This window comes from Enterovibrio gelatinilyticus, assembly GCF_028683095.1.
GTDB lineage: Bacteria > Pseudomonadota > Gammaproteobacteria > Enterobacterales > Vibrionaceae > Enterovibrio > Enterovibrio gelatinilyticus.
Map to the genome: position 1 here is coordinate 173,014 of NZ_JAJUBC010000004.1, position 56,139 is coordinate 229,152.

At 47.7% G+C, this 56,139-nt stretch carries 65 protein-coding genes (1 of these 65 only partly in view); 30 read left to right on the top strand and 35 right to left on the bottom strand.

Translation table 11 applies throughout. From position 1 onward, the window contains the following. From LRP50_RS05230 to LRP50_RS25725, 4 genes are all read left to right on the top strand, one after another. Window positions 1-640, top strand: the 3' portion of a protein-coding gene (locus tag LRP50_RS05230) for a phage portal protein (protein WP_274163430.1). The gene continues 404 nt to the left of window position 1, outside the view; only the last 640 of its 1,044 coding nucleotides appear in the window; the start codon falls outside the window, past its left edge; the stop codon is at window positions 638-640. Window positions 641-668: 28 nt separating this feature from the next. Next, window positions 669-1,040, top strand: coding sequence for a hypothetical protein (locus LRP50_RS05235; protein WP_274163431.1), 372 nt, complete (start codon window positions 669-671; stop codon window positions 1,038-1,040). Between the two features lies 1 nt (window position 1,041). Next, window positions 1,042-2,427: a hypothetical protein gene (locus LRP50_RS05240; RefSeq protein ID WP_274163432.1), complete on the top strand. Its 1,386-nt coding sequence runs from the start codon at window positions 1,042-1,044 to the stop codon at window positions 2,425-2,427. Window positions 2,428-2,524: 97 nt separating this feature from the next. Continuing rightward, a complete protein-coding gene (locus LRP50_RS25725) occupies window positions 2,525-2,965 on the top strand; it encodes an ogr/Delta-like zinc finger family protein (RefSeq protein ID WP_420791190.1) in 441 nt (146 codons plus the stop codon). Here the strand turns inward: LRP50_RS25725 and LRP50_RS05255 are convergent. Then, entirely contained in the window at window positions 2,916-3,083 is a 168-nt protein-coding gene (locus LRP50_RS05255; RefSeq protein WP_274163433.1) for a hypothetical protein, read from the bottom strand. The genes LRP50_RS25725 and LRP50_RS05255 overlap by 50 nt on opposite strands. 231 nt (window positions 3,084-3,314) lie before the next feature. Between LRP50_RS05255 and LRP50_RS05260 the strand changes: the two genes are divergently transcribed. Beyond that, window positions 3,315-3,656: a helix-turn-helix domain-containing protein gene (locus LRP50_RS05260; RefSeq protein WP_274163434.1), complete on the top strand. Its 342-nt coding sequence runs from the start codon at window positions 3,315-3,317 to the stop codon at window positions 3,654-3,656. Window positions 3,657-3,659: 3 nt separating this feature from the next. Here the strand turns inward: LRP50_RS05260 and LRP50_RS05265 are convergent, their stop codons facing one another. The 12 genes from LRP50_RS05265 to LRP50_RS05320 form a co-directional block, all read right to left on the bottom strand. Next, window positions 3,660-4,406 carry a Rha family transcriptional regulator gene (locus LRP50_RS05265; RefSeq protein ID WP_274163435.1) on the bottom strand — a complete coding sequence of 249 codons (747 nt, stop codon included), beginning with the start codon at window positions 4,404-4,406 and terminating at the stop codon, window positions 3,660-3,662. Window positions 4,407-4,676: 270 nt separating this feature from the next. After that, the gene (locus LRP50_RS05270; RefSeq protein ID WP_274163436.1) at window positions 4,677-4,901 is read right to left on the bottom strand and encodes a hypothetical protein; all 225 of its coding nucleotides are present in this window, start codon (window positions 4,899-4,901) and stop codon (window positions 4,677-4,679) included. 37 nt (window positions 4,902-4,938) lie between these two features. Continuing rightward, window positions 4,939-5,100, bottom strand: a complete 162-nt coding sequence (locus tag LRP50_RS05275; protein WP_274163437.1) for a hypothetical protein — start codon at window positions 5,098-5,100, stop codon at window positions 4,939-4,941. A gap of 13 nt (window positions 5,101-5,113) precedes the next feature. Further along, entirely contained in the window at window positions 5,114-5,266 is a 153-nt protein-coding gene (locus LRP50_RS05280) for a hypothetical protein (protein WP_274163438.1), read from the bottom strand. Window positions 5,267-5,277: 11 nt separating this feature from the next. Further along, window positions 5,278-5,733, bottom strand: coding sequence for a tetratricopeptide repeat protein (locus LRP50_RS05285; RefSeq protein ID WP_274163439.1), 456 nt, complete (start codon window positions 5,731-5,733; stop codon window positions 5,278-5,280). Further along, window positions 5,730-6,263, bottom strand: a complete 534-nt coding sequence (locus tag LRP50_RS05290; protein WP_274163440.1) for a TRM11 family methyltransferase — start codon at window positions 6,261-6,263, stop codon at window positions 5,730-5,732. Before LRP50_RS05290 ends, LRP50_RS05285 begins: the two co-directional genes overlap by 4 nt. Window positions 6,264-6,280: 17 nt before the next feature. Further along, complete coding sequence (locus LRP50_RS05295) at window positions 6,281-8,851, bottom strand: replication endonuclease (protein WP_274163441.1); 2,571 nt, start codon at window positions 8,849-8,851, stop codon at window positions 6,281-6,283. Continuing rightward, window positions 8,848-9,414, bottom strand: a complete 567-nt coding sequence (locus tag LRP50_RS05300) for a class I SAM-dependent methyltransferase (RefSeq protein ID WP_274163442.1) — start codon at window positions 9,412-9,414, stop codon at window positions 8,848-8,850. Before LRP50_RS05300 ends, LRP50_RS05295 begins: the two co-directional genes overlap by 4 nt. Beyond that, a complete protein-coding gene (locus tag LRP50_RS05305) occupies window positions 9,411-9,689 on the bottom strand; it encodes a hypothetical protein (RefSeq protein ID WP_274163443.1) in 279 nt (92 codons plus the stop codon). Before LRP50_RS05305 ends, LRP50_RS05300 begins: the two co-directional genes overlap by 4 nt. 62 nt (window positions 9,690-9,751) lie before the next feature. After that, window positions 9,752-10,192 carry a hypothetical protein gene (locus LRP50_RS05310; protein ID WP_274163444.1) on the bottom strand — a complete coding sequence of 147 codons (441 nt, stop codon included), beginning with the start codon at window positions 10,190-10,192 and terminating at the stop codon, window positions 9,752-9,754. Between the two features lie 10 nt (window positions 10,193-10,202). After that, complete coding sequence (locus LRP50_RS05315; protein ID WP_274163445.1) at window positions 10,203-10,742, bottom strand: phage regulatory CII family protein; 540 nt, start codon at window positions 10,740-10,742, stop codon at window positions 10,203-10,205. Between the two features lie 113 nt (window positions 10,743-10,855). Then, window positions 10,856-11,077 carry a hypothetical protein gene (locus LRP50_RS05320; RefSeq protein ID WP_274163446.1) on the bottom strand — a complete coding sequence of 74 codons (222 nt, stop codon included), beginning with the start codon at window positions 11,075-11,077 and terminating at the stop codon, window positions 10,856-10,858. Window positions 11,078-11,292: 215 nt separating this feature from the next. On the opposite strand from LRP50_RS05320, the gene LRP50_RS05325 reads away from it, so the two are divergent. The 7 genes from LRP50_RS05325 to crr all read left to right on the top strand — a co-directional run bounded on the left by LRP50_RS05325 (window position 11,293) and on the right by crr (window position 17,451). Beyond that, on the top strand, window positions 11,293-11,895 hold the full coding sequence (locus LRP50_RS05325; protein WP_274163447.1) for a phage repressor protein CI: 603 nt from the start codon (window positions 11,293-11,295) through the stop codon (window positions 11,893-11,895). A 4-nt stretch (window positions 11,896-11,899) separates the two neighbouring features. After that, on the top strand, window positions 11,900-12,334 hold the full coding sequence (locus LRP50_RS05330; RefSeq protein ID WP_274163448.1) for a hypothetical protein: 435 nt from the start codon (window positions 11,900-11,902) through the stop codon (window positions 12,332-12,334). Further along, window positions 12,334-13,359, top strand: a complete 1,026-nt coding sequence (locus LRP50_RS05335) for a phage integrase (protein ID WP_274163449.1) — start codon at window positions 12,334-12,336, stop codon at window positions 13,357-13,359. The genes LRP50_RS05330 and LRP50_RS05335 overlap by 1 nt, the downstream gene beginning before the upstream one ends. 213 nt (window positions 13,360-13,572) lie before the next feature. After that, complete coding sequence (gene cysK, locus LRP50_RS05340; RefSeq protein WP_274163450.1) at window positions 13,573-14,541, top strand: cysteine synthase A; 969 nt, start codon at window positions 13,573-13,575, stop codon at window positions 14,539-14,541. A gap of 317 nt (window positions 14,542-14,858) precedes the next feature. Beyond that, a complete protein-coding gene (locus tag LRP50_RS05345) occupies window positions 14,859-15,116 on the top strand; it encodes an HPr family phosphocarrier protein (RefSeq protein ID WP_274163451.1) in 258 nt (85 codons plus the stop codon). A 55-nt stretch (window positions 15,117-15,171) separates the two neighbouring features. Beyond that, window positions 15,172-16,899, top strand: coding sequence for a phosphoenolpyruvate-protein phosphotransferase PtsI (gene ptsI, locus LRP50_RS05350; protein ID WP_274163452.1), 1,728 nt, complete (start codon window positions 15,172-15,174; stop codon window positions 16,897-16,899). A gap of 42 nt (window positions 16,900-16,941) precedes the next feature. Then, the gene (gene crr, locus LRP50_RS05355; protein WP_017009306.1) at window positions 16,942-17,451 is read left to right on the top strand and encodes a PTS glucose transporter subunit IIA; all 510 of its coding nucleotides are present in this window, start codon (window positions 16,942-16,944) and stop codon (window positions 17,449-17,451) included. Between the two features lie 130 nt (window positions 17,452-17,581). Here the strand turns inward: crr and LRP50_RS05360 are convergent, their stop codons facing one another. Continuing rightward, complete coding sequence (locus tag LRP50_RS05360; protein WP_274163453.1) at window positions 17,582-18,472, bottom strand: helix-turn-helix transcriptional regulator; 891 nt, start codon at window positions 18,470-18,472, stop codon at window positions 17,582-17,584. A 232-nt stretch (window positions 18,473-18,704) separates the two neighbouring features. Between LRP50_RS05360 and LRP50_RS05365 the strand changes: the two genes are divergently transcribed. From LRP50_RS05365 to LRP50_RS05380, 4 genes are all read left to right on the top strand, one after another. Then, on the top strand, window positions 18,705-20,267 hold the full coding sequence (locus LRP50_RS05365) for a PTS fructose transporter subunit IIC (protein ID WP_274163454.1): 1,563 nt from the start codon (window positions 18,705-18,707) through the stop codon (window positions 20,265-20,267). Window positions 20,268-20,272: 5 nt separating this feature from the next. Further along, complete coding sequence (locus LRP50_RS05370) at window positions 20,273-20,719, top strand: PTS sugar transporter subunit IIA (RefSeq protein WP_274163455.1); 447 nt, start codon at window positions 20,273-20,275, stop codon at window positions 20,717-20,719. An 85-nt stretch (window positions 20,720-20,804) separates the two neighbouring features. Then, a complete protein-coding gene (locus LRP50_RS05375) occupies window positions 20,805-23,468 on the top strand; it encodes a glycoside hydrolase family 38 N-terminal domain-containing protein (RefSeq protein ID WP_274163456.1) in 2,664 nt (887 codons plus the stop codon). Between the two features lie 45 nt (window positions 23,469-23,513). Next, window positions 23,514-24,317, top strand: coding sequence for a MurR/RpiR family transcriptional regulator (locus tag LRP50_RS05380; RefSeq protein WP_274163457.1), 804 nt, complete (start codon window positions 23,514-23,516; stop codon window positions 24,315-24,317). Between the two features lie 109 nt (window positions 24,318-24,426). Here LRP50_RS05380 and LRP50_RS05385 read toward each other — a convergent pair whose 3' ends face one another. The 13 genes from LRP50_RS05385 to LRP50_RS05445 all read right to left on the bottom strand — a co-directional run bounded on the left by LRP50_RS05385 (window position 24,427) and on the right by LRP50_RS05445 (window position 38,217). After that, window positions 24,427-25,353 carry a glycosylasparaginase gene (locus LRP50_RS05385; RefSeq protein WP_274163458.1) on the bottom strand — a complete coding sequence of 309 codons (927 nt, stop codon included), beginning with the start codon at window positions 25,351-25,353 and terminating at the stop codon, window positions 24,427-24,429. Window positions 25,354-25,363: 10 nt separating this feature from the next. Beyond that, on the bottom strand, window positions 25,364-26,755 hold the full coding sequence (locus tag LRP50_RS05390; protein WP_274163459.1) for a M17 family metallopeptidase: 1,392 nt from the start codon (window positions 26,753-26,755) through the stop codon (window positions 25,364-25,366). Between the two features lie 27 nt (window positions 26,756-26,782). Continuing rightward, entirely contained in the window at window positions 26,783-27,775 is a 993-nt protein-coding gene (locus LRP50_RS05395) for an ABC transporter ATP-binding protein (protein ID WP_274163460.1), read from the bottom strand. A 10-nt stretch (window positions 27,776-27,785) separates the two neighbouring features. Continuing rightward, window positions 27,786-28,766 (bottom strand): ABC transporter ATP-binding protein, encoded by a 981-nt coding sequence (locus LRP50_RS05400; RefSeq protein WP_274163461.1) that lies wholly within the window; start codon window positions 28,764-28,766, stop codon window positions 27,786-27,788. After that, on the bottom strand, window positions 28,763-29,782 hold the full coding sequence (locus LRP50_RS05405) for an ABC transporter permease (protein WP_274163462.1): 1,020 nt from the start codon (window positions 29,780-29,782) through the stop codon (window positions 28,763-28,765). Before LRP50_RS05405 ends, LRP50_RS05400 begins: the two co-directional genes overlap by 4 nt. Before the next feature lie 2 nt (window positions 29,783-29,784). Next, entirely contained in the window at window positions 29,785-30,771 is a 987-nt protein-coding gene (locus tag LRP50_RS05410; RefSeq protein ID WP_274163463.1) for an ABC transporter permease, read from the bottom strand. Window positions 30,772-30,909: 138 nt separating this feature from the next. Beyond that, a complete protein-coding gene (locus LRP50_RS05415; RefSeq protein ID WP_274163464.1) occupies window positions 30,910-32,568 on the bottom strand; it encodes an ABC transporter substrate-binding protein in 1,659 nt (552 codons plus the stop codon). A gap of 173 nt (window positions 32,569-32,741) precedes the next feature. Further along, window positions 32,742-35,213 (bottom strand): beta-mannosidase, encoded by a 2,472-nt coding sequence (locus tag LRP50_RS05420; RefSeq protein ID WP_274163465.1) that lies wholly within the window; start codon window positions 35,211-35,213, stop codon window positions 32,742-32,744. Between the two features lie 2 nt (window positions 35,214-35,215). Next, window positions 35,216-35,527 carry a PTS fructose transporter subunit IIB gene (locus LRP50_RS05425; protein WP_420791192.1) on the bottom strand — a complete coding sequence of 104 codons (312 nt, stop codon included), beginning with the start codon at window positions 35,525-35,527 and terminating at the stop codon, window positions 35,216-35,218. Window positions 35,528-35,810: 283 nt separating this feature from the next. After that, window positions 35,811-36,710: a Dyp-type peroxidase gene (locus LRP50_RS05430; RefSeq protein ID WP_274163466.1), complete on the bottom strand. Its 900-nt coding sequence runs from the start codon at window positions 36,708-36,710 to the stop codon at window positions 35,811-35,813. 123 nt (window positions 36,711-36,833) lie between these two features. Next, window positions 36,834-37,229: a hypothetical protein gene (locus LRP50_RS05435; RefSeq protein WP_274163467.1), complete on the bottom strand. Its 396-nt coding sequence runs from the start codon at window positions 37,227-37,229 to the stop codon at window positions 36,834-36,836. After that, window positions 37,226-37,705: a DUF2919 domain-containing protein gene (locus LRP50_RS05440; RefSeq protein WP_274163468.1), complete on the bottom strand. Its 480-nt coding sequence runs from the start codon at window positions 37,703-37,705 to the stop codon at window positions 37,226-37,228. Before LRP50_RS05440 ends, LRP50_RS05435 begins: the two co-directional genes overlap by 4 nt. A gap of 191 nt (window positions 37,706-37,896) precedes the next feature. Next, window positions 37,897-38,217 carry a heavy metal-binding domain-containing protein gene (locus LRP50_RS05445; RefSeq protein WP_274163469.1) on the bottom strand — a complete coding sequence of 107 codons (321 nt, stop codon included), beginning with the start codon at window positions 38,215-38,217 and terminating at the stop codon, window positions 37,897-37,899. Between the two features lie 124 nt (window positions 38,218-38,341). On the opposite strand from LRP50_RS05445, the gene LRP50_RS05450 reads away from it, so the two are divergent. The 3 genes from LRP50_RS05450 to LRP50_RS05460 all read left to right on the top strand — a co-directional run bounded on the left by LRP50_RS05450 (window position 38,342) and on the right by LRP50_RS05460 (window position 39,581). Then, entirely contained in the window at window positions 38,342-38,680 is a 339-nt protein-coding gene (locus LRP50_RS05450) for a DUF2956 domain-containing protein (protein ID WP_274163470.1), read from the top strand. Between the two features lie 79 nt (window positions 38,681-38,759). Then, entirely contained in the window at window positions 38,760-39,200 is a 441-nt protein-coding gene (locus LRP50_RS05455) for a DUF1499 domain-containing protein (protein WP_274163471.1), read from the top strand. Continuing rightward, window positions 39,201-39,581, top strand: coding sequence for an MmcQ/YjbR family DNA-binding protein (locus LRP50_RS05460; protein ID WP_274163472.1), 381 nt, complete (start codon window positions 39,201-39,203; stop codon window positions 39,579-39,581). It begins immediately after the preceding gene. Between the two features lie 19 nt (window positions 39,582-39,600). Here the strand turns inward: LRP50_RS05460 and LRP50_RS05465 are convergent, their stop codons facing one another. Both LRP50_RS05465 and LRP50_RS05470 read right to left on the bottom strand, forming a co-directional pair. Further along, the gene (locus LRP50_RS05465; protein ID WP_028024704.1) at window positions 39,601-39,882 is read right to left on the bottom strand and encodes a winged helix-turn-helix domain-containing protein; all 282 of its coding nucleotides are present in this window, start codon (window positions 39,880-39,882) and stop codon (window positions 39,601-39,603) included. Window positions 39,883-39,980: 98 nt separating this feature from the next. Beyond that, a complete protein-coding gene (locus tag LRP50_RS05470; protein ID WP_420791193.1) occupies window positions 39,981-40,304 on the bottom strand; it encodes an ArsR/SmtB family transcription factor in 324 nt (107 codons plus the stop codon). A 195-nt stretch (window positions 40,305-40,499) separates the two neighbouring features. Between LRP50_RS05470 and LRP50_RS05475 the strand changes: the two genes are divergently transcribed. The 5 genes from LRP50_RS05475 to LRP50_RS05495 all read left to right on the top strand — a co-directional run bounded on the left by LRP50_RS05475 (window position 40,500) and on the right by LRP50_RS05495 (window position 44,254). After that, on the top strand, window positions 40,500-40,850 hold the full coding sequence (locus tag LRP50_RS05475; protein ID WP_274163474.1) for an ArsC family reductase: 351 nt from the start codon (window positions 40,500-40,502) through the stop codon (window positions 40,848-40,850). A 39-nt stretch (window positions 40,851-40,889) separates the two neighbouring features. Then, window positions 40,890-42,023 (top strand): succinyl-diaminopimelate desuccinylase, encoded by a 1,134-nt coding sequence (gene dapE, locus LRP50_RS05480; protein ID WP_274163475.1) that lies wholly within the window; start codon window positions 40,890-40,892, stop codon window positions 42,021-42,023. Beyond that, window positions 42,023-42,694 (top strand): M15 family metallopeptidase, encoded by a 672-nt coding sequence (locus LRP50_RS05485; RefSeq protein WP_274163476.1) that lies wholly within the window; start codon window positions 42,023-42,025, stop codon window positions 42,692-42,694. The genes dapE and LRP50_RS05485 overlap by 1 nt, the downstream gene beginning before the upstream one ends. Before the next feature lie 2 nt (window positions 42,695-42,696). Continuing rightward, window positions 42,697-42,909 carry a DUF2897 family protein gene (locus LRP50_RS05490; protein ID WP_274163477.1) on the top strand — a complete coding sequence of 71 codons (213 nt, stop codon included), beginning with the start codon at window positions 42,697-42,699 and terminating at the stop codon, window positions 42,907-42,909. A 241-nt stretch (window positions 42,910-43,150) separates the two neighbouring features. Next, window positions 43,151-44,254: a phosphoribosylaminoimidazolesuccinocarboxamide synthase gene (locus tag LRP50_RS05495; RefSeq protein WP_274163478.1), complete on the top strand. Its 1,104-nt coding sequence runs from the start codon at window positions 43,151-43,153 to the stop codon at window positions 44,252-44,254. A 135-nt stretch (window positions 44,255-44,389) separates the two neighbouring features. On the opposite strand, the gene bamC is transcribed toward LRP50_RS05495, so the two are convergent. Both bamC and dapA read right to left on the bottom strand, forming a co-directional pair. After that, a complete protein-coding gene (bamC, locus tag LRP50_RS05500; protein ID WP_274163479.1) occupies window positions 44,390-45,415 on the bottom strand; it encodes an outer membrane protein assembly factor BamC in 1,026 nt (341 codons plus the stop codon). An 18-nt stretch (window positions 45,416-45,433) separates the two neighbouring features. Next, window positions 45,434-46,312, bottom strand: a complete 879-nt coding sequence (gene dapA, locus LRP50_RS05505; protein ID WP_274163480.1) for a 4-hydroxy-tetrahydrodipicolinate synthase — start codon at window positions 46,310-46,312, stop codon at window positions 45,434-45,436. A gap of 369 nt (window positions 46,313-46,681) precedes the next feature. On the opposite strand from dapA, the gene bcp reads away from it, so the two are divergent. After that, entirely contained in the window at window positions 46,682-47,152 is a 471-nt protein-coding gene (gene bcp, locus LRP50_RS05510; RefSeq protein WP_274163481.1) for a thioredoxin-dependent thiol peroxidase, read from the top strand. Between the two features lie 110 nt (window positions 47,153-47,262). Here the strand turns inward: bcp and LRP50_RS05515 are convergent, their stop codons facing one another. From LRP50_RS05515 to LRP50_RS05525, 3 genes are all read right to left on the bottom strand, one after another. Then, a complete protein-coding gene (locus LRP50_RS05515) occupies window positions 47,263-48,723 on the bottom strand; it encodes an FAD-dependent oxidoreductase (protein ID WP_274163514.1) in 1,461 nt (486 codons plus the stop codon). Between the two features lie 117 nt (window positions 48,724-48,840). Further along, complete coding sequence (locus LRP50_RS05520; protein ID WP_274163482.1) at window positions 48,841-49,923, bottom strand: AI-2E family transporter; 1,083 nt, start codon at window positions 49,921-49,923, stop codon at window positions 48,841-48,843. A 12-nt stretch (window positions 49,924-49,935) separates the two neighbouring features. Beyond that, entirely contained in the window at window positions 49,936-50,157 is a 222-nt protein-coding gene (locus LRP50_RS05525) for a sulfurtransferase TusA family protein (RefSeq protein WP_274163483.1), read from the bottom strand. 172 nt (window positions 50,158-50,329) lie between these two features. Between LRP50_RS05525 and bepA the strand changes: the two genes are divergently transcribed. The 4 genes from bepA to LRP50_RS05545 all read left to right on the top strand — a co-directional run bounded on the left by bepA (window position 50,330) and on the right by LRP50_RS05545 (window position 53,294). Next, window positions 50,330-51,787 carry a beta-barrel assembly-enhancing protease gene (bepA, locus tag LRP50_RS05530; protein ID WP_274163484.1) on the top strand — a complete coding sequence of 486 codons (1,458 nt, stop codon included), beginning with the start codon at window positions 50,330-50,332 and terminating at the stop codon, window positions 51,785-51,787. Window positions 51,788-51,889: 102 nt separating this feature from the next. Further along, the gene (gene arsC, locus LRP50_RS05535) at window positions 51,890-52,240 is read left to right on the top strand and encodes an arsenate reductase (glutaredoxin) (protein WP_274163485.1); all 351 of its coding nucleotides are present in this window, start codon (window positions 51,890-51,892) and stop codon (window positions 52,238-52,240) included. Then, entirely contained in the window at window positions 52,240-52,836 is a 597-nt protein-coding gene (gene wrbA / locus LRP50_RS05540) for an NAD(P)H:quinone oxidoreductase (protein ID WP_274163486.1), read from the top strand. Before arsC ends, wrbA begins: the two co-directional genes overlap by 1 nt. Before the next feature lie 44 nt (window positions 52,837-52,880). Beyond that, window positions 52,881-53,294: a DUF2069 domain-containing protein gene (locus LRP50_RS05545; RefSeq protein WP_274163487.1), complete on the top strand. Its 414-nt coding sequence runs from the start codon at window positions 52,881-52,883 to the stop codon at window positions 53,292-53,294. Window positions 53,295-53,390: 96 nt separating this feature from the next. Here LRP50_RS05545 and LRP50_RS05550 read toward each other — a convergent pair whose 3' ends face one another. After that, complete coding sequence (locus LRP50_RS05550) at window positions 53,391-54,554, bottom strand: DUF2066 domain-containing protein (protein WP_274163488.1); 1,164 nt, start codon at window positions 54,552-54,554, stop codon at window positions 53,391-53,393. 316 nt (window positions 54,555-54,870) lie between these two features. Here LRP50_RS05550 and LRP50_RS05555 point away from each other — a divergent pair, with 316 nt between their 5' ends. Further along, window positions 54,871-56,112, top strand: coding sequence for a uracil-xanthine permease family protein (locus LRP50_RS05555; RefSeq protein WP_274163489.1), 1,242 nt, complete (start codon window positions 54,871-54,873; stop codon window positions 56,110-56,112). Window positions 56,113-56,139: the final 27 nt, after the last annotated feature.

A 56,139-nucleotide genomic window follows, 5' to 3' on the forward strand; every position in this document is an offset into this window, starting at 1 on the left:
CAAACGTCGAAACGGGAATTTCTGTTTACTGGAACGCGACGACAAACAGCGCGGCTATAACGCCAAAGATGTGATTTGGTTGCCGCAGTACGACCCAGAACAACAGGTTTATGGCATTCCTGATTACATCGGCGGGTTGCAAAGCTCATTGCTGAACAAAGACGCCACCTTGTTTCGCCGTCGTTACTACAAGAACGGCGCACACATGGGCTTCATCTTCTATTCGACTGACCCAAAACTCAGTGATGACGATGAAAAGATGCTGAAAGAGAAAATCGCCAGTTCAAAAGGCGTGGGTAATTTCCGCAGCATGTTTATCAACATTCCGAACGGCGACGAAAAAGGGATTCAACTCATCCCCGTTGGCGACATTGCCACGAAAGATGAATTCGAGCGCATCAAAAATATCACCGCGCAAGACATTCTAGTGAGCCACCGATTCCCCACGGGCAAAGGCGGCATTGTACCCACCAATGCGCAAGGCTTTGGCGACCCTGAAAAAGTCGGCCGTGAATATGCGCGTGATGAAGTGATTCCCGTGTGCCGCATCATGATGGACGCGATTAACCGCGACCCTGAGATCGCACCGCGAAAAGCGTTGCACGTCGCGTTTGATTTAGAAATCCCAAGCTCCACCTAAACCACCACACCACAAAAGGAAAAATACTGTGAAGGAACATGGCATTCGAACTGGCGTTCGTTCTGTAGAAAAAGACATTCCACTGGCAGCACTGAAAGCTGAAAAACAGTGGATTAACTGCAACCACGGCAACAATGGGCGCATTCACTTGTTGCCCATGCTAAACGGCGAACCCGCACCCAACGCCACCGGGCTGGTTGCTTTCTCGGCGCAATTGCGCGGCATGGAAGATTCCATTCCGCATGGCGTGGTTGATGTGTCAAAAATTGGCAGCGCTGACGGCTACGAGCGCCCACGCTGGGGCAGCATCAGCTACTTTGTTGGCCTGATAGAAAGTGACCCAACAGGCGCACCGCTTGCGGGGTTTGATGAACTGCGCGTGATTGTTGAGAGGTGGTGATATGCCTTTGCCATTCCCTTTAAATGAACCGCGTGCGCGGCTTTCAGGGTGTTTGCCCTTTCCATGTGGCGATCAAACGATTGCCAATTTAAAGAAGCAATACGACACCATTGTTGGCGTAGGCGCTAGCATAACTGCTGGCGTTTTCTCTCAGACCTTCCAATTTGACACACCATTCAGAGGGGCTAACTTTACCTCTTCCTCAGTGCCGGGCACTACCCTGCAATTTATGATTGATAATGTAAACTCATTTACATCGCTTGCATCGGGAAGGACGCTTTTTATCGTTCACGCAGGTGGCAATGATTGCTCAACTTTTCTATCGGCCAGCGGCACGGCTGACGATCCTGATGGTGTGGTTTTGTCTTGGGATGATATGTCAGATCAACACAAATCAGTAACTGAGTCGAGATATAGAGAGTTAATCTCAGCGCTCAAGCAGCATGGTGATGTAGCGCTTTCGTCGCTAACACTTCGTGATTACAAGGGGCAGGTTCTTACCAGCCCAGACCCTGATGCAATTGGAAGTGGAAGCTGGAACGATGGAGTGGTTATCCCTCTCTGTGAGGAGCTCACGCCCGAGTTTTTCGATAAGACCAGAGGAAGACCAGTCTTTGATTATTATCAGATGGTAAAAAACAATCCTGAAATGCTGAGTGTAGACAATGTCCACATGGGGGATGTGACATACCCAGCAGATCCAGTCAATGGCTACCCAGCGGGGCCTTCGAGCCACGCTATGCGCATCTACATGATTGAAAAATTAGGTAGCATCGGCGCAATAACCAGCTCCCCGCTTCCAGATGGCTTTTCTGATCGCATTATTCTCAATGTTGGCGCTGGAAACTCCTTGATGGGCAGGCCACCTTTCCAAGCGCATGCTGTCACGCAAGAAATTGTCGGGCGCAACACATATACGGGTATCAGTCTTTTTTCTTTGAAATCTCCAAACACCCCAGTTTCCAGTGTTGACATTGAAATACCTGGTGCGGGGTATGGTAGAAATAATCTAAATTCAAACTCGCTTCCTTGGAATGAAGGAGTGATTGAGCGCAACATCCTTTGTAACTCACTGGGTGCCGAGCTTATAAAGCTAACTTTCCACGGACTGAAAGGAAAAAGCGGGGTTATTCGTTTTACTGGACTTCACTCCATTGGTGCAACACCAGATGCAAGCAGATCTGCAAAAGTAACTCTGACTGACTCTGAAGGCTTCAAGGTTGCCACTTATGAGAACGTTGCCCCACTCACGAGTGATGATGTCAGCTTTTTCGCTGATGTAGACTTCAATGCTGGAAGCTTGGAAACGGTGGTAGCCGTTATTGAACCAAATGATGGTGCATCATATGCATATCTTGGCGGTGTTCAGATAGACACCATCAAATAGCGGGCGGCATCCAAACCCCCACCGCATAACACTGTACAAACAACCAGCAGTTAACTTATTATCGTTCGGTCGGTCAATTAGTTAGGGAAGGTTGGGAATGCGTGTTGATTGCCAATGCGGTGCACAAGCTGTGGTTAGCCGCAGCGAACGGACAAACCCCACAACAGCAGATTTATACTGCTCATGCAAAAAACCCGAGTGTGGACACTCTTTTATCTCCACACTCGGGTTTAAACATTCTTTGAATACCTCGGCCAGCTTTCCCGCTGGTTTGTCTTTAGGTGCCTATGTGCAAGGCACGCGCATATTTTGTGGATGCGGAAAAAAGGCGGTGATTCAAAAAACCAACCGCCTTTCCTCTAACGTGTCTGATTTGTATTGCCAGTGTGAATGCGGGCATCGGTTCGTGATGTTCCGCGCCCACTCTCACACGTTAAGCCCTTCAGCACTGACAACCGAAGCCCTCACCATGGCAATTATTCAATCTGTTACGCCGTCTGTACGCCGTTCACTTCATCAGCAGCTTGCGCTGTTTTAGCGTCTTTTTCTACTAACTCAATTAGGTACGGCAACACCGCGTTTTCTTCTGGATGCGCGGTGTTTTCGGCTGCGCGGCGTTCTAGCCATTCGATGGCCTTTCTTTGCGTTTCTTGCATTATCTTTATTCCTAGCCACTGTATATTCACACAGTATATTGACGATTATTTTAATGTCGAGACTAACGAACCAGAAATGGTTCAGTATCCCGTTTCTTGTTTTTTCGCCGCACAGCATACCTTTCACAATTCTACTTTTTTTAGACTAATGTCTGTTTATGGCGCTAACCCGCCACCTTTGGCGGATAAAGCCTTTTTTACACACTTTACAGGCAGTAGGTGTTTAGTTTTATGGGCAAAATCAGAAAAAAAGATCCATTATTGATTTGGCTTGGCGCGGTTCGAATGGAAAAAGGACTGTCACAGCAACAAGTTGCAGAACAAATAGATGGGTTGAGCGTGAGAACACTTCAGCGGTGGGAACAAGGCGACGGAAACCCACGGTTAGACCAAATACGCGCAGTTATGCAGCTTTATGGCGTGTCTGGGCTTGATACGTCTATCGGTGAATTGAAGTTTCGCAGAGTATTAACTGACGATGTGCGGGCGGCGATTTCAAAATTACCCGAACGTTTCCGCCGCCCTATTTTGGATTTAGTTATCGCCATTGTTCAGGAAGCCAACGGCAAATAGGATTTAGGCCAGCAACCCTGCCTGCATGATGCGGGTGTTTGTTCGGGCCATGTTCACCAGTTCCCGTTCCATGCTTTCCACTTTCTTCATGTTTTCTTCTAGTAACTGGCGCATGAGTTCAAGCTCTGACGCGCTAACCACTTTGTAACCCTGTTGCGCGGCCACATCTTGCAATTGCTTCATGCTTGGGCTTTGGGTGGTGCGCAGGTCTTGAATGTCGGTTTTGAGTTTTGCGCGACCAAGGGCAGTGGCGAATTCGTCGCCTTTCGGCCAAACGGGGTTGTTGAACACTTCACGGTAATGAATGCGCACATCGTTGGCGCTGCATCCGCGCAGTTCGGCAAGTTCATAAATCAGATCTGTGATTTTCACGCGGTGGCTAAGTCCTGGCAATTGGCGAGTGATGACAGAGCCGGCCACTTGGTTTGCCAGTTCGTTGAACTTGGTGATGAAGGCTTCTTTGATTTGTGCTGCAGGTTTGCCCGTGAAACCCATGACCAGAAACATGAAGCCGTCTTTGGTCATTTCGTAGACTTTTGATTTACGTTTTACGGCGCCCGCCTGCACGAATTCTTCGTGGGCGTAAAAATGCGCTGACGCAAATTCTGCAGAACATTCGAGGTTATCAATTTTTCGCAAAACGTCTTTGTGCAGCTTGCCGAACGCTGCCGCCACTTTGAGTGAATCGGTTTTTGGTTGGCCGTTACTGCAGATAATCGCGTTTGAAGGAATGAGGTTTAATGTGGTCATGGTGACCTCCTTGGATAATTAAGTTAATCACCACACAGAGGTTCGAAGCACTGGGTGGTGAACTGAACAAGGTTCGAACTACCGCTATCCAAGGAAACGGCCAGCCTAAGCTGCCTCATCCAGCCCACCATAATTCAGGTGTGCAAGATTCACGCGTAAAAAAACCAGCAAAGAGGCTGGCGACAACGCGCCTTGAATAGTTCGGGGTTCGAATCCCGGCTGCAGATTTTGCTGCAACCGTTTAAGCGTAAGCCCGAACTAGGCGCGTTGTCAATCTAAAGAAAGCCAATCACTTTCATCGTATTCAGTAGGTTGCGCTTTCAGCGCCCCTTTTAGCTGTAGTGTTTTACCGTTTTCACCTTCTATGTGATACAGCGGCTTATCGCAGTAATCACAGTGTGACGTGAAGACGGTTATCCCCTTTTCAGGGTTTTCCATTTCGTTTAGTACCTCGCTGACTTCATCGCATTGAGGGCAGCGCAAACATTCTGTCATGGTGGCAATCTCCTTATATGAAATTGCCATCATGCTATCACTTTACCTTCTGATTTTTATAAGTTTGCATACTTTTAAAAGTGAACTCACTTAGTGGAATTACCGACACTATATTTCCGTTTTCGTCCATCTCCACCAATTCTAATTCCATGACTGCAAGACGGTTCTTTTCTGCTTTGGTTAGCTTTTGGGTTGTCATGTGCTTATTGCTCCTACGCTTGCTTGTATAAAGTCACGGTGCCACAACGGCAAGGGCTGCCAAATTTCCGCAGGGTGTATCGACTCCATGAATCGCGCAACTTATAGAACGTGCGGCCATCGCCATAAGCCGCTTCAATTACCTTTTTGATTTTCTTGTTATTCATGCTGTTTGCTCCTATGAAAACTCTGGGTTGTTTTCGCAGTGGCGACAGTTGCCATGCAAGATCACACCGTGTTGGCATTGGGTTGGCTTTGCCATATCAATGGTCACGGCTTCACGGTGGCGAATGCGCATGGCGAGGTCTTCTGCGTCTTGGGCGGTTTGTTCGGCACGACGCGCCAGTGGGCTCATTGGGGTAACTGGCTTGCGGTTGATAATTTGACGCAGTTGGTCTTTGGCTTCATCCATCGCGCCGTTTTGTTCTAGCACAGACACAAAACGGCTTGGTGTGTTGGTGTCGGTCAGGTTGACCAACGCATTCAATGCGCTGCCGTTTTCGTCTTCTGCCATGCGGTTGAACACATCCAAATCCGTGGCGTTCTCGCCAAGGTCGGCTTTGTAATCTGCAAGGCCAAGCCAATCGCCAGTGTTGTCGAGCTCAACGGCCATGAGTACGGTGATTTTGTTCATGCTGCTTTCCCTTCTTTTTCTTCGGTGGCCAATAGAACTTTTTTCATCGATTCGTTCTTCATAAAGAGCACCCAGTGTGTATCTGCTCGTTTTCCACTGATGTGGCCAAACATCGGTTTGTATCCTGCACACTTTAAAATTTCATTGGTTTTGATTTGAACTTCATTCCACTTGAACACCAACACGCCGTTATTTTCTAGCACTCTGAAGCATTCAGAAAAACCATCTGAAAGGTCTTGTTTCCATTCTTTAGTTAGCTTGCCGTACTTAATAGCCATCCAAGCTTTATCACCAACTCGCTTCAGGTGTGGGGGATCAAACACCACCACTTTGAAAGATTCATCATCGAACGAAAGATTGCGGAAATCGTTGATTTCATCCGGCTTAACAATAAACGGTCGACCGTCGCAAAGCTCTGTTTCAATATTTCGAATATCGCTAAACAGAGTGATTGGATTCTCATCATCAAACCAAAGCATCTTTGAACCACAACAAGCATCTAAAACAAGAGTGTTGGCTTTATTTTTCATGGTTTTCTCCTTTCCCATTAAATTAGCGGCCACTCGTTATCGTCCCAGTAAGTTGGCGGGATGCGTGATAACTCTGGCTGACTGTTTTCAGTTGGTTTTTGTTCCGGTTGCGGGTTGGTCACACGCGCAACCAGTTCAGAAAGTGTGCCTTTGAATTGCATCGCGCCTGTTTGTGGGCGCGGGGTTTCCACTTCGACCAGTTGCGGTGGCCTTTCGGTGATCACTTCGTTGCCGAAATCGTCTAAACCTTTCTCGAATATGTGGCGAATGCGAATACTTCGCCCTTCTCCTATGGCAATACTTGAGCCAGAAAGGCTCATTCCATCGCCATTTGTCATGGCTCTGAGCGCATCCGCGCCAATTTCCCAGCCTTCGCCTGATAAGTGAGCAAATTGCTTATTGATATCGACGCAGACGGGGTGCGTACAGTTATTGACAGAACTCCGAGAGGCGACGCTGTCGCCAGAAAGAGCAAGAGCCTCCGCTGTTGCGTCTGACTTTTTGCGGATTTCCCATACTTTGGTGCGAGTTTTAACGGCATGGCCTTCGGCCACAAAGCCAATAATCTTTGAGACGGCTTCACCGTAGATAGAACCCATTGGGGTGACTTCGTAATCATTGCGGATTTGCAACTCATCACGCGCCACGAATGGGCCACCCTGCCCCATGACGTAACCTTCCCAACTGCCCGAATCGGCAGCCTTGAGGGTGTCTGTCACGCTGGCGCTTTCAGCTTTTGGCACATAGGTGTCCAAAAGGCGGGTAAACAGGGTTTTGGTTTCTAGGCTTTTGGCGTTCAGGCGCGGGCCGATAAAATCATCAGGGTAGCTTTCATCTAATAAGCGGATCAGGTCGCTGCGTTCTTGCTGTGCCAAGTAGTTGCCAAACTCGGCTTTGTTGGCGTTGGCGTAGCGGCGCAATTCACGGTAGGTGGTAACAGGCGCACCACCGAAGAATTGAAACTGGCGAATGTTCCAACGTGATTTCCAAGCACACACGGCTTTGGCTGTGTCTTTCACGTCTTTGCCTGTTTCGTCGTCCTTCTCGCCGTCCATCGCGTAACCGTCGATGTTCTTGGATATGTATTTGGCGATGTAGCCCGTTGCTGTGCCTAGCTCTGGGTTGATTTCTTTCACGTCGCAACGTGGGCGGTAATCTAACGGGCCCACAAATTTGCGCTTTGGCAGTAGCTCTTGCTTGTCGGCTTCAATGGCTTTGGTGATGAACATATCGCGCACTTCTGCGGCGTGTTCTGGCTTCACCCACAACAACAGGTGCCAGTGTGGTGTGCCGTCGTGGTGCGGCTCTGCAACACGAACACCAAACCAACGGATTTCCATGCGTTGAAGCTGGGCGCGAATTTTCGCCCATGTTTTATTCAGGTATTGCTGCGCGTCACGTGGGCTTGCGCCACTCCAATGCGGAATGAAGCCGCCTTTTTTGTAGGTGTTGTGATATTTGCTTGGCGTGGTCAGGGTAAGGAACAGGCCAGTTAAACCAAGGTGTGTGGCAATGTCTTCACAGCCACGCGTGCGAACCATGAGTTCCATGCGTCGAATGGCTGGGTTAGCCACTGACTTTAGGACCATATCTTTCATTGGAACGACTTCTTCGTTTTCTGCGTCGAAAAGTTCCATGTTGTTGATCGCGTCCCAGTTGCGTTCTTGCTGGGCTTTGTATTCGTTCTGGCAATCCCATGAGCAATAGGCGCTGGCGTTCTTACTCACTTGTCCCATAGCAATGGCAAGGTGTTCACGCATCACGTTGCGAACTTTCTTTAATCGGTTCACCCACCACGTTTCAGCGGTGATTTTTAGAATGGCGCATTCGTAGTCTTCAATCGTTGGGCGCTTTTTGTTGAGCGGCGGCAAGATGCCTTGCTCACAAACGAACTGTGCGAGTGATTGATAAACGGTTTCTGTGACTTCTGCGTAAGGTGTTCCGCTTGGCAGTGAATCAACCAATACGAGCATTTTTTCTTTTGTGACGTTTGCCAGTTGAAACGCCATTTCTTTGAGTTCGTCGCGCTCAAGTTCTGCCAGTAGCTTTTCTTTTTTCGGGCGCGGTTTGATGGCGTCTAAATCCAACGGCAGGCGTTCTTGATGCGGGCCAATAAACACTTTGCCTTCCGCTTTGGCGCGGTCGGCTTCTTTGAGGTTGTCGGCGTATTCGCCTGCAAGTTTTGTCACTCGGGTGACGGTCGGCAATTTTCTGTAGCGGTTCATCACCAAATGAATGCGGCGCTGTAGTTCACCACCCATTCGTTTGACGAGGAATTCGTTTGCGGCTTTTAAGCCCTTTTTATTGAAAACGGCAATGTAGCGATTGGCGAAGTAGCGAACCAGATAATCAGGCAGGTCTGCAAAGAACTGTTTGCGCCATTCGTGATCAGCTGGGTTCACTTCCCACAGCTTGCGCTCGATGATGCTCATGCCTTCCGGTTCGCGAAGCTCTGGCGCTTGCGGCACGAATAGGCCATCAACTTTACGCGGCTGCAATTCGCCAGCAGCCCACGCCCTTGCAGCCTCTTTGGCTACAAGGGCAGCGGCTGTGCCTTCTTGCGCGACTTGGGTAGGGAAACGGCTCAAGCTGCAACCTTCGCAAAAAGGTGTGCGGTTTTCTTTGTGTAGGAAATGATGTGGCTAGTGCCAACGGGAATATTTGAGAAGCGGTTACCCTTATCCCAAATGAACCAAGCGTATTCACACGAATCTGAACCGCCGCCAACAAAGCGCGGGCGTGGAACGATGATTGGTGTTTTCTCAGGAAAGCCCACTTCTGCCCAGAACGGCACACGCTTGGTTGAACCCAAGAAGTTCACGCGCTGCAAATATGCCATGGTGCCGTCTGGGGCTAATTCACTCAGGCTTTTACGAATGAATTCTTCCGTCAGTGAAAACGGCGGGTTGGTGATGATCACATCTTGTTGGCCGAATGGCGTGGTCAGGTAGTCGATACCCTGTTCAATTTCAGCGAATGACTTTTGGCCTTCTGGCAGGTTCACGCGGTTGAAGATGGCGCCCGTACCAAAGCAAGGCTCAAGAAAGCGATCACCTTCACGCAGTTGAAGTTGTGCCAATAGCGCTTCAACGCATTCAGACGGCGTTGGGTAAAGTTCACGCGGGATGGTGTTGCCGTTGGTGCTGCTCATGCTGCTTGCTCCTGCTTTTCGTTCAATTCCGCTAACTTCTCGATCACTCGGTCTTCCATCGCGTTGATGCTTTCAACGGTGAAGGGAATGCCGTGTGTGGAATCCAAATAAATGGCGTCTGCGCCGATGCTTAAATCAATAATCTCTACCTGCATTTCTTTGCGGCTTGCCCATACCGAAACATCAACGTGGTAACGCTCGCCCACGCTTTCCGCACTAAGCCAAATCAAACCGTCGATGGCGCTTTTCAGGTCTTTCCCGTTCTGGTTTTCCATGGTGTTCACCTTTTTCACTGACGAAAAAAGCCCCTCAAGAGGGGCAAACTTACTGCTTGTTATTAGTGGAGTTGGTTCGGTTGTAGGTTGTTCAAGCTGCCAACCGCGCGGGTGAAGCGTTGATTGAGTGCGCCTATTAGCTTCAAGCCATCACAAATGGCGGTGCGTGAAAGTGCGTCGAAGTCTTGAAAGTTTGAAATGCACGCGGATGGGTCTAACTGCGCGGCAACCAGAATTAATGCGCGTTGTTCTAGCGTTAGTGAGTTGTAGGCCATGCGAAATTCTGAGGCCATGTGTCCAACGGTGAACATCGCTTTTGCTTGCTCTATGGCTTCATCGGCGCGGGGTGCAGGTGTTGATGCTCGCGCATCTAAGTTCGCGTGATGCTCTGCGACACTGCGCGGCAGATTGGGAACAGGGCGAAGTGCTGGCGCGGCGGTGTTGTCGTTGGCGCTTTCATTGGCTTTCAACTGTGCGCGGGCGTTTATGAGTGCGTTATTCATCATGGGTTCCTTATGCGATGCCGGGAAGGGGTAAGCCTGTGACGACATCTGCGCCCATAGCGAGAAGAGGCTGAATCCCTGCGGTTTTGTATTCGATGGTGTTGATCACTGAAACGAAGTTGCGAATGCCTGCGCTGGCAATTTCGCGGATGCGGTCACGCTCGGTACGCGGTAGGCGTTGTGCGTTGGCATTTTGCAGAGCGATTTGCGCCAGTTCGCCAGAATACTGGCTGGCTTTTAGTGCATGAATCGCCAGCGTTGCTTCTGTGTCGCTGCCATTCAGTGGTGCGCCCACCATGTTGACGCTCTGCAAAACACCATCAACAAGTTCCGTGCGGCCTGAGCGGTTTGTGATTTCGATTAACTGTTTAACAGTCAGGTTTGCGTTTAGGTTGTTTGGGTTCAGGCGGTTGCGCAATGTGCCGTCACATAAACCCATTTCACGTTCTAACCCACTGGTTAAACGCAGCTTGGAGAACGCAACACACGCTGCGTTGTATGCGTTTTGTTCGTTCTCACGTGAACCGGACATTTGATTTATTTGAGTCATCGTCAATACTCAATTGAGTGCAAATGGCAACAAAATTACCGCAATTGCGAAACAGTGATACCAAAACGGTAACTTTTCGAACTGCGGGGATGCTTTTGAGTTCTTAACCGAACTCATGAGGCATTGCCTAGAAGTTGGTTTGTTTCGCGGCTCGCCTTTTCCATCATGGCGATCACGTTAACCATTGGGGTGTCGCCCTTGTTTACTTTTGGGGCGGTGATGATTTTGCCTTGCGCTGCCCAGTCTTTGACGGTGCGGTAAGTCATGCCTGTAAAGCGTGCATATTCTTCACAAGTCATGTATGGCGCAGGTATCGCTACTGAAAAAGAAAGCATGGTGGTATCCTTTTGGGTTGTTTTAGGCTTGATTTCGTTTTGTATCGTTCGCTGGCGTCTCATATCGACGCGGGCTATTCATTTGCGATGATTTTAGATCGTCAATTGAATTGAATGCAAGCTTAAACATTAAAAAGAATTGAAATGCGACATTCATTTGAAAGGAATGGTGCGTAAATCACGTTTTGTTACTCAATAGAATTGAGAGGTTATGTATGAGTCGGTTAGAAGCGAAGATTCCACCTTATGAGTACCTCGGCGGAAAAGATTTGGTCGATAGACTCAAGGAAATCTATAACGTTGGTAAGGATCAGCAATTAGCAGATTGGACAGGCGTTCCCGCACCTACGATTGGCACTTGGAAGCAACGCGATTTAACGCCGTACGAGTTGGTAATAAGAACCTGTATCGCTAAAGGTGTGAATCTTGAATATCTCGCATTAGGAAAAGGCGAACCCTATTCACACGGTTCTGAAAACTCTTTATCCGAAATTTTGCCTGCAAAGAAAATCACAGCAGGGAAAGCTGAGGATTTGCCGCCAGTCACTTTAGACAAAGCTTTCTTACCAGATGGTTTATCGCGTGAAAACTGTGTTGTGTTCTTTACCGATGATGGCAGCCATTTGGTCGACACTAATGAAACCGATCCTTCTTCCGGCAATTACGTGATTGATATTGATGGCTCACACAGCATTAACCGCCTTCAACGTTTACCAGGCGGCAAAGTTTCTATTCATTTCGAAGGTGCGCCAGTGGTGATTGATGCCAGCGAACTGAAAGTGATTGGCCGCGTTGCAATGAGTTGGGTGAAGGGGTAGCCAAGTGTTTAGACTTTCATTTGTCGCCCTTTTTCTATCTTTCAACACACATGCCCAGCAATTAAGTGATTGCGATGCCGCAGCAAACGTAATGAAGGAGGCCGCGCCCTTATTAATGAAAGCGGCGTCTATGTATTCGTCCAATTCTAGTTATCAAGACGTCGCACAATGGCGCACCAAACACTTGAACCCAGAAATTAATCGACTAAATCAATTATTTTCTAGTGACCCATACCCTAAAACTGGTTTGCACACACCTGTTTTCACGGATGTGAACGCCAACTTTCTTGGGCGCATTCCCATGATGGCGCAAGGGATTCAAGCTGCTCTGCGTCATGGCGACAAATTTAAAGATGACATTTCTTTTAATTGGAGCGAGGCCAAGCAAGCTGGCACTAGGTTTGCCCAAGAATGTCCTGAACAGGCAAAAGCTTTCTAATGTCTATCCGCAATCTGAAAGACGGCAGCAAGAAACCTTGGCTTTGCGAGTGCTACCCATCCGGCCGCGATGGTAAACGCATTCGCAAACGGTTTGTGACGAAAGCCGAAGCGGCACAATTCGAGCGTTATGCAATGAACGCTATCGACGATAAGCCGTGGCTGGGTGAAAAGTCGGATAATCGCCGCCTATTGGATATGGTGGAAATCTGGCATCGCGCCCACGGCTTTTCATTGGCGCAAGGAAAATACACTTACAACCGTCTTTCGTTTATTGCGAACTCGCTGGGCAATCCGCTTGCAACTCACTTCAGTGTAAAAATGTGGTCCACGTTTCGTGAACAGCGCATCGCGGGTCTTATCATGAATGCGAAGGGTAAGTTTGCGGCGGTGAAAACATCGACGGTGAATCATGATCAGTCTGTGCTGAATGCGATGATTGAGGAATTGATTCGCATGGGCGAATGGAAAGCGGCGAACCCGTTAAACAACGTTCGCCCGTTCCGACAGCATGAAACGGAAATGGCGTTTTTATCTGAGCCTCAGATTGATGATGTTTTGACAGCAGCCAAGGCACTTCGCAATGAATCGGTTTATCACATCATTTTGGTGTGCTTATCAACTGGCGCTCGATTCGCCGAAGCTGAACAGCTTAGGGGATCACAGTTGAGTAAATACAAAATCACGTTCAGTAAAACAAAGGGCAAGAAAAACCGAACAGTTCCGATCAGCCCCGCGCTATACAATGCGATTTATCAGCCCACTTCGGGGCGACTATTCAAGAACTGTTACAACACGATGTGGCGAATGATTGATTCCATCATCCCAGACTTGCCCGAAGGCCAAGCCACACACGTGTTTCGTCACACTTTTGCATCTCACTTTATGATGAATGGCGGCAACATTGTGGTTCTGCAACGAATACTGGGCCACACTGACATTAAACACACCATGCGATACGCCCACTTCGCCCCTGATCACCTTGAAGATGCCATCACGAAAAACCCCATTTCTAACCGCCTTTAGTGGCGGCAAAAAATGGCGGCAAAGTGGCGGCACTCTCTGTTTTATATCGTATCAAAGCGCACCAAACCGGATAGCAACCCCAGCAACCACGGGCTTTTCAGTAAGTTACGAAGCGGTTTTGACAATAAGATATAACTAACGATTCCTTTGCAATTTCAGAAAGAAAGTTATTCTCTTAATCGTACTCCCTTACAAACCGAAGGAACGAAGAAGATGGGTAAAATTTACGAAGACAATACAACCACCATTGGCAACACTCCTCTTGTACGCCTAAATCGCGTATCTAACGGAAAAGTGTTGGTTAAAATTGAAGCACGTAATCCTAGCTTCAGCGTCAAATGCCGTATCGGTGCAAACATGATTTGGGATGCCGAGAAAAAAGGTACACTGAAGCCAGGTATTGAGCTCGTAGAGCCAACCAGTGGTAACACGGGTATCGCATTGGCATATGTTGCAGCAGCTCGTGGTTACAAACTCACGCTGACTATGCCTGAATCTATGAGCCTTGAGCGTCGTAAGTTGCTTAAAGCGCTAGGCGCAAACCTTGTGCTAACCGAAGCCGCTAAAGGCATGAAAGGCGCGATTGCAAAAGCGGAAGAAATTGTTGCTACTGACCCAGCAAAATACTTGTTGCTACAACAGTTTGACAACCCTGCAAACCCAGAGATCCACGAAAAGACTACAGGTCCTGAGATTTGGGAAGACACAGAAGGCGAAATCGATGTATTCGTCGCGGGTGTTGGCACGGGTGGTACGCTAACAGGTGTTAGCCGTTTCATTAAAAACACCAAAGGCAAAGCAATCACAACCGTTGCTGTAGAACCCGCTGAGTCTCCAGTTATCACTCAAACGGTTAACGGTGATGATGTACAACCAGCCCCTCACAAAATTCAAGGCATTGGCGCAGGCTTTGTACCTGGCAACCTTGATTTGTCTTTGATTGACAAGACAGTATTGGTGACGTCTGACGAAGCGATCACTATGGCACGTCGTCTGATGGAAGAAGAAGGTATTCTGGCAGGAATTTCTTCAGGTGCAGCCGTTGTTGCTGCCAATAAAATTGCCGAATTGCCTGAGTTTGCAGACAAAAACATCGTAACAATACTACCAAGCTCTGGTGAGCGTTACCTAAGTACTGCATTGTTTGCTGGCATCTTTACAGAGCTAGAAAACCAACAATAATCAGTACTCTTGCTTCAAACACAATCGTACTGTCGATAACAAAAAAGCCCTAACAGGGCTTTTTTATTTGATTTTTACAGCCCGCTCTAGTAAAAATTCCCCGCCTTTTATTTTCCAGCTCGAATTTAATCCTCGACTCGATAGTGAGTCAGGTATCGATTTGCGGAAAAATGTCACAAAAAATTGACTTGGATTAAGCTAGGGCATGTAAATCTTGGTTAGTTTAACGTCCATTGATAGCCAAAACTTGCTATACGGTTTAAGCTATCCACAGATTTAATACATAAACCTAAATAAATAATGTACCGGGGTAAAACATGTATCAAAAGCAAGTAGAAATCACTGCTGAAAACGGTCTGCACACTCGTCCTGCTGCTCAGTTTGTTAAAGAAGCAAAAAGCTTTGAAGCAAAAATCACTGTTGAATCTGGTGGCAAAGAAGCTAGCGCGACTAGCCTTTTCAAACTGCAAACTCTAGGTCTAACTAAAGGTACTGTGGTTACTATCAAAGCTGAAGGTGCACAAGCTCAAGAAGCCGTTGATCACCTAGTTAAGCTAATGGACGAGCTGGAATAATCCGGCTCTTTTTCTTTCCATTAGTATTTCAATTGATCAAATGTAAGGTAAGGCTATGATTTCAGGTATCCTGGCATCTCCTGGTATTGCTTTTGGCAAAGCGCTGCTACTTCAAGAAGATGACATCGTCATCAACAAAAACCCGCTTCCAGCTGACCAGCTAGACGCGCAAATCAAGCGCCTTTACGAAGCGCGCGAACTATCTAAACAGCAACTTGAAGTGATTAAAGAAAAAGCTCTTGCGACTTTCGGTGAAGAGAAAGAAGCAATCTTTGAAGGTCACATCATGCTGCTTGAAGATGAAGAGCTAGAAGAAGAAATCATAGCTTTCATCAAAGACAACAACGCTTCTGTTGAATACGCAATCTATAGCGTGATTGAAGAACAAGCGGTAACGCTTGAGTCTTTGGATGACGAATACCTAAAAGAGCGCGCAACAGATGTACGTGATATTGGCTCTCGTTTTATTAAAAACGCATTGGGTATCAGTATCGTGTCTTTGAGCGCTATCAACGAAGAAGTTATCTTGGTTGCTAATGACCTGACTCCTTCTGAAACTGCGCAAATCAACCTCGATTATGTTCTAGGCTTCATTACAGATATCGGCGGTCGTACTTCACACACCTCTATCATGGCACGTTCACTAGAATTGCCTGCAATCGTTGGTACTAACGATATCACCAAACGTGTGAACAACGGCGACATGCTGGTGCTTGATGCAATCAACAACAAGATTGTTATCAACCCAAGTAACGAAGAGCTAAGCAAATTCAAAGCGATCCGCGACGAATTCATCGCAGAGAAAGAAGAGCTAGCAAAACTGAAAGATTTGCCAGCAATCACTCTTGATGGTCACCAAGTCGAAGTTTGCGGCAATATCGGTACAGTGAAAGACTGTGACGGTATCAACCGTAACGGCGGTGAAGGTGTTGGTCTGTACCGCACCGAATTCCTGTTCATGGATCGTGATGCACTGCCTACTGAAGAAGAGCAGTACAAAGCATATAAAGACGTTGCCTTGGCAATGCAAGGTCACCCAATCATTATCCGTACTATGGATATCGGTGGTGACAAAGATCTTCCGTACATGGATTTGCCAAAAGAAATGAACCCGTTCCTAGGCTGGCGTGCAATTCGCATCAGCTTGGACCGCCGTGAAATTCTTCGCGACCAGCTTCGTGCAATCCTACGTGCATCTGCACACGGCAAACTACGCGTGATGTTCCCAATGATCATCTCTGTAGAAGAAATCCGTGAGCTGAAGAAAGCAATTGAAGAATACAAAGTTGAGCTTCGTGCTGAAGGCCATGCTTTTGACGAGAACATCGAAATCGGTGTAATGGTTGAAACGCCAGCAGCTGCAGCGATTGCTCACCACCTAGCAAAAGAAGTTGCATTCTTTAGCATTGGTACAAACGACTTAACCCAGTATACTCTTGCGGTTGACCGTGGTAACGAGATGATCTCGCACCTATACAATCCATTGTCTCCAGCTGTATTGACCGTTATCAAGCAAGTCATTGACGCTTCTCACAAAGAAGGCAAGTGGACTGGCATGTGTGGCGAACTTGCAGGTGATGAGCGCGCGACACTGTTGCTAATGGGTATGGGTCTAGATGAGTTCAGCATGAGCGGCATCTCAATCCCACGCATCAAGAAAATTATCCGTAATGCTAACTTTGCTGATGTTAAAGCGATGGCAGAAGAAGCATTGGCAATGCCTACCGCAGATGAAATCACTGCACACGTAGAAAAATTCATTGCCGAGAAAACTGTCTGCTAGAATACGGCAGCAAAGTATTGATAACGCTTAGGAGCAAACACTATGGGTCTGTTTGACAAACTGAAGAAGCTGGTTTCTGACGACAGCAGCGATGCAGGTGTGATTGAAATCATGGCACCACTTTCTGGTGAAATCGTAAACATCGAAGATGTGCCAGATGTTGTTTTCGCAGAAAAAATAGTTGGTGACGGTATCGCAATCAAACCAACTGGCGACAAAATGGTTGCACCAGTTAACGGTACCATTGGTAAGATTTTCGAAACTAACCACGCTTTCTCAATCGAATCTGAAGACGGCATCGAAATGTTCGTTCACTTCGGCATCGACACTGTTGAGCTAAAAGGTGAAGGCTTCAAGCGTATCGCTGAAGAAGGTCAAACTGTTAAAGTTGGCGACCCGATCATCGAATTCGATCTAGCTATGCTAGAAGAAAAAGCGAAGTCTACCCTGACACCTGTTGTTATTTCTAACATGGACGAAATCAAAGAGCTGAACAAGCTTTCTGGTTCTGTTGTTGTTGGTCAAACACCAGTACTACGCATCAAGAAGTAATTCTTACTGTGTAGCAAAAAGCGCAGCCTCGGCTGCGCTTTTTTGTATGTGTCGTTTTATGCCCGCTCAGCCATATTCAGCTCGCTTTCGTTACGCGTCCAAACCTCGGCATTACCGCCACAAACATTAATTACGCGCTAAAAAGCTCATGCGTAAACGCATGAGAGAAACTCTGCTGTTGTCTGATGTACTGCTGACGATATTGCGTTGGAGTCATCCCTGCTAGTCTTTTAAACAGGCGGCAAAAGTAATCCGCATCCACAAACCCACTTTCTAATGCGACCTGTTTAACTCGCAATCCTTTTTCAATAAGAAGGTGCTGGGCATGGGCAAAACGCTCTCGGTTAATGTACTCGTTAAACCCGATATCGCTATGCTGTTGAAACAGGTGAGAAAGGTAACTCGATGAAATGCAAAAGTGCTCTGCAACCGACTCACGGCAAATCGACTCATGAAAATGACAACGCATGTAAGTCAAAATTTGATGGAAGAGCTGCTTTTGTTTCGACACATCCGAGGCATTGGCGCTTAGCGTGCTAGAAATCGCCCGTAGCAACACATCAAGCTTCACATCACCCAATCCCTTCACTTCAGACGTCAAGCCAAACAGCAAAGCATTCAGAGATGTCAGTGGCATAGCCCATTTTGCCAAACTAATGCAACGACCATCTTGCCAATGGTTATAACTCAACCCGAGCTTTTCGCCACGGCAGCAGATGCTCAAGGTGTTGGCCTCATCAGCATACGGTAGATTCCAACCATGAGCCGCAACGCGAAGCACGTCGCCGGGCAACATACGCATCAAGCCTCGCTCACCACTCCCTTGGCTGTATATCATGTCCACAGCCCCTTCAACGACGATCTCCACCCTTTCTTTAGGCGTACACCAGGCCAACAGCGGCATATCACTGCATGGCAATGCGTGATGACATTCAGTATTTAGCTTTCCATCTAGACGACCTGCGATGTCAAAAAGCACCAAATAGGAAAATGTATCGATCTGGGTAGTCGTGTTAAGCATGGGGCACTCTCACTATTAGATGTGAAAATTCATTCACCAGAATAGAAAACATCCTGAATACGGTGAAAAAATTTACAGCTTTCTGAGAATATTTCCATGATGAAGTGCACCCTTTAACTGTAAATATTTACAACAAAATGACTAATATGCGCTCAATCACAGTCTTAAAGTGGAAATATTTTCATCATTCTCCTGCCAAATCCCTATTTGAAGGTCGTAGAAGGAGAACCTCATGACCAAAAATGTTGTTGCGATTACCGCCTGTGCTGCTGGTATTGCGCACACTTACATGGCAGCTGAAGCCCTTGAGCAAGCTGGCAAAGAACACAATTTTTTTGTGAAGGTTGAAACTCAAGGTTCAATCGGTGCGCAAAACATCCTGACAGAACAAGAGATCAACGATGCAGAGTTGGTGATCATTGCCTCTGACATTGAAATTGATCTTGCGCGCTTTGCAGGAAAACGTGTTTACAAGGCGCGTCCAAAAGCCGCGATTCGCGACGCAATGGCACTCATTAAAGAAGCTGAAGAAAACGCGACTGTCTTTGGTGCGAAAGGCACAAAAGTGGGTAACGTGACCTTGGGTAAAACCACAGAAAACGGTTTTGTTCAGCACATCATGAGCGGTATCTCTTACATGGTGCCTATGGTTATTGCAGCAGGCTTACTGTTGGCCATTGCAAATATCTTCGCCTTCCAGCGTGATGATTTAGGCCGCATGGTCGCATGGGGTTTTGACCAAACCGAACCGCTCGGTTACTTCATGGCGCACCTGTTCAAAGTGGGTCAAATAGGCTTCCTTCTGATGATCCCATTGTTTGCTGGTTTTGTAGCAAACTCCATCGCGGATCGCCCTGCGATTGCTCCCGCTATGCTGGGTGCATACATGGCAAACGACCCAGCATTCTTAGGCACTGACGCAGGCGGCGGCTTCCTATCAGCCATCCTTGTTGCTTTCCTTGTTGGCTACTTCGTGAAGTACCTAAAGAAAATCAAATGGCCGAAACTGCTTCAACCGCTTGTGCCGATCATGATCATTCCGTTGATCGCGACCTTCTTCATTACCGTTGTGGTGTTGTACTTCATTGGTCAACCTATCGCGGGTGCCATGAGTGCACTGTATGAAGGCCTAAACTGGCTAACCAACACGTATGGCGCATCTACCTTCATCATCGGTGCCATTATCGGTGCCATGATCGGCTTCGATTTCGGTGGCCCAGTGAACAAAACCGCACTGATTTTCGGTACGGCTGTGTGGACTGACACCGTTGCAAAATACGGCATTGAAGGTGCTAACTTCGTTCCAGGCACCGCGGCACAAGCTGCAATATCTGTTGCGCCACTCGGTATCTTCTTGGCGTCAAAACTGTTCAAAAACCGCTTCTCTGACACTGAAAAAGTTTCTGCAAACTCTGCATTCGGTATGGGTATTGTCGGGGTCACTGAAGGCGCGATTCCGTTCGCTGCAGCAAACCCTGTTCAAATCATCACCGCCAGTGTTGCAGGTTCAGCCCTAGCCGGTGGCCTTGTTGGCTACTTGGACGTGAAATTCTACGGCGGTATCGGTTCTCCGTTGGGTACGTTCATTGGCTATATCGAGCAGCCTATTCCTTTCGTGACATGGATTGCTTGTACCTTCGCCGGTATCGCGACCACAGCCATGATTATCGGATTCTGGCGTCGTCCTTCTAAACAGCCTATCGCTGATGCAAAAGAAACGGGCGCAGCATCAACCCCCATGCAACAGGAAACAGCCACACCCGCTGTTGCCACTTCAACCGCAGTGAATGGATAAATCTGATGAGCAACGTATTTAACGTCGAGCATATTCTGACTGACGCCCACTCAACCTCTCAGCAACAAGCGTTTCAGTTCATTGCTGAACACGCTCATCAACTGGGTTATATCGACAGCGTTGATGGCTTTACCAGCGGATTACAAGCGCGTGAGGCGCATGACAGCACGGGGTTTCTTGGCGGAATAGCCATACCGCACTGCAAGTCTTGCCATGTGAAAACACCCGCTATTTTTGTGGTGCACTTTGCTCATCCTATCGAATGGGAAACCATGGACGATAAGCCTGTCACCACAGCAGTGTCATTAGCGATACCGGAGTCAGGCGCAGAAGAAAGCTTAGTGATGCTCACTAAGTTATCCCGCGCCATGATGAAACCCGATATTCGAAATACGCTGCAGCAGAACAACGCGCAAGCCATTTTAGACACCATTCAACACGTGATTGCGTGAGTTTACATATCCAATGACATGAAGGTGTTGCTCGCAGAGCTGCACCTTCACATTCGACGGATCGCATTCCAAAGCGGACAGGTTTATGAAAAAACAACTGCATGTTATCTCCCATACTCATTGGGATTTTGAGTGGTATTTCTCCGCTCATGAATCGCTCATTCAATTGATCTATCACCTCGAAGAAGTGATGGACGCGCTCGAAAAGGGCGAAGTAGACAACTACTACTTGGACGGGCAACTGAGCATCGTAGAGGACTATTTATCGGCCTGCCCGCAACACAAAGAACGCTTTTGTCATCTGGTCGAAAGCGGAAAACTGAAAATTGGTCCTTGGTATAGCCAAACCGATCAATTGATTATTTCCGGTGAATCCATCATCCGAAACCTGCAACTGGGTATTCGCCTTGGTGAATCACTTGGCAGCTGTGAAATGCTTGGCTATGTGCCGGATTCTTTCGGTCAAAGCATGGACATGCCGAAGATTTATAACGGCGTGGGCATTGATAAGACGGTGTTTTGGCGTGGGCTTTCTACGGATGTTTATCCGCACCGAGAAGGCCAATGGCAAAGTGAAGACGGTAGCCATGTGCTTTTCTATAACATCAAAGATGGCTATTACGTGGGCGGGCAACTGATCTATTCCGACAATGCTATCTCGCTAACTAACCAAGTCGAGAAAGACTGCCTGAGCCATCATGTCGCCCTGCCATTGGGTGGCGACCAACGCTTCGTTGATCGCAATGTCAAAGAACGCATTGCGCTGTTTAATCAAAAGCTGGCAGACGCCAACATCGATAGCCAATTAATTGAAAGCAGCTACGACGCACTGTTTGCCTCGCTTGCCGAGCAAGATCTGCCAATGGACACATTGAGCGGCGAAATGATCGATGGGCAAGTATCGAAAATCCACCGTTCCATTTACTCTTCACGCGCTGATCATAAGCGCCTGAACGATATGCTTGAGCGACGTATCACCCTTGAGCTTGAGCCCCTTATGGCGCTGGCCACCCGTTATGGTATCGGCTATCAGCCTGAACTCATTAATAACCTTTGGCGCACCATGACCCGCAATCATGCCCACGACAGTGCCGGAGGTTGCAACACGGACAAAACCAACAAGATCATCGTTGAGCGCTTTGAACAAGTTGATCAAACATCAAGTGCAGCGCGAGACTATTTGGTACGCAAACTGGCGGATTCTCAACCTGAACTCGATAACGGCACGCGCCTGACCTTGTTCAATACCCTGCCCGTCTCACGAGAGCAGGTTCAAGACATCACGCTTTCAACCAAATCGCCGCAATTCACACTAAGCACCTTAGCGGGTGAGAACGTAGCATTTGATGTAACTGCACAAACCCAACACTACAACGGCAGCATTCAACGCAATCCCGAAGACAATGACCCGAATGGCTACTACTACCAAACCGACATCGCCGTTCAATATGCGCTTCCCGCATTAGGTTTCACGTCTCTCGTGATTCAAGAAGTGGCAGAAAAAGATGCGTTAGTGCTACCCACGGTTCTTGGGAAACACATCGAAAATGATCGATACCGTATCGACTATCAAAACGGCGAATTGAACCTTACTGACAAGCAAACAGGCCAGCATTGGCCGCAAGCCTTCACGTTGCGTGATGGCGGCGATGATGGCGATACCTACGACTACTCGCCCCCTGAAAATGATTGGGTGATCACCCTGTCATTCAGTCACGCAGAATGCACGACACAATCCGGTCAATGTAAGCAACAAATGACCTTGAAAGGCACGTGGTTGCTACCAGAAAACTTAGAAGCTCGTGCTCAGGGCTTCCGAGACACCGTTTGCGAGTACACCGTGAACGTGACGCTCACCAACGATGAACAGCCTTTGCAGATCGATGTCACCATCGACAATCAAGCCGACGATCATCGCCTCCAGCTCGTCATTAACAGCCCAATCAAAGCGAAAGAAAGCATTGCAGATACACCCTTTGGCTTTGCGCGTCGCCCCCTGTTCCAAGCTCAGTTGGCGGATTGGCGCGAGCGCGGCTGGAAAGAAGAGCCTTGCGGGATTTACCCGATGATCAACTACGCCAACCTGCACGATGAGCAAACCAGTTTGACGGTGTTCGCCCAAGGCATAAAAGAGTATGAAGTGCTTATCGAGAGCGCGGAACAGCCAAGCGGCACGCTCGCCCTCACGCTTTTCCGTGGCGTTGGCTGGTTAGGCAAACCTGATCTTCTGCGTCGCCCTGGGATTGCATCGGGTCAGCAGTTTAAATACATCCCGACACCTGATAGCCAGATGAAAGGCCACCAGCACATCACACTGGGACTACACATTGAACCGAGCTTCTCGCCAGCAACTGCTGTGCAGCAATGGCAAACGTGGAGTGTGAATACGCCTTACTATCAATCGCAAACGCTCAATCAGTTCACCAATACCTTGAAGTATTTTGTCATGCATCCGCTCGACACTGCCGTTAAGGATGATGACAGCCTGTTTGCCCTTGATGCACCGCAACTTGTGTGTAGCAGCGTGCAATTCGACAACAACGCCATTTGTGTACGTCTTTTCAATCCATCGGAATACAGCATTGAGAACACAGGCACACTCACCGTCGAGCACGCAACAATCAAACACGCCGCCGAGACCAACTTGCTGCTCGATACCCTGAATACCTTGGTGGTTGATGGCAATGTGATTCAACTTGGCGACTTCAGTGCGAAGCAAATCCGCACCATTAAGATCACGCTTGATTAAGAGGAGCGTTCGCCCTACGGTAGTGGGGCGAATGATTGATGGCCTATGGTACTGATGAACAAAGATATTGGATTGCTGTTTGAATATGCACGGAGCAAATTCACCACTACCGACAATAAGATTGCGGACTATTTTCTCGCACGTCGCCCTGTCAAAACCATTGAAGAACTGGCCACGGACATTGGTGTGTCCACGGCTTCCATTACACGCTTTTGTCAAAAGATTGGCCTGAATAATCTCAAAGAATTCCTGTTTCTTTATCAAGAGCAATTGGACAGCGCAAATCCCCTCTCCAAACCTGAAAACGATGGACTGCATCAAGATTACTTCGATGTTTTACAGCAGCTAAAACACTGCCTAGATACCGATGTGATCGACCAAATCACCCACGCCATTGCAAGGCATCAAATCATCCATGTTTTCGGCACAGGGTTCAGTGCACTCGCGGGGGCGGATTTCAAATTCCGCTTTGGACGACTTGGTAAATTTGTGGAAGTGGTACAAGACACTAATTCTATGCAGATGTACCAAGATATTCTGACCACCGACAACCTTGTCATCGTACTCAGTTTAAATGCACAGAACGACGACATGGCTAAAGTGGTGAAAAACCTGACACGTCGCGGCATTGAAACCTATCTAATTTCGGCGAATCCTAAGTCAAAGATGTCACAGTCAGCAACCGCCACCCTGCTCACCGCCTCGCTACACGGTGAAGAGCGGACAGGCATGATTTCTGCGCAACTGCCCATGCTGATGGCCATCGATCATCTCTATTATCACTATGTGTCGCTGGACCGAAAGACGATCAAAAATTGGGTGTCGACCGAAGCACCATTTGGGAAGTAAGCTACGTTAACGCCTACAACTCTCAAGTTCTAAGTTCTAAGTTCTAAGCACTAAACAAAACAAAGCCGCTTGCATAAGCGGCTTTGTTGATTTGGGTTTGGTATCGCACTTATCGCGTGAAGATCACTTCCGCTTGACGCTCCTCAGGCTTGTCCATGCCCGTCTGCCAGAACCAATAGGTAATATTACCCGGACAGTTCAGGCTCACCACTTTATGGTTACCGTGACTGTCAATCGCATGAATGGTAACGCCTTCGGTATATCCGTCTTTCAGGTAATCCAAGTCTTTAATTGCCTCATAAACGGCTTCATCCAAACTCATGCCCATTTTCATGTAAAGCACCACGGCATGTGCCGTCGAACAGCGAATACTCATCTCACCGGTATGTGTACAGGCACAGGCACCGTAGCGGCTGTCAGCATATGAACCCGCACCGATAATTGGGCTGTCACCCAAACGGCCCGGGTATTTCCACGCCCAACCAGAGGTAGACGTCGCCGCGCTGATTTTCTCATTGCTGTCACTACACAAGAACACAGTCGTATCGCGCACGCGCTCAGGATCTGTCGCATTGTTAGAAAGCGGAGCCAATGGAACATTAGGGAACGCCGCTTGCTGCTCTGGGGTCATCGCAGCTTCAAGTTTTTCCCACCAAACTTGCTTGGAATCCTCAATCAGGTTTTCACCTGCCACAGCGCCAATTTCATTGGCAAAAATGCCCGCACCTTCACCAACAAGAATCTCGTGATTCAAGTCTGTCATGACGCTATACGCCACTTCTACCGGATGCATGTAGCCTTTCAGTGCACCTACCGCACCAGTGCGCAGGTTGTCACCATCCATCACGGACGCATCCAGCTCCATATCACCCAGCACGTTTGGCCAACCGCCATAACCCACCGTGCGCACGCGTGGGTCAAGTTCGACTAATTTAATCCCTTCAACCAAAGAGCGAAGCCCTTCCTCACCCGCTTGCAGACGGCGAGCAGATTCTTCAATACCTGGGTAGGCTTCTGAGTTGGCGAGCAAAATCATGGGGTTTTCCTTATTTATCATTATTAGTATGAGAAGCAATGTGTTGGCAAAGTGCGGTTAGCAAAAATGTGCCATAACCAGACGCCGCTTTCGGATAGATCTTGCGGTGCGTCATACCAAGAGACATCGCCGCAGAATCGATATGAATCCATTTTTGCTCTGGCGCTACAAAGTGATTGAGGAAAGTCGCTGCCACACTCGCACCAGCATCGCCATCTTCACTGCCATGGCGAACATCGGCGAAGTCGCTTTTCAGCGATGCTTCATAAAGATCGGTACTAATAGGCATTTCCCACAAAGGCTCAGAGCAGCTATGACCCGCCGCTTTTGCCAGCATTTTCAACTCATCACTGTTCCCCATCAAAGATGCATAGGCTTTGCCCAACGATACGCCCGTCGCGCCAGTCAGTGTCGCAATATCAATGAGGTAATCAGGCTTAAAGGTCTGCTGTGCGTAGTGCATCACATCTGCCAGCACCATGCGGCCTTCCGCGTCGGTCGAGATAATTTCGACACTTTTTCCAGACAACATGGTGACCACATCACCCGGCTTAATTGCACAGCCTGATGGCATGTTTTCCACCAAACCACACAGACCAACCACACGAACTGGAAGCTGCAATTGCGCGATTGCATTCAAAGCGCCAACAACCGCCGCCGCGCCGCCCATATCCACCTTCATGGTGCTCATACGCAATTGGCCTTTAATGCTTATACCGCCGGTATCAAAGGTGACCCCTTTGCCGACCAATGCAATCGTGGTTTGTGCGCCTTCAGGGTGATAGTCCAAACACAGCATGCGACCGTCTCGATCACTGCCTTGAGAGATACCAACCAGACCACCAAAGCCTTTCTCACGCATTTCTGCTTCGGTCAGAAACGACAAGGCTGTGTTTTCCATCGGCAGATCTTGCACTGCACTGACGAAGGACTCGGGATAAATTACATTACCGGGTTTGTTCACCAGTTCTCGAGCAATAAGCTGACTCTGCGCCAAAATTTGCCCTTCAAAAAACGCAGTGGCTAACGTCGTCTCATCGGTTTTCAGCTCAAACGCATTGATGCTAGGTTCAAGGTGAAAGCTGTCTCTGTGCTTGTAATCGTAAGACGATAACGCCAGCCCTAACGACAGCCACTTAACCCAAACTTCAGGGGTGTGAAGAAATAGCACCTCATCATCGATGTGAAGCTCAAGGGTTTGTGCTCGCTTAAACGTCGACGCTAACAAGTAGCCTATGTCTTGCAGGTCTGCGACAGAAAACGTCGCCTTCTTGATCTCGCTGTTGAACCCATCAATGTCCTGATTGAGATCCAGTGAGTTGCCTTTGCCCAAGACCAAATGCAACGTTCTTGTCAGTTGGCACTCGGTATCTTTAACGCGAATAAACGCTAATTGAAACATCCTGATTTCCTCTGTTGTTATCGGGTACTAGTCGAAGAGATAACAACGTACAAAGTGGTTTTCTGATAATTGGGTAATAGGAGGCAAAGCTTCCTTACACTTGGCGGTGGCATGTAGACACCGACCTGCAAACGGACAGCCCACACTGTCAGGTGTCCAAAGCGGTATCTCTCCGCGATTGCCTTTGAGTTTTTCGTGAATCGATTTATTTGGATCGGGCACCGCTGACACCAGCAGTTGGGTATAAGGGTGTTGCGGATCGTGGATGATTTGCTCTACATCGCCCCACTCAACCATATGACCGACATACATGACCGCCAAGTCTTCGGCGATGTAGCGGGCCGTCGCAATATCGTGAGTGATATAAAGTAGCGCCATTTCGCGCTCTACCTTCATCTCTTCCATCAGGTTCAAAACACCTGCACGAATCGAAACATCCAGCATAGACGTTGGCTCATCGGCCAATACGACTTCTGCTCCTACCGCAATATTTCTCGCCAAATTGACACGTTGGCGCTGCCCACCCGATAACTGATGCGGGTATTTAGCGGCAGTCTCTTTGGGTGGCGTCAGGCCAACTTGCTGTAAGAGGTCATAAACCATTTCCTCAAGTGCTTTTTTGTCCCGGCTGTCCACTTTGTTATGGATACAAAGTGGACGAGCGATGTGATGAAAAATCGTGTGTGTCGGATTTAGCGAACCAAATGGGTCTTGCCATACCATCTGTACTCCCTGACGATAGAGCATCAGATCATCACGCTTAGTAATCGACTGAATATCACGCCCGAAGTACTCAATGCTCCCACCTGTTGGCGGGTACATCTTGGCAATCATTTTTGCGGTTGTGGACTTACCCGAACCCGACTCTCCCACTACCGCTAAACCGCGGCCTTTGTACATTCTGAAAGAGACGTCATTAATGGCGCGCATCTTCGATTTCTGAAGCGAATTACTGCTAACGGCAAAATCTTTGATGAGGTTTTTACCCTCAATAATGAGCTTTCCTGTTGGTTTACTCATAAGTATCTCCTCACCCCTTAACCGTTGGCGAAGTAAACAAATGACAGTTTGAAAAACGCCCCGGCTCAATCAATTTCAACGCTGTAGATTGACTAAAACAGCTCGATTGCGTTTTCGCGCAGCGCGCTTGAAAACGGCAACCAGTCGGGATATCAAACAAATTCAATGGGCTACCTGGAATGCCTTTCAACTGGGTTTTAGGGCCTGTTAATGACGGGAATGAACTCCCCAACCCTTCGGTGTATGGGTGAAAAGGTGTCGTCAGGATCTGTTTTGATGGCGCGACTTCAATCAATTCGCCCGCATACATAATGCCGATGCGATCTGAGAACTCGACCATCAGTGAAAGATCATGCGTGATGAACAAAATGGAGAAGCCAAACTCCTCTTTCAGCGCATGGATTTTTTGCAAAATCTCACGCTGAACCACAACATCCAGTGCTGTTGTCGGCTCATCCATAATGATCATCTTAGGGTTGAGGGCTAAGGCAATGGCGATAACCAAACGCTGACGCATGCCACCCGAGAATTGATGCGGATAGTCGGTCAAGCGGCTCGGGTGAATATCGACAATCTCCAACAAACCTTCTGCGCGTCGCTTAGCCTGCTCTCGAGTAAAATCGGTATGGCGCATGATCACGTCGCAAAACTGCTCTTCCATGGTCAATACTGGGTTTAACGCGTTCATGGCACTTTGAAATACCATAGACACTTCTTTCCAGCGGAAATGCGACATTGCCTGTTCGGATTTCTTCAGTAAGTCGCCATGGCCTTCAAAAAAGACTTCGCCCTTTGAGATATATGCCGGTGGCTTGTGCAGGCGCATCAGTGAAAATGCCACCGTAGACTTACCGCAGCCTGACTCTCCCGCCAAACCAAACACTTCACCTTTACCAATATCAAAACTAACGTCATTCACCGCGCGTACATCACCCGCATCGGTGATGTAGTCCACGCACAAATTGCGTATCGAGATTTGAGGTGTTGTCATGAGTGCGATCCTTCTTCAAACACTGGGCGTTTTGCGTGATCTGCCGATTTTTCCCATTTATTGCGTTTCTTCCAAAGGCGAAAACCTTTCTGTGAACGCAGTTGTGGGTTGGCTATTTCATCGACGGCGAAGTTAAGAAGCGACAGACCCACCGCTATCATGGTCAACGCAAAACAAGGCGCCAAAATTTCCCACCATGCGCCAATCAACATGGATGAAGAGGTTTGAACGTTGTAGAGCATGACACCCCAACTGATGGAGTTAGGATCCCCCAAGCCAAGGAAGGACAGGCTGGCCTCAGTCATGATCGCGAGCAATACACAACCAATGAAGCTAGCACCGAGAATTGACATTAGGTTTGGTAAGATTTCCACGGCAATAATGCGCCACGTTTTCTCACCCAACACTTCAGCGGCACGCACGAATTCTTTCTCTCGTACCGATAACGTTTGGGCTCGAACCACCCTTGCACCCCACGCCCAGGAGGTGATCGCTATCACCACCGCAATTGTCGCGGGGCCCGCCTCGCCGATAAACGCGGCAATGATAAAGAGCAACGGTAACTGCGGTACCACCAACATGATGTTCATGGCAGCCGACAAGTAGTCATCAATCTTACCGCCGAAATAACCCGCCGTTACGCCAATCGCTGTCGCCAAAAAGCACACCAGTACACCAGCTCCAATACCGACTGCCAATGATGTTCTTGCGCCATAAACCAACTGTGACCAAACATCTCGTCCCATTCGTGAGGTGCCAAGCACATGATCAGCCCCTTCAGACATCATCAAACGACGAGGGTTATTCGCGAGGTTTTTCGCTATCCAGCCATCAGGGTTTTCCTGTGCCGCTTTGACAATGAACGCAGGATATTCATGAGGGTTACCCGTGCCCACATCAGGCGCGTGTTTGGTAATGACAGGCGCGAAGATGGCAACCAATGCAAAAATAATGAGGATAATAAGACCAGCAAGAGACTTCTTATTCCCAATGAGTAGGGTCATTAACGCTTTCATGATTATTTACCTCCCTTGCGCAAGCGAGGATCGAGGTAAACGATCATCAGGTCTGCCAAGAAGTTGAAGAACAACATAAACATGGTCATAAGAAGAAGCTGACCTTGAAGCACTTGGTAATCACGCGCATGAATGGCATTCAGCAAAACCGTGCCAAGCCCTGGGTAGTTGAAAATCATTTCTACAATCAACTGACCACTGATAGCCGAACCCAGCGCCATAGACAAAGCGGTGACACTTGGCAGCATGGAGTTACGGGCGGCGTAATTGAACACAACACGGTTTTCACTCAACCCTTTGGCTTTTGCCATGGTAATGAAGTCTTCATTGAGCAAATTGATCATGTTGTTACGCATGCTGATGAGGAAGCCACCAATCTGGGCAATCGTGGCACAAAACAGAGGTAAGACCGCGTGGTAGGCAACGTCTTTGTAGAACGCCCAGCTACCCCAGTCGGGATGAGAACCCACGGTATAAGCGTTACCTGAGGGGAACCACTCAAGACCTATCGCAAAGGTGTAAAGCACCAACATGGCGACAACCACTGACGGAATAGATTGCACCACCAACATGCTTGGCGATATGAAGGAGTCGTAGTGACTGCCTCGACGCCATGCGGCAAAAATACCGAGCACTGATCCAATACAGAAAGCCAGAACAATCGCAGAGCCTGTCAAAAACAATGACCACCCAACCGCACTCCCCAACAGTTCGTTCACCGTAATGGGAAAGTACTTAATGGAAATACCCCAATTACCGGTGAAGATATTGGCTAAATAAGATAAATACTGCTGTGGCAACGGCGCATCAACGAACCCTAGAAGCTTCTTCATGGATTCGATACGCTCTGGCGTGACTTCCGCCGTTGCATTCGCAAACATCATGGTGACAGGGTCGCCCGGCATCGCGCGAGGGAGAATGAAATTCAATGTGGCGGCAAAAATCAACGCCATAAAATAAAATGAAAGTCGTCGAAGAAAAAAGGCCATACCTTATCCTCAGATACAGTTAACCCTGCGCATATAAAAACAGGCTTACCCATTTTTATGACGCTTAGAGGTGTTAATTAACGAAAATAAGGAGCGCACTCGAACATACGCTCCCGAAAAACCTAAATTATTTAGACCTTAAGCTTTAGGTTTCAAATCCAGAACATGTAAGAGACGTTCAGGCACACCCGCCCAAGACATTGGGCGACCTTTCGGATTTTCTTCGTTCCACCAGCCCGTAAAGCGGCTTTCATTGAACTGATAAACATCCACACCGGACATGACAGGTACCGTGACTTGATTTTCAGCGATGATCTTTTGAATCTTATGAGCGATTTGCATCTGCTCTTCTTGCTTGTCCGTTTTATAGAAACTGTCTAATAGGACATCCAGATCATCATGCTTAAAGAAGTGCATCGCATAGCGCGGTGCATTCGCTCCTTCCTGATAACGGGAATGGAAAGCTCGGTTCCAGTAGCGATGAGGGTCAGCACCAATCACGTAATTGGTATAAGCCACGTCATAAGTGCCAGATAGCATCGCTTGGTTGTACACAGCAAAATCTGAAGTACGCGCTTTGGCTTTAACGCCGACTTTTTGGAGTTGCTCTACACCCAATTGAACGGCATTGTTAAAGTCAGTCCACCCCGTTGGCGATTGAAGTTCTAGCTCAATTTTCTTACCGGTAGGCGTTTCAACAAAACCATCACCGTCGATATCGACAAATCCCGCTTCTTTCAGCAACGCTTTGGCATTGTCCACGCTGAATGTGTTGTAGTTTTTGTATTGGTTATAGGTATCTTTGTTTGCCCAAAAATCGAATACCTGACCAAGACCAGACGCGTAATCATTCACCACGCCGTTACCGTAAAATGCGATATTGATGATTTTCTGGCGGTCAATCGACATAGAGAACGCACGGCGGAAATCAATATTGTTGATCGCTTCATTGTTGCCCGCGTGAGGCGTTTTAAAGTTCAGCATGAAGGATTGCGGGCCCGCCGCAGGGTACCAGTATTTGTGATGAGGGCTTCTCGCTGCGTACACCATGTCGACATCCGGAATAAAGTGTCCACTCCAATCCAATTCAGATTTGATGACCTTTCCTAATAACTGATCATTGTTGGCTATCTGAGGGACACGCAAGCAGTCTACGTCGAGATTGTCGTTATCCCAGTAATGCGGGTTACGACATTGGATATAAAGCTGAGGCGTAAAGGTATCTATTTCGGTAAACGGTCCCGACCCGACAGGATTATCATTGGTGAACAACTCAGGCTCTTCAATGTTCTGCCAAATGTGCTTTGGCACAATCGGAATGGTTGAGATTTCATACGGGACATTGGTATTCACCTCTGTCAGGTCAAAAATAACCTTATTGCCATCCTGTCGAACGGATTTGACCCAGTTATCCATGCCTTTAGGATCGAGCTCTGGTTTTTCTTTAATGAGTGCAAATGAATAAACAACGTCTTCTGCTGTGAATGGTGTACCGTCTGACCACTTCACTCCCTCTCGAATTTCAAACGTTACCTGCATCAGGTCTTCTGAAAGATAGTAATCTTTCGCTAGACGCATCACGGGTTTGTTCCCGTGCATCTGGTTAAAAATGACCAGAGGTTCGTAGACGAAATCCGTCGTCGTACGCAGTGTGGTGGACAGGAAAGGGTTGAAGTTTCTGATCATCGTTGGATAAAAATCCGAAACGATGGTCAGCTCGTGCCTTTCTGCGGCAACTGCAGTTGGTGCGGTTAAAGCGGCAAGCACAATGGCTGCAAGTTTCGTTTTGCTAAGCATTGGGTGTCCTTACTTCAAATGACGTTGTTGCTAAATCCCTGCACAAGAAACCTCGGGTTTATACGGTGTTCATTGCCCTGATTAGCCGGAATTTTCGTCAAATTCCCGTTAATCAGGCACACGAAACCGAACCATTGGCGACAAAATCGCCAATGGTTTTTCTACCAGATGCTTTAGTGGGTTGGGGTATAGCTTTGCACTAAGTGATAAATCGAAAGTTTCGAACTCATTTCCTCTGCCGATGCTGAACCTGTGTAGGTAAGCGTCACAGGGTTGCATGGCATCAAGGTAAAGCTGGAATCATTAAAACGTCCTTCTCCCTCAAACTCAGGGTGAACAAAGAACGCGGGTTTATCGGTGGTTAACGTGATAGTAAGCGTGCCATTTTTCTCAAAGACATTAGCCTCAACCTTGGCACTAGGTAACGGCAAACGCTTATAAACATCGTCAAACCATGTATTCGATAACGCGTGTCCATCACAGACCATATCCACGTGGAAGAAACCTTCGTGCTTGCGCTCGTTGATCACGTTGCGATCGCACTGCCAAAGTACTTGATTACCGTCTTCTTCCAACGTCGCTTCTACTGGCCAAGTATCAATAACTTCACCTTGCCAGTCGTACCATGTCACTTGTCCTTTGGCGCCGAGTTTACGGTGTTCATCATTGATAACATTGAGTTTCAATGTCTCTCCATCATCAATAAACACCGCCAATTGCGGAGCAAAAAAGCGTTTTGCATGATAGTGCAATTGCTTCCAACGCCCGGTGTATTCAATGCTCGACCATGAACTCACTGGCCAGCAATCGTTTAACTGCCAATATAAAATTCCGCGACATACGGGCTTATTTGCACGCCAGTATTCACTGGCGGTTTTGATGGCTAACGCTTGTTGAACCTGACTCAAATACAACATCTGAGAGAAGTCCGACGGGAAACGAAAATAGCGCGTAAACATCTCTGTGATGATGCTATTGCCACGGCCGTTTTTCTGGTGTTGCTCAAAGGTTGGAGAGGTCACGTTCCAATCTTCTTCTGACGCGAAGGTTTTCACCGTAGGTAACGACGGCCAAGATTGGTAGCCAAACTCACTACAAAAACGCGGTTTGATGCTGCTGTAAGCATCAAAAGATTTACCGGAATGCCACACATCCCAAAAGTGCATGTCACCTTTGTTGTCGTCATGCCACGCATCGCCAAAGTCCAACTCACCGTTACAGGGAGAGCTCGCCCAGAAGCGACGGCTAGTGTCTTCACGCTCAACCACTTCTTGTAGAACACGGCTTAGGCGATCGTAATTCACCACGTATTTCTCGCGATTCGCGCGTGACTCTGGATACCAATTGATCGCACCGATCACCTCGTTGTCACCGCACCACAATGCGAGTGATGGATGATCGCTCAGTCGACGAACTTGCTCGGTGATTTCCTGTTCCACATCGCGAAGGAAATCAGGCGTCGAAGGGTATAAGGCGCAAGAGAACATCAAATCTTGCCACACCAGTAGACCTAATTCGTCACACAAATCGTAGAAGGTATCGCGCTCATACATGCCGCCACCCCAAACACGGATCATGTTCATGTTTGCGGCTTTCGCATCTTCCAACAGACGACGATAATCTTCCGGTGTCTGCTTGCTTGGCATCGCATCCAGTGGGATCCAATTTGCGCCTTTCGCCATGATCGCTTTGTCATTGACGACAAACGTCATCGCCGCGCCCACGTCGTCTTCGCCTGTTTCTAAATACAACTCGCGAAGGCCCAAGCGTTTCTCGATCGTTTGACCGTCCGTTGTCACCGTCAGCGTATAGAGCGGTTGTTCACCGTAACCCGCAGGCCACCAGCGTTTGGGCTGAGTGACACGAAAACAACATTCCACCTCAGATCCCGTCAACGCAATGGATTGCGACATACTCTCTCCATCAGGGCTCACTAAACAACATTCGATCTGAGCAACAGCTCCCAAACTAATGTGTTCTGGGGTAATGCATTCTGCAGAAATGATAGCCGAGACATCGCAGCTACCATCGCTGTGCCATTGCTGCGCCGAACGCACTTGCTGCAGGCGAACATCAGATATAGCTTGCAAGCGAATGCTATCGTAAATACCACTCACCAATAAGCAGATACCCCAATCCCACCCAGAGTGACACTGAGTTTTTCGTAGGGTGTTCATGTGAGGGATTTGATTGTTGCCAACGGCCCACGGTACAGGGAAAGGCAGGCGTTCAGCACGCGCTTTGGCTTCAATGTCTGCGCGCTTAAGCGTCACTCTTAACGTGTTCTCACCATCACGTAAAAACGGGCGAACATCGCGGCGGTAGTGACGGAACATATTGCTGCACAGCAATATGGTTTCATCATTCAATACAATCTCTGCCATGGTGTCGACCATGCTTAAGGTCAGATCGACAGCTTTCGCATCGAGAAGATCGGCATCCACAATGAAGGTTTTCTCTAGCAGCCAATCATGCTCGCCGACCCACTGCACCTTGGTTTCATTACAGCCTAAATATGGATCAGGAATAATATCTGCAGCAAGCAAAGCACTATGCACATCTCCCGGCAACATGATGGGAGCAACAATGCTGGCATCGGTCAGAGAGGTCAGTGCCCATTCACCGTCTAATTTCAACATTGTCATGGTTAAGCCACCGCTACGTCACAGGCTGAATCAAGAATTTCAGCCGCATTCACGACCAGCTTTTTCACCGTTGTTTCAACGATAGCTTTGCCTTCGAAGCGATCCATGCCCACTAATTCAATGTCTGTTGTAATGATAACTGCATCCGCCTTCTGCACATCGCCTGACGTGATTTCGTTTTCTGTGCCAAGCGCACCTTGGGTTTCAACCTTGATAGTCCAGCTGCGAGCAATCGCCGCTTGTTCTAATGATTCGGCAGCCATGTAAGTATGGGCAACACCTGAAGGGCAGGCGGTAATGGCAACAATGTTCATGATCTTCTCCAGCACGTCTGTTTTTATAACGTTATACCCTGAAGATCATCACAGTGAGTGCAGGTGGTCGAGTTAGATTCACTGGACATTTTTATGGTGTGTTGCAAAAGCGAAGCGTGGTCAAACTTAGCAAAAACGATTGTTATGCGTGAGTCACAAATCGAGGAGAAATACCGTCACCAACTAAGACTATTTTCATTGGTTAAGTGTCTTTCACTCAGCACAAAAAAAAGCACTGCCTCTTACACTAGCAGTGCTTTCTGTTCTTTTGAATGCGTCAAGGCTATGCGATGTGACTGAGTGCATCCATTGATGGCGCGTAGAAGTATGCCCCGGTCACAGGCGTAGTGAAACGCAGCATCATGTCAGTTTTTCCGTCGCGTTCGCCAAACATGCTTTCTAGCATTGTTTTGTGAACATGCTGAGTATGGCAATACGCAAGGAACAATAAACCGTGATCACCGGACACCGAGCCATATGGCAGACTATGACGAACCATTTTTAGGCCTTTGCCATCTTCTTTAATATCGACACGACCTACGTGGGAAGTTGCAGGCACATCTTCCAACTCAATCGAGTCTGGCTTGGTACGTCCAATCACTTTTTCCTGCTGTTTCACCGACAGCGGTTCCCAAGCGTTAAGACGATGTACATAGCGCTGCATCATTACCACACTACCGCCAGCACACTCGCCGTCAGCAATAATAGCCACATCACGACGGTCATCTTCGCCTTCCGGGTTTTCTGTGCCGTCAATGAAGCCTGTCATGTCACGAGAGTCGAGGTAACGATAACCATAAGTCTCATCAACAACGGTAACGTCTGACGCGATATCAGAAAGGAATTTACGCAGCATGAAGAAGTTCAAATCATGGCGAGTTGAGTGAGCGTGAAGCAGAATGTCACAATCAGTCGCAGGCGCTTGGGTATCTCCCTGTCCTAATGCGCGAAAATCAACAAACTCTTCTGGAGTAGCAATACCGTTAGCTTGGCAAAAAGCCGCCGAAAACGACACTGCGGCTTTTAGATTGGCGCCTGGTTGATTGGCATTAATATCGTCAACCAGCGAGTGAATAGCTCGACATTGTTGCAGTACAGTTGATGACGAGCCAGTGACTTTTAACACTGTGTAAAGTGCGAACGGCCCAGCATCGGCCACGATTGCTGGCTGTGAAACCGCCATTGTTACCTCCAGATAAATACAGAACGATCAGCTCACTATGTCTGATGCGAAGAAAAGTCTAAGCATAATGCCAATATTTTACTATGACTTTGTCTCAGATCTGTAAAGGTAACTGAGAGGTCGTTAAACGGACGTAATTTCTACTTTAAGTGACGCAAATTCGTCCAATGACTCGTTACTTAAATTTACTGAAGCTGGTGTATTCAAGCCCGCACAAACCACTGGCGACATAATAGTACGCCATGCACCATCATCACATTGCTCTTGCACAACCAGTGAAATTCGAACTTCGTCAGCGGTCACTTCAAGCAATTCGGCTTTTCCGACTAAGGAGCCGCTTGGCATCCCATCATCAAATAATATGGTTTCTTCGCCAGGGATCAGTGACACAGAGCTTTGAGCACGATGCTGCTTACCTGCGCGATCCATTTCAAAATTCACATCAACTTGCCAATCTGCCATCGCCAACGGGCTTAACATGGCACTAAATAGGACAAGCCCTTTCTTCCACTCGTTCATTTTTCTTCTCTTAAAATCGGGGCTTTAAACAAAAACTGAGTGCGACGGCTCTTAAACAAGTAAATGACCAGCCAAAGCGCAACCAGTAAGGTCACGGCGCCACTCCATTGGAAACGCCAGTGTAAAATCATTAAATGCTTGATTTGCAGTATCAAGTCAGTAAAGAACGCAGCAATAAGCAGCGCTTTCCCCCAGTGCCATATCCGGTCAAAAAATGCCGGATATCGATGAAGATTACCTGCCAGCAACATCAATACAACGGCAGGGAAACCCACACCTAACCCAATATAAAGGGCATTGTGGCTTGGGTAGAACAGCGCAAGAAGATCTTGTCCCTGTTCACGGCTTACGCCTGCAATAACAAAAACCAACCATGACCTTGCTAAGAAAAGACAACTTAGCCAAAAAAGAAGGTTCGGCTTTGCATTGCCATGTTTGTCGAAGTAATCAGGTGATTGGTACAAATGCGTATTCATCTATATCTATTTTCATCGAGGCTGGGAGCAATAACACGCTGTCTATCAGCAATAAAACATTGTTCACAACTCGCAGCCTCACTGTCTCAACATTCTGTGTTGGCGGAAAGTACGTGCTCCTATAATTGCGGAGTAACGCAGTAAATTTCGCACCGAGATTCAAGTGACTTCACACTTAAGTACACAGTCGCTTAGCCTAGTGTTACGGCAGTACCACTCACGCTCACCATCAACATGCCACCGTTTGGCCCAACAACCTCGTAATCTAGGTCGATACCAACAACGGCATTCCCTCCCGCTTCAACCGCGCGTTCACGCAACTCTTCAAATGCGATCTCTCGCGCCTTGGCTAACTCACGCTCATACGCTGCTGAGCGTCCTCCGACAATATCGCGAATACTCGCAAAGATATCCTTGAAAATGTTGGCGCCGAGTATTGCTTCACCGACCACCACACCATGGTAATGAGTAATATCTCGACCTTGTACTGTTGGCGTTGTTGTTAAGATCATTTGTTTGCTTCCTTGTTTCTATTGCTAGACCTTTGACACATTTACCCGTTTTGGGTTTCGTGACAATTTGTTATCGCAGTATAATTTCACTCAATGCCCAATGTTGCTAGAAGAATGACAGACCATGACAACGACCCCCTCCTCCCCTGAAACTCAGCAAGAAGCGATGAAAATCGCTAAAGCCACGCAAAAACAGGGGCAGACTAAAGAAGAAACCAAATTAATTGCTCAAGGCATTGAAAAAGGCATCGCTCTCTATAAAAAACAACAAAAAGCCAAAGCCCGTGAGCGCGACAAAGACAAAAAGAAACAGCAACGACAAAAGAACACCGCTGCATCCCCAACCAATACCATTGTGACTGAGGTGCCAAAAACCAAGTCTACGGGTAGCAGTAATCACCTACCTTGGATATTGCTACTACTAAGCTGGATAGGATTTGTCGGGTATCTATTCATGACATAAACCTGATGCCATCAATCGTTGCATGTTAATAACGCACAACGTTTGAACGGACGAAATGAGAGTAAATTGAGAGGGAACCATGAACAAAACACTTCTCGCGCTGATCAGTGGCGCCGTATTACTGATGCTTCAAGGGTGTGCACAAGGAGATGAGCCAATGAGTGACAAATCAAGAACGCCGTGTGGCGATAAGCCAAACTGCGTTTCAACGGTAGATACTCGTGAAGAATATGCCATTGCGCCATTTGCACTAGCCTCAGACGATATCACCATGCCACGTATCATTGACGTTGCGCTCACTTTGCCTGGTGCTCGTGTAGGAACACAAGAACCCGGTTATGCACGAATTGAATACGTGAGCAAAATCATGCGCTTTGTGGACGACCTCGATCTTCGCATTGAAGATGGTACCTTGATTGTTCGCTCCGAATCTCGTGTCGGCTATTCTGATTTTGGCGTTAACCGCAAACGCACTGAAGCCTTACGCGCTGCACTTCAAGCTCAAGGTCTTATCAAGTAAATGGACATCAAAGCACTGCATACTCATTGCCAAGCGCTCATCGGTGTTCGCCATGATGTGAAGTGGGGCGGTGTCGATGTCTACAGTGTTCATCAAACCAAGATGGTGTGCATCTTTTTTGACGACAGCAGAATGGCATGTAAAGTGCCTGAAGACTTGTTTGTGATGATGGCAGAGATCCCAGGATGTCGTCCCGCTCCGCATTTGGCCCGCGCAGGATGGATTGAGTTTAGCAGTGCATGCCCGTTGCCCACATCAGAACTGGAAAACATCATTAACCGTTCTTGGCATTTGGTGGTTGATAAATTACCCAAGTATGTACAAAACGCCTTGCGCCCCGTGTTAGATAACGATATTCACAAACACAAAAAAACGCAGTGAACTGACTGCGTTTTTTCTATTAGCCTTCGAGGGTGCAAACGATGTCTCTTTTGCGTTCCTCAACCCATTCTCGTTTGAAGGGTCCCCAATCAGTCAGGCGATAATAGCCATCGTTGTGGCGACGCCCATCTTGAATGAATGCTAATTCAATACCTAAACCCGCTAACGATTTAATCACGTCTTGAATAGTGCGACGCGGCCAGCCTGTCGCTTCAATCAAACGCGGAACATTGGGGCGTTCCATTTCTTCTACCAAGAAAGCGAGATACAGTCTTCTTGCAAAAACCGGATTCAGTTCCATTGAGACCTCCTAATATGACTTCCCCCATTATTCAACGAATTACAAATGAGGTATTGCGCTTGATCAATATGAACGCGCATTCACACTGGAGCGCTCTCTCACTTGAGCGTCTCTTCCGAAGCCAATGGCATTTCACCGCACCAAGCACCTTGAATGGCGTTGATGAGATTTTCAATTCTGGAGTCACCAATTCGGTAATAAACAGACTGAGACTCTTTACGTGTCGTCACCAAACCCGCCTGACGCAAAACAGTTAAATGCTGCGAGAATGCAGACTGACTTAACGTACTATTTTGCAGAAGTGCCGAGACATTACGTTCCCCTTCTCGTAACTGGCAAAGTACAAGTAGGCGCTCTGGATGCGATAAAATCCGCAGTACTTTCGCAGCGTCCGTTGCTTGGTTAATCAACTCTTCTGTCACTACCATTCCTCATAACTGATTCATTGCACGCGATTTAACTAAAGCGATATAAATTAGTCAAATCTAAATTAGCTCTTTTAATTATACTCCGAATAACAAGTGAGGGTTTGTTCTTGTATCCCTGCGCATGCCTTGCTTTCAAAACGTGGCAATGTCAATCTATCGCCAAAGACGACCAGTAAGAGGAAGCCGTCAATGACCACAGTGGTTTACGGGATAAAGAATTGCGACACCATTAAGAAAGCACTGAAATGGCTAGAAACGGAAGATAAGCCTTTCGACTTTCATGACTACCGTAAAGATGGCATTGATCAAGACATGCTAAAACAGTTCGTTGACGTATTGGGTTGGGAGGCGATGGTGAATAAACGTGGCACCACCTTCCGCGCACTGTCTGAAGAACAAAAGAGCAACTTGGATGAATCAAATGCTATCGCGCTAATGCTCGTGCAGCCTGCAATGATCAAACGCCCATTGCTTGTGCATGAAGGCCAATACCACCTTGGCTTCAAGCCCGACGAATACGCGAATATTTTCGCCAAATAAAACCATAGAAACAGATAAGTAGAAAGGACACGCATCCCCATGACAGACAGTGCTGTATTGTCTTTGGCCAAGGATTTAATCGGCCGCCCTTCCGTCACCCCTATCGATGAAGGGTGCCAAGAATTGATGATCTCTCGCTTAGAAGCGATTGGTTTCTCTATCGAACGCTTAGTGTTTGAAGACACAACAAACCTTTGGGCCCGCCGTGGTACAGAAGGCCCATTGTTTGCCTTCGCAGGTCACACCGATGTGGTGCCGTCAGGACCAGTTGCGCAATGGCATACACCACCTTTCGAACCGACAGTCATTGATGGCTACCTTCATGGCCGTGGCGCGGCTGACATGAAAGGCTCTCTGGCTGCCATGGTCGTCGCTGCAGAACGTTTTGTGGCAGAAAACCCTGACCATAAAGGTTCTATCGCTTTTTTGATCACGTCAGACGAGGAAGGTCCGTTCATCAATGGGACGACCCGCGTTGTGGACACCTTGGTCGAACGTAACGAAATCATCGATATGTGCATTGTTGGCGAGCCATCAAGCACACATGCTGTGGGCGATGTTGTGAAAAATGGCCGTCGCGGTTCAATCACTGGCGACGTCATCATCAAAGGGATCCAGGGGCATGTGGCTTACCCGCAACTGGCACGTAACCCTATTCACCAAGCTTTACCTGCGCTTGCTGAATTAGCGGCAACACAGTGGGACCAAGGCAATGCCTACTTCCCACCAACCAGTTTCCAGATCCCGAATGTGGCTTCCGGCACAGGCGCAAGCAACGTTATTCCTGGTGATTTTCATGTGCAATTCAACCTACGTTTCAGCACCGAATCGACGGTTGATGACATCAAATCACGCATTCACTCGGTGCTTGATGCACACGGGCTAGAATATGATTTAGCTTGGACCTTCAGCGGTCACCCGTTCCTGACGGACACGGGCACCCTGCTAGATGCCGTTGTTGCAGCTGTTGATGAAGTCAACCATCAGAAGCCTGAATTGCTGACCACTGGCGGCACATCAGACGGTCGCTTTATCGCGCAAATGGGTACACAAGTGATCGAACTCGGCCCTGTTAACGCCACTATCCACAAAGTGAATGAGTGCGTGAAAATTGCCGATTTAGAAAAGCTCACAGACATGTACCAAAAAGTCCTAGAGAAAGCGCTCGCCTAATGCCTTGGAGTGTCGCGTCGCTTACTGGTCAAAATCAAGAGCACCTTGTCGCTCATGGTGACTTCTTGCTACATGCCGACGTAAAGGCGGATTTTGTCCGCCTTCAATCCGCCGCGCAGGCAAAAGGGTTTGAGCTCGCGATCGCTAGCAGCTTTCGCGACTTTGCTCGTCAGCAACTGATTTGGAACAACAAGTTCACTGGCCTTCGACCTATCCTTGATGATGCCGGCACTGTAATCGACCCATCACGCCTAAGCGATGAAGAGAAAGTACGCGCAATACTTCGCTGGTCAGCGCTTCCAGGTACAAGCAGGCACCACTGGGGCACTGATATCGACGTATATGCGACGAACCTTCTGCCGCAAGGTGTTTCTTTGCAGCTAGAGCCTTGGGAATACCTGTCAGGCCATCAAGCACCTCTGTTTACTTGGCTTGAAGATAACCTTGAGCAATTTGGCTTTTATCTTCCTTACCGTGAAGACAAAGGCGGCGTGGCTTTCGAACCTTGGCATATTAGCCACAAGGCGACCACGAAAGGATTACTTGAGCAACTCACACCAGAAACTCTGAGTGCTGTGATTGCGTCATCCGACATACAAGGGCGAGAAACTATCCTTCCCATGCTGAATTGGATATATTCACAATACATTTCCAATGTGTGTGAGGCCTGATCATGGATTTTCTAACCAACCCTTATGTGATTATTTTCATCGTGGTTGCGGTTGTGGTCAGTAACATCATGGCGCTCAAGTACACCGCAAATGCAAAGTTTGGGATGAAGCAAAAACCCAAAACTGACGACGCCAATAAACACAGTGATACACAGAAAAAAATGCCCCAAACTAACAAAGAAGATGACGAAGATGATAAGTCATCGTTTTGGTAAGTCGGCGCTTATCTAACTCTTCGCGATTCACGCGATCAAGAGCGACGTATGACGTCGCTTTTTTATTGCCCTTCTCTCCACAATTCGGTGTATCTGTTTTTTTTAGGCAAACGTTTGCTTTTTCTCTAACAGCGAACAAACACTTCTTGGTATGATGCGTTTCAAATGGATGGTAGGCGCAACGTTTCTCCGTTTCCTGCCATCTTCTGTGTGCCGTTCAACAACAGATAGGAATGTCTCAATGAGCCTCGCGGATCAAGTTCTCGCCGTTAACGACGATCTTCCCATTCGTACCCACCAGCCCGTTCACAGTGGAAAAGTCCGCTCCGTTTATTGGCTAACAGAAGCTGACAGCCAACGCCTCATTCGAGAGAAAGGCTACGATGTTGCACCCGATGCGCCACTTGCCATCATGGTGATCAGTGACCGTATTTCAGCGTTTGATTGTATTTGGCATGCAGAAGGCGGCCTGAAAGGCGTTCCAGGCAAAGGTGCTGCACTCAACGCCATTTCGAATCACTGGTTCAAGTTGTTTAAAGAACATGGCTTGGCAGACAGCCACATTCTCGACATTCCTCACCCGTTCGTTTGGATCGTTCAAAAAGCCAAACCTGTTAAAATTGAGGCCATTTGCCGCAAGTACATCACAGGTTCTATGTGGCGCTCATACGCCAAAGGCGAGCGTGAATTCTGCGGCATCGCAATGCCTGAAGGATTGGAAAAAGACAAAGCATTGCCAGAACTGCTGATCACACCGTCGACCAAAGGCATTTTGAAAGGCATCCCTGGCGTTCCGGAAGCGGATGATGTGAATATTACGCGTAAGAACATCGAAGATAACTTTGCCGCGTTTAATTTCTCGTCGGCAGATGACATTGCTCTTTACGAAAAGTATCTCAAAGAAGGTTTTGGTGTGATCAGCAACGCACTTGATGCCGTTGGACAAACTTTCGTAGATACCAAGTTTGAATTCGGATATGTCTCCGATGCGTCAGGCCAAGAAAAGCTGATTTACATGGATGAAGTGGGCACACCTGATTCATCGCGTATTTGGGATACAGCAGAGTACGAAGCAGGCAACATTGTCGAAAACTCGAAAGAAGGGTTCCGTCAGTTCTTACTTGGCTACTTCCCAGACCCAGATATTTTACTCAATAAAGAACGTATGCCTGAGCGTGAAGCCTTAGCTCGTGACAACGCATTGCCAGTAGACGCCTTAATGGATATTTCTCGCACCTATGTAGGCATCGCGGAAAAAATTATCGGCAAGCCAATCCATTTGAGTGAAAATCCTAAACAAGAAATCATCGACATCTTGCGCAAAGACTATGATCTGATTGACTAACCTGACTGTTCTGATTGACTGACCCCATAGGTATCAACTTTCAAACATCAGATTTCGAAACAAAAAAGAGGACGCCTTAGCGTCCTCTTTTCATTTCAACGAAATCAATCTGTGGTTAACTAGATAAATAATCAACTAGTTACGATTTAATCGCTCTACAGCCGCGACAAGTGCAGGACTTAAGTTTGCCAGTTGCTCTTCAGGAACAGGCTTGCCAGAACTATCGGTGACGTTAATTGACGTTCGGTTACCCAAATCACCCAGCAGAATGTTGTAGTTTTTACGCTCTAGCTGAAGTGGTTGAACACCCAAAACTTCCCAGAACTCATCGTCTTGCTCTTTAAGAGCAACACTTAACGTGCCTTGAGAACGGTTGCGATCTTCAATCGTGAAGCCTAGTTGATCTAGAATATTCGGGAAACGCTCCCAGAATACATCATAAGGTGCACGAGCGATGATCACTGGCAAACCGCTACGGTCTTTACCCAAGCTGATAGGAATATTCTTTACCAACTCTTGTGCTTTTAGGCGTGCTTCTTCACGTAGTTCTTCATCATAACGAGAGGCAATTAAGTTCGTCATCTGAGCGTTATAACGAGAGCGAGACGCTAAGCTTAAGTTCTCAGCTTGCCCATTACGCTTCCATTCCACCATTTCGATGCGGAAGCCTTCACGACTGCGTTCTTGTCGTTGCGTGAGAAGGTAACGACTCTCAATGACTTCTTCGTCATCTTCAATACTCCACACAACCCAATCGGTTTCAATGCTTCCAGCAGAGGCATGACGAACCGGAACTTGAGGGCCTGCGGTCATATCCTCAATGCTTTGCCAAAGGTGCTCGGCCTGCTCGGCACGAGGCATCCAAACCGTCACGCCTTCAGCATCTTGCTCGTAACGAGCGCCTGGAATAAGTTCAAGGATTTGCTGAGGAGGACGTATGTCAATGTTACGACCCACAGGACCGTCAAAGTCACGATCTGGAATACGATAGGCACCAGAAAACTCTGGCTCCTGATCGGGCAATAGTTGCCACTGAGACATAGGCTGAGTATTGAGATACTCGAAGTCATCGGACGCTTGACGGCGTTTATCCGCGCTTGAACAAGCCGCCAAAGAGGCAACCAGTACTCCACTCAAGGCGAGTTTAAAAACAGGTTTCATTGGATCTCCAGAGAAGCGTTACAGCACACCAGCGTCAATCAATGCCTGTTTAACCTTAGGCTGCAACGCGGTGTTGAGCGGGGTCAACGGCAGACGCAGTGTTCCATCCGCAATAAGGCCCATTTCATGTAGTGCCCATTTAACCGGAATTGGATTCGCTTCTACAAACAGATCAGTATGAAGAGGCATGATCTTTTCATTAATTGAGCGTGCTTCTTCAAGCTCACCCGCCAATGCCAATTTAATCATTTTTGCCATTTGCGCGGCAGCAATGTTATTCGATACCGAAATAACACCATGTCCGCCTGCTGCAACAAAATCCAGTCCCGTCAAATCATCACCACTTAAAAGGACAAAATCTTCGCCACAAAGTTCACGGTGAATTCGTACGCGGTCTAAATCGCCGGTCGCATCTTTGATGCCAACGATGTTTTCGAATTCAGATAAACGCGCAACGGTTTCTGGCAACATGTCTGCGACAGTACGCCCCGGCACGTTATACAGAATTTGTGGGAGTTCAGTGGATTCAGAAATCGCTTTGAAGTGTTGGAACAACCCTTCTTGAGACGGTTTGTTGTAGTAAGGCACGACGCTCAAACAACCTGCAATACCAGAACCTGCAAACATTTTGCTGAAGGTAATGGCTTCATGTGTTGCGTTTGCACCTGTTCCTGCAATGACAGGAATGCGGCCGTCTGCGAACTCTAACGTCTTCAGAACAATCTTGATGTGCTCTTCCACGGTGACGGTTGCAGATTCACCTGTTGTACCCACAGAAACGATTGCATCTGTGCCAGCATCAACATGAAAATCTACGAGATTTTTCAAACTGGTATAGTCAACTTCACCAGAGCTATCCATCGGTGTGGCTAATGCCACGATACTTCCTGAAAACATTTCCTTCTCCAAAAATGCGTTTTGTTCCATGGTACGTTTGGCGACATGCAAAAACAAGCGCTGAGACAGCGCTTAAACGCTGGCTTTGCGCGGTTGATCACCACGAAAATGAACGATATTGTCCTGACTAGCGTAATGTTGATTGCCAAACTTGTCTGAACGCATCAAAAAGCGTTATTTTCGCTTTGATATCATCAGTGAGACAGAACGGGCAGCCTTTCATTCAAACGCGAACAAGAAAGGTTTACGCTTATACCCAAACAACCAGAAGATGCAGTAATCAGGTTGCTTAGATAGACATCAAAAAGACATTTTTCATGTAAGAATATGAGCGCTCAACAGTGCTACTATTTTCAATAAGGAAGACATATGCAAATGCTGACCGCCGGTGCTGCTGCACCAGAATTTACGCTTCAAGATCAAAACGGCGAAATGGTGTCGCTGAGTCAGTTCAAAGGGAAAAACAAAGTTCTGGTGTATTTCTACCCAAAAGCCATGACACCGGGTTGCGTTACTCAAGCCTGTTCATTGCGCGACAGCAAAGGTGAACTCGAAGCACTGAACACTGTGGTACTTGGCTTAAGCCCAGATCCAGTGAAAAAGCTAAAAGGGTTTGAAGAAAAGAAAGAACTGAACTTCACCCTGTTGAGCGATGAAGACCATGCCATTGCTGATGCTTTTGGCGTGTGGGGTCCCAAAAAATTCATGGGCCGAGAATTCGATGGTATTCACCGTATCAGTTTCCTTGTCGGTGAAGATGGCAATATTGAACACGTGTTCAACAAATTCAAAACCAAAGACCATCACGATGTTGTGATTAGCTACCTTAAAGGCGATTAACGCAAACTGTCAGACACATTGACGCCAACTCTATATGCAGAAAACCGGCTTTCGCCGGTTTTTTCACGTTTAAACAAATGCCGAATAAACAAATGCCGAATGTGGGGTGACTAATGCGGAAATGGCAACGCCAACGCATCTGGGTATTCACGACCACGCGCAATGTTCTGAGCACGTTCAACAATCTCATCGTTTTTTAACGAAGCCGTTAGCGGCAATGTCGGGTTTTGCCAGGCATCAGGCAATGAAATCCAGCCACGTTGCTCACAGTGAGCAAGGATACGATCTGCTGCTTGAAGCGCTGACGACGCTTTTACCAATTCAATACGCGCATAACGCTCGCCTTCGAACGTTGCATCCGCTGCGCGTAAACTTGGGTCATCACCTGGGATTTGCTGCGCACCACAAAGCGGCTTCCCTCCAACCTCTGCATGTTCAAACTCAGGTAACCACTGGCTGAAATGAGAAATAGCGCGCTCTGTACGTTCGCGGATTTCAGGCCACTCCCAACCGCCCCCGGCTTTCACCACCATATGTTGCGGTAAATCCGGTTGTGCCGACGCTTCTGTGCTCGCGACCAAGCCACCATCAAACAAGGTAATGTCCTGTGTCATTCCATGAAGCTGAATAAAGCCATTTGCATAGGGGGTTAGCTGTGCCATACCTTGCGGTGTACCACGATCACCATGAACAATAACCTCTGGCCACATCCCGGCTTGCGATGGCCAGTGAGCGACATAGGCAGCTTTGTACTCCACCCAACGCTTGCGAGGGAACGATGCGAAGTCATCAACTGTACCTGTGCGGAAACCACAAGCATTGACGACAAAATCAACGTCATGAGACTGAGCCTTCCCATCACCGTCTATTGACCCAATTCGCCACCCCTCAGAAAGAGACTCGATCTTAATGATGGTATGTTTCAGGTGAACACTGCAATGAGGTGACTGTTCTAAACCCAGCGCAGCTGTCGCCGCTAAACGAAACACACTCAGGCCATACTCTTGCACAACGACCAACGGGAATTTGAACTTATCATGTGGCATGTATTTAGCCACTGGTATCAACCATTCATCTGGTGTCTGTGGATTTTCTGGCAGTGACTCTTTCGCTAACCGCGCCAAGTCCTGTTCGTTATATAGGGTGAAGTATTGCTCAGGAGTACCGAGCACTTCGTTATCTGCGTCCTGAGCAATAAGAGTTCGGTAATGCTGCGTCAATGTCTCAAGTCGGTCCAATATCGCCTCAGGTTGGCCTGAGTCTGTGGTGGGTATTGCTATCACCGTTGGACGACGATTTACCGTATCAGGGTAAGCACGCACGGTGGCGATGGACTGCTCAAGCAATGCGATACACTGCTCGTCAGAAATTTCACGGTATAAGTTGCCACCAGCATGAAGGTGGCAAATAGGAGGGCCACTCACTAAGCTATCGCCCGCTTCAAACAACAGCGTTTCAATGCCAAGTCCTGCCATTTTTAGTGCTGTCGTCGCACCCGCAACGCCACCACCAACAATACCTACTTTAAAAGGTGCTGCCGATATCGCCAGCTCAGTTCGCTCACTACCCAACAAGATCGAAATTCTCGCTCAAAAGTTTTAAAAAGTATCGGTCTGCAGAATCTGCAAAAAAGAAGAGACCGCTAAAGGTCTCTTGTTATTACCTTGTCCATCACGTTAAGGATCATTTTAGTTTGAAGATTTAGACACTGCATCTTCTTCAAGGTCATGCGATGGCAATGCATTCCACACCGCTTTGACTAAAGTCGCTAATGGAATAGCAAAAAATACGCCCCAGAACCCCCAGAACCCGCCAAAAACAAGCACTGCCACAATAATAGCAACAGGGTGTAAGTTAACGGCTTCAGAGAACAACACTGGCACCAAAACGTTGCCATCCAGCGCTTGGATAATGCCGTATGCCAGCATCAAATAACCAAGCTCAGGACTGATCCCCCATTGAAACAGAGCCACCATAAAAATCGGCAAGGTCACCGCTGCGGCACCAATATAAGGAATGAGTACAGACAGGCCTGTCGCGACACTTAACAATGCGGCATAACGCAAATCTAGCAGCGCGAAAGTTATATAACTGGCGATACCCACAATGATGATTTCAGTCACCTTGCCACGAATATAGTTCGAGATTTGCTCATTCATCTCACTGGCAACTCGATTCGTTAATTTGCGGTTTCGAGGCAAAAATGCACTAAAAGATGCCAGCATTTCATCGCGATCTTTTAGCAAAAAGAACAGTAACAATGGCACAAGAATCAAGTAGACAGCGAGCGTGGCCAAACTCACCAACGAGGCAAGAGAGCCTTTTACTGCCGTCTCTCCCAAGCCAAGCACTCGGCTTTGAAGCGTGTCGAGAAAGGCGGTCACCATCTCAGGCTGAATGACATCAGGGTACGCTTCAGGTAAGTGAGAGATATAGAACTGGAAATCGTTAAACATCGTCGGGATGTCAGCGATTAAATTAATCACCTGAGTCCAAATTGTGGGCACTAAGCCAAAACAGGCAAGTAACATGAGTCCCACAAAAAGAGTCAGCACAAAAATGACGGACATCACTCGAGGGAGCCCCAATGAGACCATTTTAGACACTGGCCATTCCAGCAGATAAGCCAATACAATCGCCACCAACAACGGAGCCAGCAAGTTGCCGAAGAAGTAAATGACCACAAAGCCCATAATAAGTAATGTGATCAAACTGACCGCATGTGGATCTGAAAACCGTCTTTTGTACCAACGGTTAAGCATTTCTAACATGTAAATTCCCGTTTAAAGTTTGGTGACGTAAAACACCGTCGCACCAGACACAACGCTTTGCTCAAAATCAAACCCATTGCCATTTAAGTAGCGGGGAATATCCTTCACTGTACCGCTGTCCAACACGTATAGCGCTATTTGCTCTCCCTGCCCCAATGTTGCACAGGCTCTTTTGGCCATAAGCAACGCCATAGGACAACGATGCTCACGCAAATCAAGGGATTGAATTTCCATTCTTTCTCACTGATCGCTATTATCGACCGCATTGTATACTTAAACGGCGCGGAGATGTAGTTCAGGTAACCTCGTGCTTCGTTAAGCGACACAGAACCTCTCTACGAGTTTGCTGTCTATCTATAAGATATCGCATCCATATTTCCGCGTGCTGGAGGCACCAACGTCAGTTATGCAGTTGTTTAAAAAAATGACGACAAGTCTTTTAGTCGCCTCTATTTCTCTATCATCCCCAGTGATGGCAACCAGTTACAGCAGCCTCCCGGACATTGGCACGGCAGCAGCAGGGACATTGTCGGTCGAAAAAGAAATTGAATTTGGTAAGGCTTACATGCGCATTCTGCGTGGTAGTCAACCGATCGTTAACGACCCTCTTCTTTCTGAGTATATTTCCTCGCTAGGTGCAACATTAGTTGCAAATGCAAACGATGTTAAAACGCCTTTTGAGTTCATTCTGATCCGCAATCGTGACATTAATGCGTTTGCATTCTTCGGTGGCCACGTCGCGCTTCACACGGGTCTTTTCCTTCATGCTCAAAGCGAAAGTGAACTGGCATCGGTTGTTGCCCATGAGATTGCCCACTTAACACAGCGCCATCTTGCTCGTGCCATGGAAGATCAAGCGCGACAAACACCGTTGACGATGGCAGCGCTCGTGGGCTCACTAATGCTTGCGATTGCCGCACCACAAGCAGGGATCGCTGCAGCACAAGCTACAACGGCAGCGACTATTCAAAGCCGGATAAACTATACGCGCAGCAACGAAAAAGAAGCGGATCGTGTAGGGATTGAAACGTTATCGCGTTCAGGATTTGATGTGAATGCCATGCCGCGATTCTTCACCCGCTTATCTGATCAATATCGATTTGCATCCAAGCCACCACAGTTTCTGCTGACTCACCCAATGCCAGACTCGCGTATTACAGACTCTCGTGATCGCGCACAGCAATATCCACAGAAAACCGTGCCTTACTCGCCAGAATATCAATTGGCTAGAGCAAGGGTAATTGCCCGATATACAGGTTTAGACCACAAAGCGGCGTTGGATGGATTCAATCGCGATTTAAAAAATGCTTCGCCAGCTCAAGCGCAATCCATCAATTACGGAAAGGCGCTTGTCTACATTGATAGCCGTCAGTTTGACAAAGCAGGGGCGTTGCTGGCACCACTGATCAAAGCACAACCTAATAACCGTTTTTTCCTTGATGCGATGACCGATCTGGATGTAAGCCAGAAGCATTTTGATCAAGCCTTGAAACGCTTAAACAATGCGTTGGAAAGCCAACCCAATAATCCAGTACTGCTATTAAACCGAGATTATGTGCTGGTTAAAGCTGAAAGATATAAAGAAGCCACAACAGGACTTACGCGATTCACTCATCGCTATCCGAATGACGTTAATGGCTGGTCTCTGCTTCAAGAATCTTATGACAACCAAGGGATCCGTCATGGAGCACTCGCGGCACAAGGCGAACTGTATGCTCTACAAGCACGCTGGCACAAAGCTATTAACAATTACACACAAGCTAGCCAACTGGTAGAGCTTGGCAGTCTTGATCAAGCTCGTTACGATGCGCGTATTGATCAACTTAGGGTTGAGGAAGCGCGTTTTTCTGCACTTCAACGCTAACGATACAACTATACCTTCAAGCCTGATTACGTTTTCACACACGTCGACGGCTTGGCAATGACAACAAAAACTGCGACAAATAACGCAGTACAAGGAGTTTTCATGTCAGTCACCATTTACCACAACTCACGCTGTTCTAAGAGTCGCCAGACTTTGGCTCTACTTACTGAACGTGGCATTGAACCAGAAATCGTGGCCTATTTAGACACCCCTCCGACGATAGAAACCATTCAGACATTACTGACTCAACTTGGCTTCGATTCACCACGCCAAATGATGCGCACTAAGGAAGATATCTACAAAGCACTCAACCTTGGCGATGCGTCTGTCACCGATGAGCAGTTAATCGTCGCCATGGCGGCAAACCCAAAACTGATTGAACGCCCTATTGTGGTCGCCAATGGTAAAGCGGCAATGGGTCGTCCACCTGAAAACGTGCTCGATATTCTCTAATGACTGAGATATTGGTGCTCTACTATAGCCGCCACGGGGGAACTCAGAAAATGGCTCGCTTGCTAGCAAGAGGGGTTGAGTCAACTGGCGCTATTGCAAGGCTTCGTACCGTACCCGAGTTGGCATTTGTGGATGAGGGATGCCCTCATGAAAGCGTGTCCACCGTGAAGTCTGACGACCCTTATGTCTCGCTGGAAGATCTCAAAGCTTGTCATGGCCTCGCGCTAGGCAGCCCTGTTCGCTTTGGAAATATGGCTGCACCGCTCAAGCACTTTATCGACAGTACAAGCAAAGCTTGGCTTGAAGGGACATTGATCGGTAAACCAGCCATGGTCTTCAACTCTGGCTCAATGTTGCATGGCGGGCAAGAGACGACGTTGCAATCCATGATGCTGCCACTGCTGCATCATGGCATGGTCATCGTTGGCCTTCCCCACTCAGAGTCAGCATTGCACACCACATCAGGTGGCGGCTCTCCGTATGGTCCATCTCATGTTAACGTTGAAGGTCATCGCCAGCCTGACAATGATGAAAAGAATCTCGCCATTGCTGCAGGTAAAAGGCTTGCAGACATTGCAACCAAGCTTCGGCATTGATTCCAATAGATAGAAATAAGACTTAGATAAAAGGAGTTATCCCGTTGTTCTCTTCTACTTCTCGCCTTAGGGCAGTTGCGCTTTCTTCATACTTAGCACTGTTTGGCTGGGTCGCGTTATGGCATGCCGTTTTATCGCCACATATTCATGTAAACCCTTACGGCGTCACCATCGCCTGGTTACTCCCTTTGCTCTTGCCGTTAAAAGGGATAATTACAGGTAAGCCTTATACACACGCGTGGGCGAACTTCATTCTAATGCTCTATTTTACCCATGCCCTCACGATCTTATGGATCGACCAAGGGGAGCGCTGGCTGGCACTTGTAGAACTCGTACTGACTTCAATCTCATTTGTTAGCAACATCTATTTCGCAAAACGAAAAGGGCAGGAAATGGGGTTAGGGCTGAAAAAATTGTCTCAAGTTGAACGCGAAGAAAAAGCGCGATTTGAAAAGTAGCCTTCAGGCTCAACGTGCCGCCATGCATAGCCAGACACAAAAAAAGCAGGTGAATTCACCTGCTTTTTCTTTTTCATGAATGTCGGTTAACGTGATTCAACCCATCCATTGGTAGGTCAATGTCGACGAATTGGCACTGTTTACCTCAGGAGTATCAATCACGACCGGTGCAATAGCCGGCACAGCGACACCATCAATCACCTCTTGTGTTGCACCATTGACACCAGCATCGACAGGTTGAGTTGGCGCGGGCAGCATCTCAACAACAGGTTCTGGTAACACTTCAACACGACGAAGGCGACGATCAGACATCATCTCATTGTGAAAAATTTCTTCATTCGCTAGCAGGCTGATGCGAAACGTCGCCGTCCCCGCGTCAATAGACTCTAAACGAAGAGAAGCAACGGAGTTAAGTCCTTTTAGCGTGCGCTCAACCACAAAGAAGTCTTCAGCATCATTCAAGCCTGTAATGGTCAACGCCGTCGCATTACTATCAGCCACGCCTAAATTAATCGCCAAACGATCTGCGTAATAGTTAGAAATGTCATCAACCATTGTTGCAAATGCTTGCGCTGGCGCACCTGATGCTTGACCCTCTATCGGCGCATCACTGCCAAGGTTTGCCGCATTGGGAAATAATTGCCAACTCAAACGGTTATTGCGTACTTTCACCACCGCGACACCGGTAGGATTATAGCGCGCACTCGCTTGTGAAATTGGCCCCGTAAATCCTCCCCAAAGGTCAGGAATAGATATTGCGACCACATCGTCGAAGTCACCCACTGGCATCAAAACAGGCAGACCACGTCGATCTCCTTCTGATTTCAGTGTCGAAATCAAATCAGAGCCAGACTGCTCCCACACTACATTACGCTGTGATGCGTTGTCTTCCACTAACCAGAACAGAACTTCAGGGCGTGGTAGCCCCCAATACGGTACTTGCGCTTGCGTCAGTAATGTCCGGATTTTGGCATCATCAAATGCCAATACTAAGCTGCGTAATCCTTCAGAGTCCCCGTACCCTAACTGAGTGATGTATTGGTTTACCGAAGGAAGCGCCTTTTGAATCACCGGATTTTCACCCACATTGGCTTGACCCGACATGCGTACCAACACATCAACAAACGCTTTTTGCTTTGCTGCTTGTTCCGTCGCGGTATCACTATCATCCAGCACGACTTCAGTACTGAACAATGAAGAAGCCATTGCACTGGTTTGCCCTAGTGCTAACGCCAAAACGAAAAAAAATATTCGTAACATATATTTGCCAGACAACTCGAATTTTAAACGTTGATCATAAATTGAAGCCACACTGTCAGCAATGGCAAAACATCGAATTTGAGCGATATAACCAAGCGACGCTATTCAATAAGCCACATATGATCAGTCCGTCTCCGCATATCCATGCCCATTGACATAAAAAGTATAAACCTCACAGGCACATTCCATTGACCACGCGTTAAAGAAAAAGTTAGAAACAGACTGTGTAATTCATCGACAAGACAGCGTCAATCACTGAAAAACACCTATTTATTGTGGTAGTATCCGCCGATTTTTCATTTTAGGAAGGAGCGTCATGATGCAATTCTTATTAGGGGCACAAATGTTATTTGTTGCCTTCGGCGCGTTGGTGTTGGTTCCGCTATTAACCGGACTTGACCCTAACGTTGCACTCTTCGGTGCGGGTATCGGTACCTTGCTTTTCCAATTAGTAACTAAGCGTTCCGTTCCCATTTTCCTCGCCTCTTCTTTCGCTTTTATCGCCCCCATTATGTTCGGTGTTCAAACATGGGGTATTCCAGCCACCATGGGCGGCCTAATGGTAGCGGGGGTAGTCTATGTCATCATGGGTGGCATCATTAAAGTTCGAGGTGTGGGTTTTATTCACAAACTTCTACCACCTGTTGTTGTTGGCCCCGTGATTATGGTCATAGGTCTAGGATTGGCACCCGCTGCAGTTAACATGGCATTGGGTAAATCTGGCGATGGCGCATTTCAGCTCGTTGATGGCTCTGTGGCACTTTGGATCTCAGGTGTCTCGTTAGTCACAACGATTGCGATGTCTGTATTTGCAAAGGGCTTCTTTAGACTGGTCCCTATCTTGGCAGGCATTATTTCTGGCTATGCAGTCGCACTGTTCTTTGGCGTAGTCGATTTCTCTCCGGTTCTTAATGCTGCTTGGCTTGCTATGCCAGCATTCACGGCTCCAGCATTCAACATCAACGCCATCTTGTTTATGATTCCTGTTGCCATTGCTCCTGCAGTTGAGCACGTTGGCGACATGCTAGCTATCTCAAACGTAACCGGTAAAGACTACCTGAAAAAACCAGGACTACACCGTACCATGGCGGGTGACGGCGTGGCGACGATAGCCGCTTCAATGTTCGGTGCGCCGCCAAACACCACCTACAGTGAAGTCACAGGTGCGGTTATGCTAACTCGCGCATTTAATCCTGCCATCATGACTTGGGCTGCTGTCACCGCAATTATCTTGGCCTTTGTGGGCAAGCTAGGTGCTGTACTGCAAACCATTCCTGTCCCAGTTATGGGCGGCATCATGATTTTGTTATTCGGTTCGATTGCAACCGTTGGCCTAAATACATTGATTAAAAACCAAGTGGACCTGCACAAAGCGCGCAACCTGACCATTGTGGCGGTGACACTGGTGTTTGGTATTGGTGGTATGGCGTTTGGTATTGGCGAGTTCAGCCTTCAAGGCATCAGCTTGTGCGGTATCGTGGCTATCTTGCTTAACCTCATTCTCCCGCATGACATGGGTGAAACTCACGTTGTCGATAATGCGCAAATGGAAGACTGATTAGTCAAAAAATAAGTAATAAAAAAG

Coding starts and splice junctions, on each gene's coding strand:
- LRP50_RS05240 (WP_274163432.1), top strand. CDS start 1,042: ATGCCTTTGCCATTCCCTTTAAATGAACCGCGTGCGCGGCTTTCAGGG.
- LRP50_RS25725 (WP_420791190.1), top strand. CDS start 2,525: ATGCGTGTTGATTGCCAATGCGGTGCACAAGCTGTGGTTAGCCGCAGC.
- LRP50_RS05255 (WP_274163433.1), bottom strand. CDS start 3,083: ATGCAAGAAACGCAAAGAAAGGCCATCGAATGGCTAGAACGCCGCGCA.
- LRP50_RS05260 (WP_274163434.1), top strand. CDS start 3,315: ATGGGCAAAATCAGAAAAAAAGATCCATTATTGATTTGGCTTGGCGCG.
- LRP50_RS05265 (WP_274163435.1), bottom strand. CDS start 4,406: ATGACCACATTAAACCTCATTCCTTCAAACGCGATTATCTGCAGTAAC.
- LRP50_RS05270 (WP_274163436.1), bottom strand. CDS start 4,901: ATGACAGAATGTTTGCGCTGCCCTCAATGCGATGAAGTCAGCGAGGTA.
- LRP50_RS05275 (WP_274163437.1), bottom strand. CDS start 5,100: ATGACAACCCAAAAGCTAACCAAAGCAGAAAAGAACCGTCTTGCAGTC.
- LRP50_RS05280 (WP_274163438.1), bottom strand. CDS start 5,266: ATGAATAACAAGAAAATCAAAAAGGTAATTGAAGCGGCTTATGGCGAT.
- LRP50_RS05285 (WP_274163439.1), bottom strand. CDS start 5,733: ATGAACAAAATCACCGTACTCATGGCCGTTGAGCTCGACAACACTGGC.
- LRP50_RS05290 (WP_274163440.1), bottom strand. CDS start 6,263: ATGAAAAATAAAGCCAACACTCTTGTTTTAGATGCTTGTTGTGGTTCA.
- LRP50_RS05300 (WP_274163442.1), bottom strand. CDS start 9,414: ATGAGCAGCACCAACGGCAACACCATCCCGCGTGAACTTTACCCAACG.
- LRP50_RS05305 (WP_274163443.1), bottom strand. CDS start 9,689: ATGGAAAACCAGAACGGGAAAGACCTGAAAAGCGCCATCGACGGTTTG.
- LRP50_RS05310 (WP_274163444.1), bottom strand. CDS start 10,192: ATGAATAACGCACTCATAAACGCCCGCGCACAGTTGAAAGCCAATGAA.
- LRP50_RS05315 (WP_274163445.1), bottom strand. CDS start 10,742: ATGACTCAAATAAATCAAATGTCCGGTTCACGTGAGAACGAACAAAAC.
- LRP50_RS05320 (WP_274163446.1), bottom strand. CDS start 11,077: ATGCTTTCTTTTTCAGTAGCGATACCTGCGCCATACATGACTTGTGAA.
- LRP50_RS05325 (WP_274163447.1), top strand. CDS start 11,293: ATGAGTCGGTTAGAAGCGAAGATTCCACCTTATGAGTACCTCGGCGGA.
- LRP50_RS05335 (WP_274163449.1), top strand. CDS start 12,334: ATGTCTATCCGCAATCTGAAAGACGGCAGCAAGAAACCTTGGCTTTGC.
- cysK (WP_274163450.1), top strand. CDS start 13,573: ATGGGTAAAATTTACGAAGACAATACAACCACCATTGGCAACACTCCT.
- LRP50_RS05345 (WP_274163451.1), top strand. CDS start 14,859: ATGTATCAAAAGCAAGTAGAAATCACTGCTGAAAACGGTCTGCACACT.
- ptsI (WP_274163452.1), top strand. CDS start 15,172: ATGATTTCAGGTATCCTGGCATCTCCTGGTATTGCTTTTGGCAAAGCG.
- crr (WP_017009306.1), top strand. CDS start 16,942: ATGGGTCTGTTTGACAAACTGAAGAAGCTGGTTTCTGACGACAGCAGC.
- LRP50_RS05360 (WP_274163453.1), bottom strand. CDS start 18,472: ATGCTTAACACGACTACCCAGATCGATACATTTTCCTATTTGGTGCTT.
- LRP50_RS05365 (WP_274163454.1), top strand. CDS start 18,705: ATGACCAAAAATGTTGTTGCGATTACCGCCTGTGCTGCTGGTATTGCG.
- LRP50_RS05370 (WP_274163455.1), top strand. CDS start 20,273: ATGAGCAACGTATTTAACGTCGAGCATATTCTGACTGACGCCCACTCA.
- LRP50_RS05375 (WP_274163456.1), top strand. CDS start 20,805: ATGAAAAAACAACTGCATGTTATCTCCCATACTCATTGGGATTTTGAG.
- LRP50_RS05380 (WP_274163457.1), top strand. CDS start 23,514: ATGGTACTGATGAACAAAGATATTGGATTGCTGTTTGAATATGCACGG.
- LRP50_RS05385 (WP_274163458.1), bottom strand. CDS start 25,353: ATGATTTTGCTCGCCAACTCAGAAGCCTACCCAGGTATTGAAGAATCT.
- LRP50_RS05390 (WP_274163459.1), bottom strand. CDS start 26,755: ATGTTTCAATTAGCGTTTATTCGCGTTAAAGATACCGAGTGCCAACTG.
- LRP50_RS05395 (WP_274163460.1), bottom strand. CDS start 27,775: ATGAGTAAACCAACAGGAAAGCTCATTATTGAGGGTAAAAACCTCATC.
- LRP50_RS05400 (WP_274163461.1), bottom strand. CDS start 28,766: ATGACAACACCTCAAATCTCGATACGCAATTTGTGCGTGGACTACATC.
- LRP50_RS05405 (WP_274163462.1), bottom strand. CDS start 29,782: ATGAAAGCGTTAATGACCCTACTCATTGGGAATAAGAAGTCTCTTGCT.
- LRP50_RS05410 (WP_274163463.1), bottom strand. CDS start 30,771: ATGGCCTTTTTTCTTCGACGACTTTCATTTTATTTTATGGCGTTGATT.
- LRP50_RS05415 (WP_274163464.1), bottom strand. CDS start 32,568: ATGCTTAGCAAAACGAAACTTGCAGCCATTGTGCTTGCCGCTTTAACC.
- LRP50_RS05420 (WP_274163465.1), bottom strand. CDS start 35,213: ATGACAATGTTGAAATTAGACGGTGAATGGGCACTGACCTCTCTGACC.
- LRP50_RS05425 (WP_420791192.1), bottom strand. CDS start 35,527: ATGAACATTGTTGCCATTACCGCCTGCCCTTCAGGTGTTGCCCATACT.
- LRP50_RS05430 (WP_274163466.1), bottom strand. CDS start 36,710: ATGGCGGTTTCACAGCCAGCAATCGTGGCCGATGCTGGGCCGTTCGCA.
- LRP50_RS05435 (WP_274163467.1), bottom strand. CDS start 37,229: ATGAACGAGTGGAAGAAAGGGCTTGTCCTATTTAGTGCCATGTTAAGC.
- LRP50_RS05440 (WP_274163468.1), bottom strand. CDS start 37,705: ATGAATACGCATTTGTACCAATCACCTGATTACTTCGACAAACATGGC.
- LRP50_RS05445 (WP_274163469.1), bottom strand. CDS start 38,217: ATGATCTTAACAACAACGCCAACAGTACAAGGTCGAGATATTACTCAT.
- LRP50_RS05450 (WP_274163470.1), top strand. CDS start 38,342: ATGACAACGACCCCCTCCTCCCCTGAAACTCAGCAAGAAGCGATGAAA.
- LRP50_RS05455 (WP_274163471.1), top strand. CDS start 38,760: ATGAACAAAACACTTCTCGCGCTGATCAGTGGCGCCGTATTACTGATG.
- LRP50_RS05460 (WP_274163472.1), top strand. CDS start 39,201: ATGGACATCAAAGCACTGCATACTCATTGCCAAGCGCTCATCGGTGTT.
- LRP50_RS05465 (WP_028024704.1), bottom strand. CDS start 39,882: ATGGAACTGAATCCGGTTTTTGCAAGAAGACTGTATCTCGCTTTCTTG.
- LRP50_RS05475 (WP_274163474.1), top strand. CDS start 40,500: ATGACCACAGTGGTTTACGGGATAAAGAATTGCGACACCATTAAGAAA.
- dapE (WP_274163475.1), top strand. CDS start 40,890: ATGACAGACAGTGCTGTATTGTCTTTGGCCAAGGATTTAATCGGCCGC.
- LRP50_RS05485 (WP_274163476.1), top strand. CDS start 42,023: ATGCCTTGGAGTGTCGCGTCGCTTACTGGTCAAAATCAAGAGCACCTT.
- LRP50_RS05490 (WP_274163477.1), top strand. CDS start 42,697: ATGGATTTTCTAACCAACCCTTATGTGATTATTTTCATCGTGGTTGCG.
- LRP50_RS05495 (WP_274163478.1), top strand. CDS start 43,151: ATGAGCCTCGCGGATCAAGTTCTCGCCGTTAACGACGATCTTCCCATT.
- bamC (WP_274163479.1), bottom strand. CDS start 45,415: ATGAAACCTGTTTTTAAACTCGCCTTGAGTGGAGTACTGGTTGCCTCT.
- dapA (WP_274163480.1), bottom strand. CDS start 46,312: ATGTTTTCAGGAAGTATCGTGGCATTAGCCACACCGATGGATAGCTCT.
- bcp (WP_274163481.1), top strand. CDS start 46,682: ATGCAAATGCTGACCGCCGGTGCTGCTGCACCAGAATTTACGCTTCAA.
- LRP50_RS05520 (WP_274163482.1), bottom strand. CDS start 49,923: ATGTTAGAAATGCTTAACCGTTGGTACAAAAGACGGTTTTCAGATCCA.
- LRP50_RS05525 (WP_274163483.1), bottom strand. CDS start 50,157: ATGGAAATTCAATCCCTTGATTTGCGTGAGCATCGTTGTCCTATGGCG.
- bepA (WP_274163484.1), top strand. CDS start 50,330: ATGCAGTTGTTTAAAAAAATGACGACAAGTCTTTTAGTCGCCTCTATT.
- arsC (WP_274163485.1), top strand. CDS start 51,890: ATGTCAGTCACCATTTACCACAACTCACGCTGTTCTAAGAGTCGCCAG.
- wrbA (WP_274163486.1), top strand. CDS start 52,240: ATGACTGAGATATTGGTGCTCTACTATAGCCGCCACGGGGGAACTCAG.
- LRP50_RS05550 (WP_274163488.1), bottom strand. CDS start 54,554: ATGTTACGAATATTTTTTTTCGTTTTGGCGTTAGCACTAGGGCAAACC.
- LRP50_RS05555 (WP_274163489.1), top strand. CDS start 54,871: ATGATGCAATTCTTATTAGGGGCACAAATGTTATTTGTTGCCTTCGGC.